Here is a 57,671-nt window from a genome sequence, read left to right as displayed (position 1 = left end):
AAAACTGACGGTTTATCATATTTGTCGATTAAGTTGACAAAAAGAATATGAAGATCAAGGATAAGAAATGTAAAAATAGTGAAAATTCTTGTATAATAAACAATAGAACAATTCTGACAAAAAGGGTGAGGTAAGGTGAGCAATCAAATCGGAAAAGGAATTCGAGAATATCGTAAAAAGCTAGGCCTAACCCAGGGTGAGCTAGCTGAAGGTATTTGTAACCGTAGTTATATTAGCCAAATAGAAAAAGGAGATGTGGTTCCTTCTCCTGAAATCCTAGAAGAACTAGCTAAGAAATTACAGACCGATCTCTCCACTATTTTTGCTCCAACTGTCAAGCCAGCCTTTACTAAAATTGAAATCGAAAATAATTTTCGCCATCTGGTAAATAGTATTGATACACAGGATTGGGAGATTGCCCACAAGTGGTTCAATAAATTAGAAGGCGCCCAAATGAGTCTTGAGCAAACATGTATGTATCTCTGGTCGAAAGCTGTTTTATCAGAAAATAGGAATCATTTTGATATTGCTGAATCCCTTTTTCAAGAAAGCATCAAAATAGCCCGTGAGCTTGATAAATATGAATGGCAAGTACGTATACTTACTTCACTTGGCTTTCATTATTGCAAAGCAAAGAATGCCGACAAAGCCCTTCCGTATTTAAACGAAGCAATGCAATTAACCAATCGTTACCAAATTAATGGCCTATTACATATTACCTTATTACATGCTGCTGGCTATATGCACGTCTCCATGGGTGAAATCCATTCGGCGATCGAACATCTCAAGCAAGCAGAACAGATATGCAAAAGCCTACGTGCAATCTATCGTATGGAATCTATTTATTTGTTATTAGGAGTTTGCCAACAAATTTTAAAACAATACGAAGTAGCCCAGCGCTATTACGAAAAATCGTTAGATATTCTTAAAATCTCTCCGTCTCTCGCTTTAGAGGCTAATATTTACAACAATTTAGCCGTCATTTATACCGAGCAAAAGCATTATCAGTTAGCACATGAATATATCACACGCGCTATGTCGCTTCACTCTCCTCAAGACCATGCGAAACAGATTGAGTCTAAGATTGAACATGCTAATATTCTAAAAGGTTTACAACGCTATGAAGAGGCTAGCCAGCTGTGCTTAGAAATCTTTGAGCATTCCATAAATGAGCATGCATACGCAGAGGCTAAGCTAGTCTATGCTTCTATCTTATGTGAAATGGGGAAAGGCTCTGAGGCACTATCACATTTAGAAGAAGCTTTGCATTACTTTAATGAATACAAATCCCAGCGCTATTTACTAAAAGGACTCGCCTTGTTAGCTAAAATAAACTTAAAGTTTGGCAAGATAGACTCCTTTTACTATCTGTACGAACAGTATATATCATAACTTCTCTGGTATAAAGTTATCTACACTTTCATTAAAACCTTGTGCGTTCAAGTGAGCATACATAGCTTGGCTGATCAAGTCATAGGGAGGTATACAGCCAAGCTATCCTGCACAAGCGTATAGATAGCTAGTTTTCACTCTTATTCATAAATAAAAGAGGGTAGCCCATGTAGTTTATCTACTCAGGGCTCCCTCTTTTTGTCACGATACTTACAGTAATTCAGACACTAATTTTGCTTGTGTAAATAACAAGAGGTAATCAGGACCGCCTGCTTTGGAGTCTGTTCCTGACATGTTGAAGCCACCGAATGGATGTACACCCACTAGTGCACCTGTACATTTACGGTTGAAATACAGATTACCTACATGGAACTCTTCACGTGCGCGTTCTAAATGAGCACGATTGCGGCTGATAACGGCACCAGTTAATCCATATTCTGTATTGTTAGCAATTTCCAAAGCATGATCAAAATCATTAGCTTTGCAGAAAGCCACAAACGGACCGAATATTTCCTCCTGCATAATCCGAGCATCTGGAGCTACGTCAGCAAATACAGTTGGCATAATAAAGTAGCCTTCTTCTGGGCCTTTTACTCCACCAGCCAGTAATCTACCCTCTTGTTTTCCGATCTCGATATATTCCAAAATTTTATTATATGCTTTTTCATCCACCACTGGACCTGTATAGAACTCGGGGTTGCTTACATTTCCTACTGTTAATGCTTTTGTACGCTCAACGACACGTGCTAGTACTTCATCGTATACATCAACATGAATGATTGCGCGGGAGCAAGCGGAACATTTTTGACCAGAGAAGCCAAACGCAGATGCTGTGATAGCTTGTGCAGCTAATTCCAAATCAGCATCGCTATCAACAATAATAGAATCCTTACCACCCATTTCAGCCACTAAACGCTTCATCCATTTTTGACCTGGACGATGTTTCGCCGCCAATTCGTTAATACGCAGACCTACATCACGAGAACCCGTAAATGAAATGAAACGAGTCAATGTATGTTCTACTAAATAATCACCGATTTCACTTCCGCTACCTGGTACAAAGTTAACAACACCAGCAGGAACGCCTGCTTCATCAAGAATCTCCATAAACTTAGCTGCAATGACTGGAGTAGTAGAAGCTGGCTTCAGAACAACGGTATTACCTGTTACCAGTGCGGCTGTGGTCATGCCTACCATAATAGCAAGCGGAAAGTTCCACGGAGGAATAACGATACCTACACCCAATGGAATATAGTACAACTCATTATCTTCACCAGGAATACGCGGTAGGGCATGTCGTTGGCTTAATTGATCCATTTGTCTTGCATAGTACTCCATAAAATCGATTGCTTCTGCTGTATCAGCATCAGCCTCAGGCCAACTTTTACCTGATTCTTTTACCAACCAAGCTGAAAATTCATGTTTTCGACGGCGCAGGATAGCTGCTGCCTTGTATAAATAGCGAGAACGAGCAGTAGGAGCAACACGCTTCCAGGTTTCAAAGGTACTTGCGGCTACTTGAATTGCTTTCTCTGCTAATGCTTGATCAGCTTGAGAGACAATCCCAATGCATTCATCTTTTTGGGAAGGGTTCATGGAACGGCTTTTCTTTTCCGTCTTGATACGTTCTCCCCCAATGATTAAATCATATTCACGTCCAAGTTCGCTTTCAACTTTATCCAAAGCGGCTTGGAAAGCTTGCTTATTTTCAGGCAGATTAAAATTAACGAACGGTTCATTTTTGAATTCTACTTGCACTTATGTTCGCCTCCTACTTCATCTTCCATGATCAACTTGTTACATCAAATAATATATGCAAGATATATGCCATTCTTTATAATTATGTAAAAACGTACGAAAAAAGACACCAATTGAACAGTTCTGTCTAATGGTGTCTCACTTCATTTATACACATGTGTTAATTTCGATAGATATGCATGTACGACTTTCCATCAGCCGGTCGTACATAAATTGCTAATGGTTGATTTATGGACTGAACATAAAAGTTAACATGAACCTTTTTGTCTATATATTGATCTATTGCTTGAGCAATCATTTGTGTGAACTGAATCACTTCTGTTCGTGAATCATACTCTGCGGTTGCATTGATGGTCAATTCCGTCAAATCACCATTTAAGAAGCGTGCCGTACCTGTCATTCCAACAAATTCCTGGAAGAAGCTTTGTCCTTGCTTCATCAATTTCTCGAATTGCAAGGAGGCTTGAGGATACTTACTGTATGCCGCATCCCCTGGTAGCAGGAAATATTCTTCATTGATTGGTTGCCATTTTGCAACGCTGCTATCATTCGCATTCACGATACCAGACATAATAAAATTACCCGGTACCAGATTGGAGCTTGACTCAGGTACTTGATACATCGCTACGACAAGCGGTATCTGCGGATTCTCCGCTCTTACCTTCATAACAATTTTTGCAGCGATTTGTTGCCCTTTTGACCGTAGCTCGTCTACACTTAACCGTTTTTCCAAACCAGATGGATCTTGATAAATCGGGGATAAAGATAGACCCAAAACTATACCTGCCAGCTTTTGATCTTTTTTATCAAGATAATTATGCTCCAACACATTGACGAGCAATTTATTTGCTTTATCCGGATTTAAACCTTCTGGGTTCTTCTTTTCCCATTCAATCCAAGTGGTTACCTGCTTACGGGAGATTCGCTGGCCTTCCTGAAACAAGTACAGACTCGGAGAGAAGCTCTCTTTTGCAATTTCCATCATGCCGTACTCTAAGTGGCTAAAATCAATGCGATATTTAGGATTAGAGCTAAGCATGCCTCGCGTTTGATTCTTTTGATAAGGCATGGCGGCGCTGCCGTAGTAATTCTCATCCACCTGTAAAACGGAAGACACGGCAGGTGCTACCGGATCTGCGCTATCCTTCTTTCCCGGTAGCAATGAACATGCTGACAACAGCACCGAACAGGCCATCAGGATGCAAAGACAGCGTACAAGCTTTCTTTTCGTTTTCATATTGCAAACTCCTTACTTGTTACTCCCACTTTTTCCACTTTTCTTGGCTGTATCTATAGATTTGGGCTGATTCTCCAATTCCGATGATAGGTGTATCTGCTGTACCGTAGGAGATATTAATCAGTTTTTCTGGAAGTTCTGAGGATAGTAGAGTCCACTCTTTGCCATCCTTAATTAAGATACCTTTATCACTTGCTGCATATAAGGCGTCTGAGGATTTATTAGCCGCAATAGAGTAAATATGCGCATCGCTTTCCCGCCATTCAACCTGCCACTCGCCATCATGGATACCTATTGACAACAGTTCGTTTTGGGTTAGTACGTACAATTTTTCCTCACCGGGTACATAATCCAAATCATATCCTTCTACTGTATCGATCGGGAATCGTAAGCGCCAGTTAGCACCGGCATCCTTAGATTCGTATACGCCTTCTCTGTTCACAAATGCATAAAGAGATGTACCTTTATCAGTTGGAACTCCGATTAGAGATTGAATGTCATAACCATGAGGTAAACCACCTTCTATTTTTTTCCAGGTTTTTCCTCCATCCTTAGACACCTTGCAAACCTTCGCGCCAGCCACATATACCCGTTTAGACTTCGTTGGATCAAAATATATCGTCTTAACATCCGCATGCTCCAACTCATCTGCCACTGCTCCCCATAATCCATGATCCGCAGATGCATAGAGTCCCGCATGAGTTGCTAGCCAGACTTGTTCTCCACCTTGATCTAGGGCCAACGAATTTATACTGTCGCCTTTTTGCAGCACATCCTGGTACGTCAATTCTCCTGTTATCTGAGCCAATTTAACCGATTGTTTAGCAACTGGCTCCTCTATCGTTTGGCTCGCATCCACAATTTCTGTTTCAACTGACTTTTGCGTTGCAGTTGCACAACCGCTGAGCAAAAGGAGCACACTAACGCTTGCTCCCAGCTGTTTAAGCGTGAATCTATCCATCACCTTCACACCTTTGCTTAATATCTCCTCAGCCCACCTATGATAATAGCGCTAAAAATGCCTCTTCATCCAGTACAGTTATACCCAATTTTTCTGCTTTTTCCAATTTGGAGCCTGCTTTTTCACCAGCGATTACTAAATCCGTTTTTTTACTAACGCTCCCTGTTACTTTACCACCAAGCATAGCAATCTTTTCTTCCGCTTCCTGACGTGTTAATTGTGTCAATGTACCGGTTAAGACCACTGTTTTACCTGAGAATGGAAGATCCTCACCTGCTTGCACACGAACACCTTTATATTGCATATTCACGCCAGCACCCTTGAGCTTCTCAATCAATTCTTGTACTTGAGGCATCGAGAAATAGGTTAAGATGCTTTCAGCCATTTTGGGACCGATCTCGTCAATAGCGATCAATTCTTCTGCTGTCGCCTGCATGATATGATCAATGTCACCGAATTGCTCTGCAAGTACCTTTGCTGCTTTAGCTCCCACCAATCGAATTCCTAATCCGAAAAGTAAACGCTCCACAGAATTTTCCTTGCTAGCTTCAATTGCTTGTAGCATCTTATCGACAGATTTCTCACCCATTCTCTCCAATTGTAACAGCTGTTCCCGCTTATCGTGTAGATAATATAAATCTGCGACGCTTGTAATGAGACCTGCGGCAAATAGTGAAGCTACGACTTTCTCCCCAAGACCATCTAAATTCATCGCTTGTCGGGATACAAAGTGAGACATTCCTTCTCTAATAACGGCTGGACATTCTGGATTAATGCAGCGCAATGCCACTTCATCCGGTAGACGAACCAATTCGCTCGCACACTCCGGGCAATGAGTCGGCATCATAAATGGACGTTCCTCTCCCGTTCGTCGTTCTTTTAAGACTTCCACAATCTCAGGAATAATGTCACCTGCTTTTTTCACCAGGACGTAATCACCTAAGAGTAGACCTTTTTTCATAATGATGTCTTCATTGTGTAAAGACGCTCGCTTCACTTCAGTTCCAGCTAATATAACAGGCTGAAGCAAAGCTGTAGGTGTCACCACTCCAGTACGCCCAACTGACACCTCAATATCCTTCAACTGTGTTACGACCTCTTCAGCCGGGAATTTATAAGCAATCGCCCAGCGTGGACTCTTCGCTGTAAAACCAAGCTCTTGTTGCTGAGCAAAGCTATCTACCTTAATCACCATACCATCAATCTCATAAGAGAGCTCCGGTCGCTTGATTGTCCAGCTTTGCACAAATTCAATTACTTCTTCTATATCATCAAATGTACGGCGTTCCTGATTCACCGAAAAGCCTAGCCCCTCTAAGAAAGTAAGACCTTCACTGTGTGAATCAATCTGACGCCCTTCTACTTCACCGATCTGATAAATAAAAGTGGAAAGAGAGCGAGAGGCTGCAATCTTAGGATCTAGCTGACGCAAGGAACCTGCCGCTGAATTACGTGGATTAGCAAATAAAGCCTCTTCTCGCTCCGCCCGTTCTTTATTCAAACGGTCAAAAGCGATTTTTGACATAAAAGCCTCTCCACGAACCTCCATGGTAATTGGTTCTGATAAACGTAACGGAATGGAGCGAATCGTCCGCAGGTTTTGGGTGATATCTTCACCAGTAGTCCCGTCCCCACGTGTTGCTCCTTTTACGAAAAGCCCGTTCTCATAACGAAGAGAGACAGCCAGCCCATCAATTTTTAATTCGCAGACATAGCGAACAGTTTGGTTCCCTAAACCTTGACGCACACGACGATCAAAATCGCGTAAATCATCCTCGTCAAAAGCATTCCCAAGACTTAACATCGGGGTTTTATGCACAACCTTTTCAAAAAAAGGCAATGGCATACCTCCGACACGTTGGGTAGGAGAATCAGGAGTAACCATATCCGGCCATTGGTCCTCCAGGTCTTGCAATTCACGCATCATTTGATCATATTCCTGGTCCGTAATCTGCGGATTATCCTCTGTATAATAATGACGGCTTTCCTCTTCAATCCGTTTCTTTAGTTTTACAATTTGTTGTTTTGCGGCAACACGATCCACGTATCTCTTCATCCTTTCCGTTCGTTCAAAATCAACCTTTTTCAATAGGAGCAAACTTAGCAAGTAATTTCTTGATTCCTACTGGGCTAGGGAAAGCAATATCCAGCTCTGTGTTATCACCTGCACCTTTAACACTTACCACTGTTCCTGTTCCCCACTTACCATGCTTAGCCTTATCTCCTACTTTCCAATCTGCCTGAGATGCTGCTCCGTGTGTTGGCAATTTTGTTGCTTGATTCAACCCACGAAATGCACTTGGTTGCATAGAGACAGTTGATTCTGTAGGTTTAGGAGAACGTCCAAATGTATTGCCTGTACGTCCACCTGCCCCAAAGCGACTGGCTTGCCCTCCACGGCTGGCACCAAAACCTGAGCCTGAGCCTGCTCCAAAGACATTACTTGAATCAAAACCACCTTCAGACCCACCACCTGAGCCTAGGTCTCCAGTAAGCAGTTCATCAGGTATCTCAGCGAAAAAGCGGGATTGCATATTCATATTTGTACGTCCGTATAGCGTACGCATTCTTGCTCGTGTCATAAATAATTTTTGTTCTGCACGAGTAATTCCCACATAAGCTAGACGTCGTTCCTCTTCCATTTCACTTTCATCAAACAGAGCACGACTATGCGGGAAAACCCCTTCCTCCATGCCCACTAAGAAGACAACTGGAAACTCCAAGCCCTTGGCGCTGTGCAAAGTCATTAGCACCACTTGTCCCTCATCTGGTACCGCTTCCTCTGTGTCGTCATTGCCAAGAGAATCAATATCTGCCACCAATGCTAAATCAGTTAGAAAAGCCAACAGAGTCTTATCTTCACTCTTTTTCTCAAACTCTTGGGTAACTGACAGAAACTCGTCGATGTTCTCTAAGCGCGCCGCTGCTTCCAATGATTTATCCTCTTTCAGCGACTCACGGTATCCCGATTGTTTTAAGATTTCCTCAACTAGCTCGGTTACACTTAAATAATCAACCATCTGAATAAGGTTCTTCATCATATCCGAGAAGGCCAAAATAGCATTGGTTGTCCGAGAGGCAAGCCCCATATACGCTACTTCCTGTACGGCTTGAAAGAGTGTCAGTCCATGTGCGCTTGCATAGGCTTGTAGCTTTTCTACCGTAGTATCCCCTATATTACGCTTTGGAACATTAATAATACGGGTCAAGCTGATATCATCGTCAGGATTGGATACCAAACGCAAATAGGCTAATACGTCTTTAATCTCTTTGCGATCATAGAACTTCGTGCCTCCGACGATTGTATAAGGAATAGTCGATTTAACCAACACATCCTCCATTACACGTGACTGGGCATTCGTACGATATAAAATGGCAAATTTGTCATATCGTTTATAGGTTTTCAGTTGTTCACGAATCATATCCACAACAAAATAAGCTTCATCATGCTCCGAATCAGCTTGATAGCAATAAATTTTCTCCCCTGCCTCTTGATTCGTCCACAGATTTTTCTCTTTGCGGTTCTTATTATTTTTAATAACATGGTTAGCTGCTTCTAAGATATTTTTAGTAGAGCGATAGTTTTGCTCCAGCTTTATCAATTTTGCACTAGGATATTCCTTCTCAAAGTTAAGAATGATCGAAATATCAGCACCGCGCCATTTATAAATACTTTGGTCAGCGTCACCCACACAGCAAATGTTTTTATGCATGTCAGCAAGCATACTAATCAACATATACTGGGCTCGGTTCGTATCCTGATACTCATCTACATGGATATATTTGAATTTGCGCTGATAGAATTCCAATACTTCCGGCACTTCTTTAAATAGACGAATCGTCGTCATGATTAGATCATCAAAATCAAGCGATTGGTTATTTTTCAGCTTCTTCATGTATAGCTCATACACTTGTGAAACAATACGCTGGAATTGATCTCCCGCTACTTGTTCATATCGCTTTGGATCAAGTAATTCGTTCTTTGCTCCACTAATTGCTCCTAAAATAGAACGTGGTTCAAACTTTTTCACATCAATATTTAGTTCTTTCATGCACTGCTTCACCACAGTTAGCTGATCCCCAGCATCCAAAATGGTAAAATTGCGGCTGATGTTAATCCGATCTATATCTCTTCGTAAAATGCGTACACAAAGAGAGTGGAAGGTAGAAATCCAAATATCATCCGCCCCTGCTTCCCGACCAACCATTCTTTCTACACGCTCTTTCATCTCACGAGCCGCTTTATTCGTAAAGGTAATCGCGAGAATGCTCCAAGGAAATACCTGCTTATAACCAACTAGATATGAGATCCGTTGGGTAAGAACACGGGTTTTACCACTACCTGCACCTGCCAGAATCAGCACAGGACCCTCTGTGGTCTCCACCGCCTTTTTCTGTTCAGGATTCAAACCCGAGAAAAAATTATCTTGAATTAACATGCCGTAAGCCACCTTTCACTTTGCTTCTTTTTCCTTCGTCCCAAAAGAAAGCATATGTTCCTATTTTGTCATAACTTGACGTGTTATGCCACTCACTCTTTTAGGAAAAAAGACTCCTTTTTTATTCCATTTTATATGTGAAAGAAAAGAAACTCCTCGGCATTGGCTCAAGGAGTTTACTTTAAAATCATGTGTTAGAAAAACGAAACTAGAAACGACGCTCTGTCTCTTTTATCGCAGCAACAGTAGATAGAGCCTGTTCGAGAGAATCATAGATGATGTTGCCAACAACCACCGTATCAGCGATAGCTGCCATTTCTCGAGCCTGACTTGCATTAGTAATCCCGCCACCATACATAAGGTGCCCTTCATCCAAAGCTGTTTTGCAGGCCTCAACCATTTGTGGGTCCCCATATGTACCGCTGTATTCGATATACACGATTGGCAAACGACATAATTTTGTAGCTGTCTGCACGTAAGCCTTGGCTTCTGCTTTTGACGAAATAGTACGAGCGCTGGTTACCTCAGCAACAGCCGAGTCCTGATTAAACACCAGATACCCTTCCGCTACAATTTCGTCCCAATGTATATAGCTTCCGAGTGAGCTTAAAGCCTCTATATGCGGAGCAAAAATCACATCTGGGTTGCTTGCATTTAAAACAATGGGGATAAAATACCCATCAAAGCCTGGAACAATGGCCTGCAAATTGGAGACCTCCAGCATACACGGTACAGCATAGCGTCTAATACGCGACATTAGGTCAAGCGTGTTGTCAAATGTGACTCCGAGAGTTCCCCCTACAATAATCGCATCTGTACCTGACTCGCAGATTTGCTCCAATTGATCATCCTCAATAGGCTTTTCTGGGTCCAGTTTAAAAACATGTCGCCAGTTGCTAAATTCAATCACGTTGATACCTCCGCTTTATTTACCGATCCGATCCAATGCCAGTTGATAACCATCATTACCGTAATTGAGGCATCGCTTAACACGAGAGATCGTCGCTGTACTCGCCCCTGTTTCCGATTCAATATGGTTATACGTATATCCTTTACGTAGCATACGCGCTACTTCCAAACGTTGAGCAAGTGACTGCATCTCATTTACCGTACATAGATCATCAAAAAATTTATAGCATTCTTCCATGTCTTTTAAAGACAAGATCGATTCAAAAAGTTGTTCAATTCCCTTACCCTTTAATTTCTCTAATTGCATGAAAAATCACCCCGTGATCGTCTTGGGAACTTTTTCTCTCTGTAAAGTTTTTAAGTACTAAAGTTCTGCTTTCATGATAGAGCAAAAGACTTCTCTACGCAAGACGATGTTCATCAAATTTATCTGTTTCCTAAAGTTTGGTTATTGAAAGCTAAGATGCTGGTCTAAGCTTGGTGTATTAGGCACAATGTTTACCCAGGTATTTCCTGGGAGTAAAGGTATTTCTTTCGTTAAAGCAGCGTCTTCATATGCTCGAATAATACCATCTTTTCTAGCCCATTTGATTGGTTTTGCCTTCCCCTGCTGGAACAGATACCCTTCCCCAGGGCCGGTCACATCGACTTCACGCCGGCCTTCATTATCTAGCACCTTATGTTTAGATGAGATCACCAGTACATTCGTAATTTCCAGTTGTTTATCTGACGTTAGATCCTTATGAACCTCGCCTTGTGTATAGCGTAAATATTTCTCCTTATCCGTATCATATTTGTAACTGAGCGAATATTGTGGATGTGGTTTCACCTTAATTTCTGCCGCTGGCTGTCCTTCTTCTATTTTGGAATCTTTAGGCAGGAAAGGAAAAAACGGTAGATCAGAAGTTATACGCATATTTTTAGCCTGCATCGCTTTTTCGATATGGCTTAGATCAGTATATACATTATGGGGAGCAGAACGGAATTTTTCTCTCCAGAAGTATGTACTGTTACTAATCTCATTAATATCGTCATCTGCACCTTTAAGTATTTGAAGAGCATCTGGACTTCCACCAACATGCACCAGAATGGAGTCCAAGCCTCTCCCCAATTTAATAAAGTACGGGCGTATACTTCTGACTGGTCCAATCGTTTTAGGTGTTTGACTGTGAAAAATGGCTAGAAAGCGTGTCACTTCCCCTTCCGACAGCACTTCGTACACGATATCAGCTTTATCCAGTCCAGATTGAGGTCTTGCTTTCGGATGATTATTAATCATAACCATTACAGGACGATGATCAATTCGTTCATCCACACCCATTCCTGTTAATGGAGCTGTATAAGGAAACGTCTTCTCTTGCAAAGGTTCAGAAACTGGTGGCGTCACCGGATTGGATTGTGGTGGTTGTTCTTTATTTGCAAACGGATTGCAGGATACCAATAAGGCCGATGCTGTAACAACGACAACCGCATACTTCCAGATCTGTGTCATATATATGCCTCACTCCTTTTTTGTCCCTACTATTTTTCGAGCAACTTCTGTATAATTCCTGCCACAACTTTCCCACATTCCTTCTATTTAGTTCCCACATGTTTTTATACAAGCTATGGTACTATGATAGATAGAAAGGAAGGGTGACCATGACTCAGACCACACCTTATCTTGTTTATCTAGTTGATGATGAAACTAATTTGCTAGAGCTATTGCGCTCCTACCTTGTACGGGCAGGTTTTGAAGTAAGAACCTTCCAGAGCGGTGAAGAGGTTCTAGCTGTTCTAGATGATACAAAACCACACTTATGGATTCTTGATATTATGTTGCCTGATATAGATGGGTATGAACTACTTAGACTAATCCGAAATAAATGGGAAGACGTCCCAATCATGTTCATTTCTGCTCGTGATCAAGATATTGATAAAATTATCGGGCTGGAGCTAGGTAGCGACGACTATTTGGCAAAGCCCTTTTTGCCTCGTGAGCTAGTCATCCGTACACAGCGTTTGTTGCATCGTACCTATGAAAAGACTAGCCCTCCTGTAACAGCTACCCAACCTCCCGTAGTGTATGAGGACTGGATAAACGTCTCGCAGTATTTCATTTCAGAAAAAGGGAGACTGGTTAAAGAAAACGAGCAAATGATTGACTTGACCACAAAAGAATTTGATTTGGTGCTTTACTTTATTAAAAATCAGGGCCAGGCTTTGCAACGCGAGCAAATCCTTACGGCTGTCTGGGGCGATGACTATATCGGATCAGATCGTGCCGTGGATGATCTGGTGAAACGCATTCGTAAAAAGATGCCTGAATTTCCATTGGAGACGGTGTATGGCTTTGGCTACCGGATGACCAAATGAGAGGAAAATTCTCTTTACAAAACCTGCCGTTAGCCAAACAGATTTTTTTACTGTTTTTATCTTTGACGATCGTGCTTGGGGCAAGTGTAGCCATCCTCTATCCCTATACCTTAAAGCAGATCCTACTGGATAATACGTATTCATTGCTTGAGGACGAATTTGAGAAGGTGTCTGACCAAATCTCCTTTACGCAACAACATGAGCTTGGACCACTACCATCTTTCACTTCTCCACGGATATTGATGTTATTGTTACAAAACTATAACTTTTCTTTTCAGATGATGGTTTTTAGTAAAGATGGTCAACTTATTGGGGTTCAACATATGCCAAAAGAGGGCGTTCCAGTCAAGGTTGCGAATGGGCTTTTCAAAGAAGCTTCTGCTCATAAAGGTTCGACCCCTTATAAGGGGAGCACCGAGTGGGATAATGAAAATTTCTTAATGGTAAGTCAGAAGATGGATTACTTTGGATTCCCTTATTACCTAGTGATCTTCACAAAGGAAAAGGAAATCATTCAGATCAATAACATGCTTACCAAGCAATTCTTCATCATTTTTGCCTTTTTTATCTTTGTCAGTTTGTTATTAGCTGGTTGGTTTAGTGGGTATTTGAGTACCCCCTTACGCCGTTTAGAAGAATCCTGTCAAAAGATTGCACGCCGTCAATTTGATATTCCTCTAATGGTGGATCGAAAGGATGAAATCGGTCAATTAGCTCGCTCTTTTGACATGATGAAAAAGCAATTGAAGGATCATGACGAATCCCAGCAACACTTTGTGCAAAATATCTCCCATGAATTAAAAACGCCAATTATGGCGATACAAGGCTATGCACAAGGCTTACTAGATGGCGTTTTTCAGGGTGCTGAAGCACAAAAAGGCTTGTCCATTATTATGGAGGAAAGCAATCGTTTGGAGAATGTGGTAGAACAACTATTGTATTTAACAAAAGTAGAATCAGTTGATAGAATGATGACCTTTACATCATTAGATTTGACAGAAATGATTGGACTGTTACACCAGCGCTATCATCTTCTACACCCACATTTAGCATGGCAGATCGAAATACCTGATACCCTACCAATGAAAGGTGATGGTGAACAGCTTTACAGTGCTTTCACTAATATTGTGGAAAATCAGCTACGATACGCCAAGACCACGATTACCATCACTGCCAAAGTGGTAAAAGAACAGATCGAAATCGCTATCTCCAATGACGGTCCACCTATTGAAGAAAGCGTCATGCCCTACCTTTTCCAACGTTTTCGCAAAGGTAAAACTGGTAAACATGGCTTAGGTCTTGCTATCGCGCGTGCTGTTCTGGAAGCCCATGAAGGATCTATTACTGCCAAGAACATATCTGAGCAGCAAGGTGTTATGTTTATTGCAACATTGCCACAAAAGCAATTTCATTTGGAATAAAAAAGCGGTAATCTGGAGTAATTTCCGGGTTACCGTTTTTTCATATCTTCTAGCATTAGCCTATCTTCCCCATAAACGTGTATAACTTTGTGTTAATTACCGTATGTTAAAACTAACAATCAGGATAAAACTACCTTTATGATAAGAAAGGAGAGAAGAAATGCCACGTCTCTTCTCACGCGTCTTCATCTTGTTGTTGGTGATTAGCTCTTTGCTGGTAGCTTCTTGTCAGACTGGCTCTCCCTATAAATCTGCTACCTCTGATAGAAGTACTTCTCCTCATTTTGCATCCGTTCATCAGACTACTACCTTACAGAACGTAATACCTAGCTCTCGACCAAGAGAGGTGCTTGGGTTTTATACAGAGTCGGAAGATCCTTATCCTGGATCTCTCCCCACCTTATCTGCTCAGCATGAACAACTTAGTATGATTGTGCCTTTTTGGTGTAAGCTGGATGAAAAAAATCCTGGATATTTAAAAACGGCCCTTTCGAAAGAAGAACAAAAAAAGGTCATAGATCGAGCACATGCCAATCAGGTTCAAGTCTATCTGTTAATTCACAATCTGTTCTATGATTCTATAGAAAAAGGAAAAGATGTTGCCCGAGATATTTTACGTAAACCTACAAATCAGCGGTATTTTTTGCGTAATTTAGAACGTGAAGTGCTTTCACTAGGCTATGACGGCATTAATTTAGACATCGAGAACCTATATTTAGAAGACAAATTTGCCTTCACTCAGTTAGTTAAAAATGTAACCCAATTGATGCATCAACATGGCAAAACCGTCACAGTAAGTGTTCCTGCTAATACAGGTGATGAACGTGCCAATGTGTGGTCTCCCTGGTTTGACTATAAGCTACTAGGTCGCTATGCTGATCGCTTGGTGATCATGGCCTACGATGAGCATAACCCACGAACAAAACCAGGTCCTGTTGCTTCCATTCAATGGGCAGAAGATACAGTGCGATATGCACTCTCGCAAGGTGTACCGGCACACAAAATCTTACTTGGAGTTGCTGGGTATGGCTGGAATTGGAACAGCAACGGAGAAAAAGCCGTATATCAATCCTATAAAAGTCTAATGGAGCTAGGCAAAAGCCATGGAGCTACTCTTAATTGGGATCAGGAACGACTCGCCCCCCATATGCAATACATGGATGAAGAAGGCAATATGCATATCGCTTGGTTTGAAAACTCTTTTAGCACGCGATCCAAGCTAGATTTGGTTGAGAAATATGATTTGGCCGGAATAGCCTTTTGGCGCTTGGGACTAGAGGACCCAACCATTTGGGATAACCTTTCCAACCACATTAATGTCTGGAAAACAGATACGATTCATTAATAAAGCCCCTCGATGTAACCAACAAAAACCTTGAATTCTAGAATGAATTTCAAGGTTTTTGTTGATATTCTATGCAAGCTGTTCAATTCGACCTTCCTCACTTGATCCAATTGCAACGCATGTCAGTCTAATGTGATGACTCCCGCCTCCGTTTACGCCAAATATGCCTCTCGTACCTGTGGATCTGATAACAAATTTTTTGCATCATCCTTCAAAATAATCTCACCAGTCTGAATGACATAGCCACGATGTGCAACGGCAAGTGCCTGATTTGCATTTTGTTCTACTAATAGAATGGTCATACCCTCTTGATTTAATTCCGTGACTATCTCGAAGATTTGCTCTACTAAAATAGGAGCTAATCCCATTGACGGCTCATCTAACATCAGGATTTTTGGCTTCATCATCAATCCACGAGCGATAGCCAACATTTGTTGTTCACCGCCAGACATCGTGCCTCCTTTTTGTGATACCCGTTCTTTTAAGCGTGGAAAGTAATGAAAGGCTCGCTCAATTCCCTCTTCAATCACTTTCTGATCCTTGATAGAAAAGGCCCCCATCTCCAAGTTTTCTCTTACAGTTAGTTTTGGAAAAATACGCCTGCCCTCCGGAACATGGGCAATTCCTAATGCTGAGATATCATGTGGCCTTTTACCAGTGATAGGTTGCCCGTCAAAAAACACTTGACCTTCTTTTGTATGAACTTGACCACATATGGTTTTTAAGGTAGTTGATTTTCCAGCTCCGTTTGAACCGATAAGAGTTACTACTTCTCCTTGCTCTACCGTGATACTTAGACCTTTTAACGCATGGATGCCTCCGTAATAGGTATGAACCTCCTTCAATTCCAATAACGCCATCGCTCTTCCCTCCTACGAAGCTTCTGTTGCGCTTTTGCCCAAGTACGCCTCAATAACCTTTGGATTTGTTCTTATGTCGTCTGGTGTACCCTCAGCAATTTTCCTTCCATAATCCAGAACATGAATATACTCGGAAAGCCCCATAACCAGCTTCATGTCATGCTCTATTAAAATAATGGTTAATTCTAATTCGCGTTTTAGCTGACGTATAAAATCGGTCATTTCCACCGTCTCTCTCGGGTTCATCCCTGCTGCTGGCTCATCTAACAAAATAATGTGTGGATTCGTAGCCAAAGCCCTAGCAATCTCTAATCTGCGCTGCAATCCATACGGCAGACTACCTGCGGTTTCATTAGCAATATGTTCAATTCCCACATATTCAAGAATTTGATAAGCTTCAACACGGGCTCGTTCCTCCTCTTCCCTTATCCGTTTTGAATGAAACAAAATACCAAGAAGACCTGCTTGTAGCCGCCCATGTTGGCCGATCATCACGTTCTCTAATGCCGTCATTTGTTTGAACAATCTGACATTTTGAAACGTCCGTGTAATTCCCCGGGTTGCTATTTGATCGGGTTGAAGGCCTTTCATACTCTTTCCATTTAATACAACATCCCCCTCATCTGGCTCGTAAAAACCTGTAACCATATTAAAGAAGGTGGTTTTACCTGCCCCGTTCGGACCGATGACTGCCGTGATGCTGCCTTTTTCAATATCAATCGACACGTCTTCGTTGGCCACCAGACCACCGAATCTCTTGGTTAAATGTCTCGCTTCTAACAATGCCATACTACTACCTCCTCTAGCCCAATTTGTTTCGTCCGCTCAGCTTAGCAAGAATGCCCTGCCGTTGTTCAACTTGAGCGTGATTTTTAATGTTCTCGATGTTTTCTTTCTTTCTCCTTGCTGGAATTAATCCGTTCGGACGATATAGGGCCGCTAATACCAGTAGAATTCCAAACACCATTCGTTGCAGCTTAGACGGGTCCAATTGACTTGGGAGGTATAGGATACCTAATTGTGACAACTCATGCAGATAATTGGACAGCTCCTTTAAAATTTGAACCTGTAGCAGTGTAACAAACGTGGCACCTAAGATAACACCAGGGATGCTACCACTCCCACCTAAAATAACCATTACCAATATGCTAAATGACTCCATCAGCGTAAAAGAGGTAGGGTCAACAAAGGTTTGTTTTGCCGCAAAGATAACCCCAACTACCCCAGCAAAGGATGCTCCTGTAGCAAATGCCGCTAACTTCGTTTTTAAGAGAGAAATCCCCATAGACTGCGCCGCCAGCTCGTCTTCTCGAATCGCAATCCAAGCGCGCCCTAGTTTAGAATGCTCCAAGCGGATATTGGCAAGTACAATCAATAAAATAACCACTAACACAATAAAATAGAAATGAAAAGCATCAGAAAATGATTCTCCCATAATTTGTGGAGCATTGATTGAAGTTATCCCCTGAGGTCCATTTGTTATATTGATAGGCTTATCCAAATTATTAAAGACTATTCTGATAATTTCACCAAATCCCAATGTAACAATGGCTAGATAATCTCCTTTTACCCGAAGAACGGGGAGTCCTAGCAGAATTCCAAAGATAGCAGCTACCAGCAATCCAACCACTAAAAATGCCCAAAACCACTCTCCGCTTAACGGAAATAAGTCTCCCGGAATAAAATGATTAGCCTGTGCGGTAGCAAATATGCCATATGCATATGCACCAGCGGCAAAAAAAGCAATGTATCCCAAATCCAATAGTCCAGCAAATCCAACCACAATGTTTAAACCAAGCGCCATAGCAACATAAATACCAATATTGGTCGCTACTTCCATATAATAGCTATTATCATAAGCAAGTATTGGAATGAGACCGAATAAAACTAACACCCCTAAAAGTACTTGTGCCCTTTTATTCGTATTCGTGTAGTAGATTAGCAGTACTGAAAAAATAAGCCCCACAAAGCTTGTTACCGATTGCTGTAAAAAATAGAGCGCTACAGAGCATCCAACAATCCACACCAGCGTAAGAAGAAGTGGGATTGGTTTTTCTTTTGCTAGCACATTTTTAAGAGTTCCCATTTCTTTCACCTACACTTTCTCTTTTATGGCTTCCCCAAGCAGACCCTCGGGTTTGAACAGAAGCACTAGAATGAGAATGGCAAATCCGATGACATCCTTATACTCTCCACCGAATGCTCCTCCTGTTAACGGCCCCATATACGCACCAGCCAATGACTCAATTAATCCAAGAAGCACCCCTCCTAGCATCGCCCCTCTAAGATTACCAATACCGCCTAAGATAGCAGCAGTAAAAGCTTTCATTCCCAAAATGAAGCCGATGTAGGGATCAATCGTTCCATAATTTTGTGCGAACAGCACACCAGTCGCTCCACCTAAGCTTGAACCAATAAGGAAGGTTAACATAATAACTTTGTCCACATTTATGGTCATAAGTGATGCTGTGGATTGATCTTGTGAAACGGCACGCATCGCGATGCCCCATTTTGTCTTGTTAATAAATAGTGTTAATGTAATCATCATGACAATAGCTACGACAACAACAATCACAGCTTTTGAGGGAATTTGAGCGATACCGATATCGATCTTTCCAGGGAATAAAATAGGGCCTGTTAAATAAAAGGCATCCCGATGAATCGCTTCTGCAAAACGAACGACATCCTGCAAGAAGAAGGATACACCAATGGCAGATATCAGTGGGACTAATCGCGGGGCATTCCGTAGAGGCCGATAAGCAACCCGTTCAATCCCTATACCCAATAAACCGGTTAACACCATACTGATAATCAGAGCAAGAATCAGAGCCAAAAATGGGTTCATTCCTTGCAATACCCCATTAGCTTCCATAACAAGAAGCACTTCTGTCCCTACAAACGCTCCCACCATAAAAATTTCTCCATGTGAAAAGTTTATAAATTCTAAGATTCCATACACCATTGTGTAACCCAAGGCCACAACTGCATACATGAAGCCGAGGGTAAGTCCGTCAACCAACACTTGAGGTAGGATCTGCCACATGTACATTCCCTCATTTCTCTTGTATTTTTCTTTTCACTGTAAATGCAGATCATTTTCCCTACAACAAATAGGGCTTTTCCTCAATCGTTCTTAAAAGAAAAGGGCGCTTCTACGCGTCGTCCCCTTACTACAACGGTAGAAAGCGTCCTCCGTGATACTACTCTGCTTTGGTTACAAAAGTGGCTTTTCCATTTTCAAATTTGTAGACGAATACCTGGGCGAATTCATTGTCCCCCTTTTCTGTAAAGGTGACTTTGGTAAATTGTCCTTGAAAGTCTTTCGTTTTATGAACAGCATCTAACACTTGCTCTCGGCTAGGCTTTTTATTACCATTTGCCTTAATAGAATTTTTCAAACCATTCAGTAATACTTTCATCGCATCATAACCGTAAACGGAATAGGTTTCTGGTTTTTTGTTAGTTGCTTTTTCATAAGCCTCAGCCCATTTTTTTCCTTCAGCAGTCTGGGTAACGTCCCCCGCTGCCGATGTATAGATAACCCCTTCAGCAGCACTGCCAGCAATCGTCACTAATTCAGAGGAATCGATTCCATCCCCACCCATAAAAATCCCCTGATATCCCTTATCACGAGCCTGCTTAAATAACAGACCTCCTTCCGAATAAATCCCCCCAAAGAAGACCAGATCTGGTTTGCTAGAGACTACCTGATTAATCACAGCACTATAATCCTTTTCGCCTACAGTAATGCCTTCTAAACCAAGTATTCCCACCCCATCCTTTTCAAATTGAGCTTTTACTTGGTCAGTTAATCCTGTACCATACGCTGTCTTATCATTAATAATGAATACGTTTTTTACACCAAGCGTATTTTTGGCGTATCTGGCAGCTGCGGGGCCTTGTACATCATTTCGTGCACAAATGCGATGGACTGTCTTCTTCCCTTCTTCTGTGAGTGTAATGCCTGTGTTAGCGGGAGAGACCATAACTAGTTTGCCAGCTTCATACTTTGAAGAGGACGGAACAGCAACACCGGTGTTGTAGTGACCGATCACCCCCAGTACGTCCTTGTTGGCAACCAGTAGCTGGGCATTGGTAACACCTTGTTTAGGATCAGCCTGATCATCCTGAGGAAATAGCTGTAGTTCGAATCCCATTTTCGCAAATTCTTCCTTCTCCTCCTGAAGTGCGTATCCTGCTCCCTGTTTAATCGCGTCACCAATGTTTGCGTATGCACCAGATAGTGGGCTTTGTGTAGCTATTTTAATTACCTCTTTTCCAGTGCTTTGGCCTGCTCCTGTACAGCCTGATAAAACTAATCCAGTAGTCAATATGGCGGTAAAGAGTCCCATGCTACCTTTCTTGTTCATGGAATCAGATCCCCCTTATTTGTACTTTCTTTCAACTAAACCAGTTTATTCACAGATCATTCGGGTTTTGACAACTTTAGGTAAGAAGAACCGTTTTGTGTTAATGATTATTTTTTATTGTAAAATAAATCTGAAAATTTACAAGAAAAAAATAATTTTTATCGAATCGATTCTACCGCACTATTAGCACTATTTTACACATATCAACAAGGATGAGAAGCTTTATTGATAACCTATTAGGAAGACTTTTTAGAGCGGAGTAGCAGGATAAATCAAGGAACCAGTCTTCACTTCATAGATTCCAGCCTTGGTAAAACGAACAAAGGGTAAGTGGGTGGCAGTAAAAAATAATAAGGAATAAATTGGATCATCAAATCGATATCCACGTTCCTTCATTAAAGTGGTAAAGCGCTCGCTTTTTTCCATAACGATCTCCATCGATTCATCTGTCATTTTCCCTCCTATAGGTAAGGGTATATGAAAAAGCACTTCCCCCTTTTCGATGATCGCCACTCCACCTTTTGATGCCATGATCTCCTGTAGGGCCGCTTTCATCGATTGAGGATTACGACCTAGCACGAGAAATTCTGTGGATGCATGAAAACTGGTAGCTAATGCCTCCAGCTCAACTGCAAAGCCTCGTAAAATAGCCTTCGTCAATTGTTTCGTTTTTGGATCAATTAATACTGCAAGCATCGCATCCGGTATTTGAATAAGCTCCTCCCAATCATGAATAACGGTTGTTTCATCTAATTTACTAATAACCGCATTAATCATACAGATTACAGGAAGAGTATCTAAGGAAAGGGCTTGCGTCTTATCTGGAAACAAAAACCATTGATCAGACACCATTTCTTCCATGATGAGACTACCAGAAACATAATCACTCATTTGACTCTTTGGTACCTTTGCAACTACCTGCCCCTCCTGTACGATAATAAGACCATTTGCAATGACTGTTTCTGGGGTTGGATTATTTTTTTCCGTAAGTAACAATATATCAGCCAGACGACCTGGAGCAATTCCACCTATTTCGGTATCCATGCCATAATACGTAGCAGAATTCAGGGTTGCCATCACATAGGCTTCCTCAATTGGCATACCTGACTCAATCGCAACTCGGATCGTGTAGTCCATTACTCCGTTTCGAAGCATCGGAGCTGTTGCTCCATCGGATGTCAGCATCATACGAGGCGACCAAGGTAAATCTAACTCTAGCCATTCTGTGATCAATTTGGGCAGATCAGGTCGAATGGAGGAATGACGAAGTGTGGCATACATTCCCACTTGTAAGCGGTGCAACAGCTCCTCCGCCTTCATACTTTCATGACAAGCCCCTACCCCATGAGCAGCTGCTAGAGCCAATGTCTGATAAGAAGCACCTGGATGATGTCCCTCTATTCGCTTACCTAGATCCAGAGCATAACGCATGCCCTCTAACAACTCTTCTCGTTCATCCAATATGCCTCTCCAATCGGTTAATTCTCCGGCCTGAATCACTAAAGGGTGATCTAACAGCTCCTTTATCCTTTCACGTTGGAAAACACCTTCTGGATCAGGTAACGTTTGTGAATCCAATCGGGCCCAAAAAAATTGCTTCATAGGATGCTTATTTATTTCACCAAAAAGCGAAGAGAGCTTGTCATACGGCAACAATTGAAAAAAGAATAAGCTATCACTTATCATTGTCGTAGTCCCTGTTTGTAGGGCATAATCAGCTAAAGTGAACGGGTTATACCATTGAAAAGGATGAGCATGTGGCTCTATGTATCCAGGAACGATATACTTGTCCTTTGCATTTATACAAATTGTATCATCATTCACTAGTGGTACTTTTTCTCCCACATAAGCAATACGCTCACCAGCCAAGACTATGTCTGCTTTTCGCCAGGACTTCGTATATACATCTAATATTGTCCCTCCAGTAATCCACACACTAGCAGCTTCAAGTCCTTTTGCCGTACGAATCAATTGTTTATAAGCAATTTCTGTTAGTTTTCTTGCCCTCACTCATTCCCTCTCCTCTCTTGTTAGCATCGTCATTTACTAGTTATATGGTATGCTAAGCGATCCCTGCTTTCCTACCATTTTTTCCTTGGGTGGACAATCGCTTCTCAACACAAACTAACACAAGGAAGGAGGCTGGATGAGCATGAAAAAGAATGTTGGTAGGTTTGATGCCTATATTCGTATAACATTGGGACTAGTTGGTTTAGGATGCGCTATTAGCAAAATGTCAAATTATCGTTATGGTAAAAAGCCTTATGGTCTCTTACTATGGTCAGCTATGAAAGTAGCCGAAGGAATCACACGCTTTTGTCCAATCCTTTTAGCGTTTGGTATCAGCACAAGAAAAGAGGATTTAGTCCGTCAAGCAATGGATAAAATTATTCCAACAGGCCTTTCTCTTTACAACAAGACCCGAGAGGCTACCTCGTCGATGAAAAACCGAGCATTGAAGCGCACCTCTACAGATCAACAGGTACATTCTGAAAATGAGCAAGCAACAGACCATAACTCTCAAAATACGCATGTTGAAGAGCTTGCTCGTAAGGCTTTCGAAAGCTTTGTAGAAAGCGAAAAACAAAGTGATCAAGCATCTCAAAAGCAATCTACTCATCAAAACAGCTCACATCTTGATCAATCACAGAATAAGAATTCGTCTACTCATGATGCTGAGTAAAAACAAACAAAGGGATAAGGCCACAGAGGCCCAATCCCTTTTGTTTGTTCAGTCCAGACTAAATGTTATACTAGTCTTCCTATACCTTTTTAAAAGCTTTATCAGCAATATCTCTACGATAATGTGCACCTGTAAAGGATATCTTTGCTACAGCCTGATACGCCTTTTCTTTTGCTAGCTGTAAGGAGTCTGCTAAAGCAGTTACCGCCAGTACCCGTCCACCACTTGTTACAAAATGATCAGCTTCTTGTTTCGTACCAGCATGAAACACGATCTCCTGATTGTCTTGTTTAGGCGAATCGGCTACAGGCACGTCCACACCAGTAATGATAGCCCCCTTAGGATAATCCCCCGGATATCCTGGTGAAGCCATAACAACTGTAACCGCACTCTGTTTACTCCAATTGATGTCTAAGTCGGCCAAGCTTCCATTTAATGTGGCCATAATAATATCTATTAAATCCGTTTCCAATAAAGGCAATACGACTTGTGTTTCTGGATCGCCAAATCTGGCATTAAATTCTACAACCTTAGGCCCTTCCTCGGTAAGCATTATTCCCGTGTACAAAATACCACGAAATGGGATGCCTTCCGCTACCATAGCAGAAGCCATTGGTTGAACAATCGTATCTATCATATGTTGTATATCGCTATCCTTTACTTGAGGTACAGGAGCATACGCACCCATTCCACCGGTATTAGGTCCTTTATCTCCATCAAATACCGTTTTATGATCCTGAGAAGGAATCATTGGTTTAACGGTCTCTCCATCAATAAATGAGAGCAACGTTAATTCTTCTCCTTGCATAAACTCTTCAATAACAATGCGGCTTCCAGCTTGACCAAACTTACTATCCTGCATGATCTGGCGGATTGCTTCTTCTGCTTCCTCTAAGCTAAAAGCTAGAATGACACCTTTTCCTTGTGCCAGACCATCCGCCTTAATAACAATGGGGGCCCCTTTTTCTCTTACATAAGCAATAGCAGATTCAAAATCGAGGAAAGATTCATATTCCGCAGTTGGAATATCATATTTTCTCATCAGGCATTTAGCAAAGGACTTGCTGCCTTCCAGTTTTGCAGCTTTTGCACTTGGACCATATATAGGTAGGTTACGTAGAGTAAAGAAATCTACAATCCCTCCTAAAAGTGGATCTTCAGGACCGACAACGGTAACATCAATTTCCTCGTCTTTCGCAAACTGAGCCAGTGCCGCATAATCTGTCACCTGGATCGGAACGTTTTGCACCAGAGCAGCGGTTCCGCCATTACCCGGAGCGCAGAATATTTTCTCCACTTTAGGGCTTTGTGCCAGTTTCCACACGAGGGTGTGTTCCCTTCCCCCGCTGCCTACTACCAAAACTTTCATCCTATTTGTCCTCCCCTTAATGTTTAAAATGACGGACACCTGTGAAAATCATAGCAATGCCATGACGATTGCACGCATCGATCGATTCTTGGTCTCGAATAGAGCCACCAGGTTGAATAATAGCTGTAATTCCTGCTTGGGCTGCCGCTTCTACTGTATCAGACATTGGGAAAAAAGCATCCGAGGCAAGAACTGCTCCCTTGGCCTCTTCTCCAGCTTGCGTGATCGCAATCTGAGCTGAACCTACTCTGTTCATCTGCCCCGCACCAACACCGATCGTTTTATCTGATTTAGCTAGAACGATCGCATTAGACTTAACGTGTTTGACCACCTTCCAAGCGAACTCTAGTTGAGTTAGCTCTTCTTCACTTGGCGAACGTTCAGTTACGACCATTATAGCAGTAGGGTCAAGCGCTTTGCGATCCCATTCTTGCACAAGCGCTCCACCATGCACAGAAGTAATTTGAAAAGCCGAGCTTAATATACCTTTATGCTCAGAAGAAGCTATTGTGTCCATCTGAAGTAAACGTACATTTTTCTTTGCCTGCAAAATAATCAACGCTTCTGGTTCAAAAGCTGGCGCTACAATAATTTCTAAAAATACTTCTTTTAGTAATAAAGCTGTTTCACGATCAATCGGGCGATTCGCTGCTACGATCCCTCCATAAATAGAGACAGGGTCAGCATCATACGCTTTTTGGTAAGCCTCGTGAATTGTCACTCCCACACCTACCCCACATGGATTGGTATGTTTTACTGCAACTACTGTTGGTTCGCTGAATTCAGCCAATATAGCTAGTGCAGCATTAGCATCGTTAATATTATTATAGGAAAGTTCTTTGCCGTGAAGTTGTTTGCATGTAGCGATATTGCCCCTAGTAGCCAACGCATCTCGATAAAAGGCTGCCATCTGATGAGGATTTTCTCCATAGCGGAGTTCCTGGGCTTTTTCATAGGTAACAGTAAAGCTCTCTGGCAATTCCTCACCTGTTTGTTCACTTAGATAACGTGAGATGAGAGAATCGTAGGCTGCCGTATGACGAAATACTTTAGCCGCTAGACGCTTGCGGGTTTCTAGACTGGTGTTTTGTTTTTCTCGAATTTCAGTCAACACAAGCTCATAGTCATTGGCGTCAACAACTACAGTCACGTATGCATGATTCTTTGCAGCGGAGCGCAGCATAGTTGGGCCACCGATATCAATATTTTCAATCGCATCCTCATAGCTAACATCTGTTCTAGAGATCGTCTCCTTAAACGGATAAAGATTTACAGCTACAATATCAATATATTCAAAACCTTGGGTCGCCATTTGCTCCACGTGTTCTTTATTATCACGAACTGCCAGCAAACCACTGTGAATAGCTGGATGCAGAGTTTTTACCCGTCCATCCATCATTTCTGGAAACTGAGTTACCTCTGATATTCCTGTTACCTTAACACCTGCATCAGCTAAAAGCGTCGCTGTACCCCCAGTTGAAATGACCTCAAAACCTAGCTTGACAAGCTGGCTCGCAAATTCCACCACACCTGTTTTGTTAGATACGCTAATCAGTGCTCTCTTTTTCCCCACGGAAAGAACCTCCTGACATGTAATTAAATCGTTTAACACGAACATTTCAAGCTAATCATATTATAAACGTACGTTTTTTTCAACATTTTTACTACTAAAATCGCCAATTACCTTTTATTTACTTTCTAATTTCTTTCCGTCATGATGTTCTTTTTTTTCTGTAAAAAATAGGAGATAATAAGAAAGATGGAATAAGTCAGAAAGGATTGTTGACATGCTCCAAAAGAAAACAGCCCTTCTTGCGGGTGCAAGCGGACTGGTAGGAGGACATTTACTCTCTTTCTTGTTAGAAGCTTCTGAATATGAGCGTATATATGTGGTTGTACGTAAGGCACTACCTATTGATCATCCTAAACTCGAACAAGCTGTTCTTTCTTTTGAAAATCTGGATCAATACGGCTCTCTTTTCTCTTGTACGCATATCTATTGTTGTCTTGGTACCACACGAAAAAAGGCCAAAAGTAAGGAACAGTTTCAACGTGTTGATTATGAGTATCCATTGACCATGGCTCGCCTAGCTAAACAACAAGGCGCTGAAAAATTTCTATTGGTTTCTGCTCTAGGTGCAAATGTGAACTCTCTTTTCTTTTACAATCAATTAAAAGGAAGGATGGAACGAGACATTACACATCTCCAGCTGCCTACTACCTTAATCTTTCGTCCTTCCCTATTACTAGGTAAACGTCATGAGTATCGATTTGCCGAACATTGGGCAGGTAAGCTGGTTCCTTTTCTCTCTCCCTTGTTAATAGGCCCATTGGCGACTTATCGTGCTATCCCTGCTGAAGAAGTAGCCTATAGCATGTACCAAGCCGCCCAACAAAGCATTGTCGGAAATCATGTGTACAAATCATCTCTTATACATGATATTGCTCAATCACGTTTTCCTAAATCCTGATCTACAGTACGTATATCTGCCTAGTCCCTCGTTGTGTATGCAGACATAAACTGATTACTAGGTCGACAGAGAGGAGGAAGAGTCATGCCAGCAACATCCGATTTAGTGGGGAATCTTGGTGTTTCATCAGAAAATTTAGCATTTTGGGCCGCTATACTTAGCATCATCAGTTCTGTACTAGCCTTCCTCGCCCTTGTAATAGAGAGGAATAATAAAGAATCCAAAAAATGCCAATAGACTTCTCCTTACCATCAAAAGGCCATGATTATCACCTTTAGCTTCCATTCGAATAAATGAATGGTTGCATAAATACTCAGCCAGCCGAGTAACAGATAAAGGATTTGTTGGTTTCTTGGGTATGTGTTTTTTACATTCATGATTAAAATAGATCCAGATACAACACCGATGGTAAACCAGGCTACTTGAATAGCAGGTATCATTCCCTCAGCTTTACTCCACATAAGTACCCATATCAGTGTGGCAACAAAATAGGAAGTAATAAATCGCCAAAATGAGTTCATGTTCTCACCTCACGACCACTTGACATTCTTATTTACAAATAAAATACTGAAACTGTATAAACACCTTACTTTTTACAAAAAAGGTACCGATATAACTAGAGGATATATTAATTTTAAATAGAAGCTACTATAGTTCTATATGTGAACTGTGACCCTATTTGTAGACAGTTTTAAAAGAATACCTAACTAGGCAGCTAAAAGATGACTTCTGAATTCTGATATTATCCCCTTTTAGTAGACAGTAAGAAGCAAGACCCCTTACTGTATTAACTAGGAGGGGAATTTTCTATGGGGGAAATTAGAAAAACATATTCAAAGGATTTTAAGTTAAAAGCCGTACGGCTTTATTTGAGCGGTGAACAAGGGTACAAAACACTTACAAGGGATCTCGGCATTAGTGACCCTTCTATTTTAAGAAGATGGGTTGATCATTATAGAAAGGAAGGTATACAGGGACTAGATGAAAAACGCGGGAGAACAAAAAATCCTCTTAGAGGAAGACCACGAATAAGGCCAGAGAGTACGGAGGAAGAGATAGTTCGATTACGTGCAGAGAACGAATTCTTAAAAAAGTGGCTAGGTCTAGAAAAGAGGTGAAACCGAAAGATAAATGCTGTTTTTTCGAGCTTATTAAAGAATTGTCTAAAAAGTATTCTATTACTTTATTGTGTAAAATTACGAAAGTATCTCGTAGTGGTTTTTACAAGTGGCTTTCTCGTGAGAAACACCCCACCTCAAAACAATTGGTAAATGAAAAATTAAGAGAAATGATCATGGAGTGTCATCAAGAGGTCAAAGGTATTTACGGGTATCCCCGAATAAAAGTGTGGTTATTTAGAAGGTACGGGCTAAAAGTCAATCATAAACGTGTGTATCGCATTATGAAGGAACTTGGGATACAAGCGCTAATCCGTAAAAAACGAAAATTCTTTGGGCGCAAAGAGAAGGTTGTCATCTCCGAAAACAAGCTGAATCGAAATTTTTGCGCCTCACGGCCAAATGAGAAATGGGCTACAGATATTACCTACATACTATTTAATGGTCGCCGTCTTTATCTGTCTGTCATATACGACATGTATAACAACGAAGTTGTTGCCTACAAAACAAGCAAACGTAATGATTTACGACTCGTAATGGATACCGTAAAATTAGCGATTAAAAAGCGGGATGTAAGCGGAGTCCTCCTACACAGTGATCAAGGATACCAGTACACCTCAAAGCAGTATAACCAGTTCCTTCAGCAATATAAAATCGTAGCAAGTATGTCTAGAAAAGGTAACTGTTTAGATAACGCCTGTATTGAGGGGTTCTTTGGGCATTTAAAAACAGAGTGTTTGTACCTTCATTCGTTTCAAACAGATAAAGAAGTGGAAGAAGCTCTTCACGGTTACATTAATTTCTATAATCAGCAACGGTTTCAATCTCGATTAAAAAACCTGAGTCCGATAGAATACCGAACTCAGGTAGCCTAGATGGGGCTTGTTTAAAGTTGTCTACTTGACAGGGGCAAGATCATTCATCAGGGGTCATCTTTTTTAATGACCACTGGTAACGTTCAGAATTGTAATAATCAATGTAACTGTCTACTCGATCCCTCAACTCTTGTATCGTTTGACATGTCTTATATTCCAAATCGTCTTTCATATGACCAAAAAAAGTTTCCATGGAAGCATTATCCCAACAGTTTCCCTTACGGGACATGGACTGCCTAAAGCCTGCTTTCCTGATTAAGCGACGGGTTTTAAAGTGGGTATAATGCAGACCTTGGTCTGAGTGTAGAATGGCTTCGGGGTGAATGTTGCCATCTAGACGTTGGAACAGTCGTTTCAAAGTAATCCTCACCAATGGAAGCTTTAAAGAAGAAGAAAGATAGTGAGCTAAAATCTGTTTTGTTGCCCCATCCTTGACTACCGACAGGTAGGCACATTGACCATTACCGTAATACATATACGTAATATCGGTGAGCAGTACTTTTTCAGGTTCTCCCTGATCAAACTGACGCTGCAACAGGTTGGGACATGTTTGGTGCTCTTGCGTTGCCTTAGCTAATTTTCTATAGGGATTGGCTTGGCGAATGGTAGCAACAAGTTTATACTTTCGCATCAATCGACGAATCTTTTTATGATTCATGATCACTCCACTTTCACGCTCAAGTCGCATCTTAATAACTAATGCTCCTGCTTTACCACGAAGAGCGTCAAAGTGCTTCTTGATAAGTTTAATGTCATGCTCGTCCGCATCCTCTCGTAGCTGTCTAGTTTTCTCCGCACGAAGCCAACGGTAGTAGCCACTCGCACTAACACATGCAAGTTTACAAAGATATCGTGTTACATCACGCAAATTGTACTGACGTATGGTGCGATTAATGATTTGATAGCGCTCGGAGGGGGATAACGTTACCTCTGCAACTTCTGCTTTTCGAGCGCGTCGAGCTTTTTTAAAAAGTCGTTCTCCGCCTCTAAAAACTTGATACGCGCCTCAGCTCGTTTAAGCTTTTCCTCTACGGACAACTCCGTTGTCGAGGGTCTACCCGTACTTTTCTTTCCTCGTTGTTCTTCTAAAAGGCCGATCTCTCCATGAATTTGATACACATTACGCCAACGTTTTAAGCATGTTTTTGGTTTGTCATGACCAATAACGTCTATGTCAAAACCAGCACCACAAAAAATTTCCATAGGTGTTTGTCCCTCTTGATACGCTTTGACAGCTGCTACCTTAAATGCTGGTGCATAAGTAATACTTTTGTACGTTACATGCTGAACATAAGGGTTAGCTTCAAGATGTTTCATTTCTTGTTCCGTGAAAACCTTTGAATTAGCTCTTGTTTTTCCCACAATTCTTTCCTCGCTTTATTTTAATAAGTTGATTAAAACACAAAAGACCCGTAAGAAGGTCACTTTTTTCAAAATGTCCATCTTACGGGTCACAGTTCATATGATAGGGAATCACTTATTTTATATTATATATATTACAATCAAAAGAGATTGCAACGGACAATCAGATCAAAAACTGCTGTCTCATTATTCCGGGGGGTATTTCATGTGCGCCAAACCTTTTTCCGCATTTTTTGGTTCTAACCACAATAAGAAAGCATTCTCACTAGATGAGCAAGCGCATGCAGAGCATGTATCTCTAACCGTGTCAAAACATTCCGATGTCATGAAACAATTAGAAATGATTCAACTTTCCGAATCTGATCTTCGCATTGCCCGATGTCTGCAACCATTCGTTGAACAACATATCGATGAGATGGTAAATCAATTTTATAAGAATCTGAAGCACGAGCCTTCCTTGATGGTCATTATTGAACGCCACAGCTCCATTGACCGTTTAAAATCAACTTTGCGTACTCATATTTTACAATTGTTTAACGGTATTATTGATGAGAACTTCCTGCAGCAGCGTAAACGCATTGCCATAGCTCATGTAAAAATCGGTCTTTTACCTAAATGGTATTTATGTGCCTTTCAGGATTTATCCATTTCGTTGTTCAATATGCTAGACATACATATAGACAGTAAATCTGATTACCATAAATCAGTGACAGCAATTACTAAATTATTAAGTATTGAGCAACAAATTGTGTTGGAGGCTTACCAAGATGAAATAAACCGTTTACGTGGTTTAGAGGAAGATAAGAAAGTGATTGTCCGTGAAAAAGTCAACCAATCCGCTCAGGAATTAGCTGCTATCTCTGAAGAAACGAGTGCTGCTGTCCAGGAGCTAAGTGCTCAAGCTGGCGAATTTGTGATTCATGCGAAGAAAGGAACCGCATCCTCTATCGAAGCGCAAAATTTATCCATAGAGGGTACCAACAAGCTTGACGAGCAGGTAAGCCAATTCGACCTGCTCCAGTCTAGTATGAAAGAAATCTCCGTCGAAATGAAAGCCCTAGAAAATACTTCAGAACAAATTCGTGGAATTGTTAGTGTAGTAACTGGTATCGCCGAACAAACCAATCTCCTTGCCTTAAATGCAGCCATCGAGGCAGCTCGTGCTGGTGAACAAGGGAGGGGGTTCGCTGTGGTTGCAGATGAAGTACGCAAGCTCGCTGAACAAACGAAAAAGTCGGTCTCTGGTGTAACTCAGTTGATTGAAAAAACAAATAATCAAACCTCCAGAGTGTCTTCGCTTCTCGACCGTGTAGAAGAATTGATTACTTCCTCTACGTCTTCGATGAGCGAAATAACCTGCTTTTTTGCAAATATCCAAAAAGCGGTCAGTATTAGTAAGGAACGTAGCAACCTGATTGAACAAGAGCTTGTCACTTTTTCACGCGTAATTGAAGAAATGAATCAGGCTGTTTCTCATGTCGCACATTCAGCAGAGAACCTATCTGAGGTAATGGATACGTTATAGAAACCTTTGCTAGGAATAACCGTACCTCCCATAACGCGGGCTGTACGGTTTTCCTTTATTTTACACACGCTTCTTTTTTTCTTTTTTTTTACTTAGTTTTTTTTCACTATGATAGAGACCTTCAGATCCTTTTCTCGATTTTTGATGCAAAGCAACTTTTGCAGATTCTCCTTTTGCTTTTTGACTTGCTTTGTTCTCTTTTTTTGCTTTTTTCTCTTTTTTATCCATGCTACATTCGGTAGGTGATTCTTCCTCATCAACAGGATGTTGTAGCACTTCATTTTTAATTCCTGTATAATCCTTGTTTTTTACTTTAGTTAATACCTGATCACGTGCCTCTTTGGACACGTTCAATCCCATGTCAGATATCTCATTTAGTACTGAAGTTATATTTTGACTATTTACTTCAGGTAGCTTTTGCGCCAAACGATAAATGTCATGAATGCTCCACTCTCTGCCTGTTCGCTCACTAAGCTTGCTCAGCAAATTGGATACGATATCTGCCATTCCAGTTGTTCGCCTCCTTGTGTGCGTGCCCACTTACTTTATCGTATGAATGAGGCAAGCAGTTGGTGAGTGGGAAAGTCGTGGAAAGATACTTTTAGGTGGTTGAGATCATTCTACTCCGATACGAATCAAACACAGAAAAGCGTTTTCCTTCATCCTGAAGGAGAACGCTTTAATTATGTTGCTACACCAGGTTGTTCAGCTAGATAGATTCCCCTTACCTTCTATTCCTATCAGGGCTTCTTCACTAATATTTTGTAACACACGAACCAACAGCCTATGCTCTATTTCATGTATCTTTTGTTCTAAGCTCTCTATCGTATCATTCTTGTGAACAAAAATGACTTCTTGGTCAATGATGGAACCTGTGTCCATTCCCTCGTCGACATAATGAACAGTCACTCCCATCACTTTTACCCCGTACTCCCATGCTTGCTTAATAGCATTTTTTCCTGGGAATGCCGGTAATAGAGACGGATGCAGATTGATCATCCGCCCTTCATAGCCGGTAAGCAATACATTTCCTATCAATCGCATATAGCCAGCTAGTACAATAAATTCAATTTCTAATAGCTTCAATTGAGCTAAAATCTCTTGTTCAAACGCTTCCTTCGATATATAATCCTTGGCTGAAAACAAGTACACAGGAATTCCCAGCCGCTCTGCTCTCTTAATCGCATATGCTTTAGCTTGATCGCAGACTAACAAAGCTACCTCTAAGGAAGGAAGACGTCCATCTCGAGTCGCTTGCACAATCGTTTCAAAGTTAGATCCGCTTCCTGAAGCAAACACCGCTATCCTCATCGGTGCTCCCCTTCCACATATACAACCCCACTGTCGCCTTGCTGTACATCCCCAATCAGATACGCTTCCTCTCCAGCTTCCTGAAGCATTTTTAATACGTACTCAGCATCCTTCTGGGCTACAGCAAGTACCATTCCAATTCCCATGTTAAAAGTAAGGAACATGTCCTGCTGGTTGATATTACCTGTTTTTTCGATCAATTTAAAAATCGGTAATACTGGCCAGCTCCCTAATGTAATGGAAGCTTGTAGTCCATCCGGTAGCATTCGTGGAATGTTCTCCGTAAATCCACCACCCGTAATATGCGCCATTCCTTTAACATCAACCTGTTTTAATAAGGACAAAATTGGTTTGACATAAATCTTTGTGGGAGTGAGTAAGACCTCACCTAAACTTTTTTCAAAACCTTCTATTTGATCGTGCAACGAAAATCCAGCATCCTGCAACAATACCTTTCGTACCAAAGAAAATCCATTACTGTGAACACCACTTGATGTAATACCGATTAACATATCCCCTGCTTGTATGTTACTTCCATCAATTATTTTTGATTCCTCAACAACCCCAACAGTAAAACCAGCGATATCATATTCTCCACCTGCATACATACCAGGCATCTCAGCCGTTTCTCCACCAATCAGGGCACAGCCCGCTTGCTCACAGCCGTCCGCAATTCCCTTCACAATGGATTCCAGCTTCATCGGGATTACCTTATCACATGCAACATAATCTAAAAAATATAAAGGCTCAGCACCTTGTACCACAACATCATTGACACACATCGCTACTGCATCAATGCCAATTGTATCATGTTGATCCATTTGAAAAGCGAGCTTTAGCTTAGTCCCTACACCATCGGTTCCAGATACAAGCACGGGCTGCTTATACTCTGCTACATTTAGACGGAACAAGGCACCAAATCCACCGAGTCCACTCATCACTTCGGGACGAAACGTGCGTTTAACGTGTTTTTTCATTCGCTCAACCGCTTCATTGCCGGCAGCGATATCAACACCAGCTTCTTTATATGCTTGACTCATCTGTAATCGCTCCCTTCTAGCATTTCGTGATTGGTAAGGCTTCCTCGAAGTTAACCTCCGTCGGGTAATTACCTGTAAAGCAAGCCAGACAATGCCCCCGATTCGGTGCTTTATCACTGTCTATACGCCCAATAGCATCAATCATGCCCTGTGGTGTCATAAAGGTTAATGAATCCGCTCCAATATACTGCCGAATCTCTTCAACAGATTTATTCGATGCAATCAATTCATCAAAGGATGATGTATCAATTCCATAAAAACACGGATTTTTTACAGGTGGGGAACTGATTCGAACATGGACTTCAGCAGCTCCTGCATCTCGTAGCATCTGTACAATACGACTACTCGTCGTTCCGCGTACGATCGAATCATCAATCATGATCACTCGTTTACCTTCTACAACTTTACGAACTACTGACAATTTCATGTGAACTCCACGCTCACGTAACTCTTGAGAAGGCTGAATAAAGGTGCGACCAACATAACGGTTTTTAATAAAACCAATCTCATATGGAATGCCTGTCGCCTCAGCAAAACCAATCGCCGCTGAAGTACTAGAATCGGGTACACCGATTACCACATCACCTTCTGCTGGTGCTTCATAAGCTAATTGCTTCCCAAGTCGTTTACGAGCCATGTGTACATTAATACCATCAATGTCACTATCTGGTCGTGCAAAATAAATATATTCGAAAGTACATAGCGTACGGTTTATTTTCGGTGCAAATCGGTGGGATTGGATACCATGCTGATCAATAACCAATAACTCACCTGGCTCGATCTCACGCCAATAGGAACCTCCTACGATATCAAAAGCGCAGGTTTCTGAAGCAACTACAATCGCTTCTCCCAATGTTCCAAGCGATAGTGGTCGTAATCCATTTGGATCAAGCGCTACAATTAACTGATCCTCGTTCATTACCAAAAGAGCATAGGCGCCTTTAATTTCCTGTAAGGCCTCCTTAACCGCGGAAGGTAAATCCTTCTTCGATGAACGGGCAATAAGATGCGCAATCACTTCTGTATCGCTGGTTGTTTGAAAAATAGAGCCTTTTTTCTCCAGTTCCTTGCGAATAACTCCTGCGTTTACCAAATTTCCATTGTGAGCAACAGCCATGCTACCTTGTGCATAATTAAAAAATAAAGGTTGTGCATTTTCAATCCTACTTGAGCCTTGTGTAGTATAACGTGTATGTCCAATAGCTAAATGCCCATGGAACTTAGCTAATTCTCCTTGCCCAAACGCTTCACTTACTAATCCCATTCCACGATGCTTATACCATTTTTCTCCATCGGATGAACAGATTCCGGCGCTCTCCTGACCACGGTGTTGAAGAGCATGCAGCCCCAAATAAGTAAGTGGGGCTGCCTCCTTGTGATTGTATATTCCAAAAACACCGCACTCTTCATTTAACTTATCCCAGATTATTGGATCAAACATGGTATCGCATCCTTCCATGCTGATTTTAGGCGAGTAAGTGATGCGTTCACGATTTCTTTGCCTTGATGTGTGATAACCAAATGGTCTAATCCTGTTGTACCTAGTACTTGGCAAGCCACTCCCTGCTCTTCTGCTATCCGTTTCACTTGATTAACATTGTCTTGCGTTGTACTCACTAGAATACGTGATTGTGACTCGCTAAATAGTGCCAGATCAGCGCGTAAGTCGTCAGTTAGGTCAATCGTTGCCCCAATCTCTTTTCCAAAGCAGCTCTCAGCAAGAGCGACAGCCAATCCACCCTCCGCCAAGTCGTGAGCTGATTGTACATACCCTGCGCGAATTGCAGACAACACTACTTTTTGAACATTTGCTTCCTTTTCCAAATGAATTTGTGGAGGGCGACCGGAGATGTTACTTGTCAGTAGCTTTTGATACTCTGAGCCACCTACTTCTGCGTGAGTTTCACCCAACAACAAAATGATGTCTCCCTCTTGTTTAAACTCTTGTGTCGTAATATGGTCCACGTCTGTAATAAGACCAACCATTCCAACTACCGGTGTGGGATAAATTGCCTCACCACTACGTTCGTTGTAGAGTGAAACATTTCCGCCAATAACCGGAGTAGACAATGCGTTGCATGCAGCACTCATACCTTCTACCGCTTTCTCAAATTGCCAGAAAACCTCTGGTTTTTCTGGATTTCCAAAGTTCAGGCAGTCTGTGATAGCTAATGGCTCAGCACCCGAACAAACCACATTCCGTGCTGATTCGGCAACCGCGATTGCTCCACCCACTTCTGGATCAAGATAAACATATCGACCATTACAATCCGTACTCATAGCCAGCGCCTTACGAGTTCCACGGATCATCACCACTGCTGCATCCGAACCTGGCGTTACAGCAGTTGAGGCACGAACAATGTGATCATATTGCTCATATACCCACGCTTTGTTAGCAATTGTTGGTTGTGCTAGCAATTGGACTAGCGTTTGATTTAGATCAGTTGGCATTTCGAAGTCTGTAGAATCTATAGCTGCATTCTGCTCGTAATAAGCAGGTACCTTTGAAGGTTTATGATAGACGGGTGCATCTTCTGCTAAGCTATCTACTGGTACATTGGCAACAATTTCGCCATGATGAAGTAAGCGCAACATGCCATCATCCGTTACACGCCCAATTTCTGCGGAATAGAGTCCCCATTTTTCAAAAATGGCTGTAACCTCTGACTCTCTTCCCTTTTCTACGACTACCAGCATGCGCTCTTGTGATTCGGATAGCATCATTTCATAAGCGCTCATCCCTTTTTCACGCTGAGGTACTACATCTAAATTCATTTCAATTCCGTTACCTGCTTTGGAGGCCATTTCTGCGCTTGATGAGGTAAGGCCCGCCGCTCCCATATCCTGTATACCTGTAACTGCACCTGTTTCAATTAACTCGAGGCAAGCTTCCAATAGTAATTTTTCCATAAAAGGATCGCCAACCTGCACAGCAGGACGTTTTTTCTCTGATTCCTCACTCAGTTCCTCAGAAGCAAAAGTAGCACCATGAATACCATCCCGACCAGTGCTGGCCCCGACATATATTACTGGGTTACCAATTCCTTTAGCTACACCTTTTTGAATCTTGTCATGATCAATTAACCCCACACACATAGCATTCACAAGTGGATTTCCTTCATAGGTTGGATCAAAACTGATCTCTCCTCCTACGGTAGGAATTCCAATACAGTTGCCGTACCCTGCAATCCCAGCCACAACATTTTTAAATAAATAGTTGACCCGAGGTGTTTTTAATTCCCCGAAACGTAAGGAATTCAATAACGCTACCGGACGAGCCCCCATCGAGAATACATCGCGAATAATACCACCAACACCGGTTGCTGCTCCCTGATAAGGTTCGATAGCTGAAGGATGATTATGGCTTTCGATTTTAAAAACTACAGCTTGATTATCACCGATATCAACAATACCTGCTCCCTCACCCGGTCCTTGCAAAACACGAGGACCTTTGGTTGGAAAACGACGAAGCACTGGTTTAGAGTTTTTATAAGAACAGTGCTCAGACCACATCACACTGTATAGCCCAATTTCTGTCCAATTTGGCTGTCTGCCTAGCAAGCGGACAACGCTTTGGTATTCTTCATCTGTTAAACCTAGTTCACGGTATAGACGTTCTTTTGCAATACGGTTTGCTGATGGTTCGTTATGCGTAAGTTGTGACACCGTTTTTTTCCCTCCAGGCATTCAGAATTGAGGTAAACATGGTACGACCGTCGGCTGATGTCATCCAGCTATGCACAGCACGCTCTGGATGTGGCATCATACCAAGTACATTTCCGCGTTCATTCGTAATCCCTGCGATATCGTCCAAGGAGCCATTTGGATTCTCTCCATCGTAGCGAAAGACAATCTGTCCGTTTTGTTGCATACTTCTTAATGTTTCCTCTTCGCAGAAATAGTTACCCTCTCCATGCGCAATCGGGATTTCAATTCGCTCCCCTTTGGCAAATGCATTGGTAAATGGAGTCTGATTATTTTCTACACGTAATGTAGACAATTTACAGCGATAAGTAAGCGAGGTGTTCCGTAAAATAGCCCCCGGTAACAAGCCTGTTTCTAACAGGATTTGAAAACCATTGCAGACTCCCATAATTAATTTACCTTCCTGTGCCGCCTTAACCACTTGCTCCATAACAGGTGAGAAGCGGGCTACTGCACCACAGCGTAAGTAGTCACCGTAGGAGAACCCTCCTGGTAAAAGAATGACATCGTAAGCTGATAAATCTGTTTCGGAGTGCCATACGTAATCAACAGGCACCTGCATGCAATCTTCTACTGCGTTGTACATGTCCACATCTGCATTAGAGCCGGGAAATACGATAACAGCTACTCTCATCTTATCCCTCCACCAGTTCTACCAGCTCGTAGCGGTATTCTTCAATGACAGTATTAGCTAGTAGCTTTTCACACATCTCTTTCACTTGCTTTTCGGCTGCTTGGTGATCGTTTGTATCTAGTGTCAATTCGATATATTTTCCGATGCGAGCATCTTTTACTTGTTGAAATCCTAAGGTATGAAGGGCTCCTTGTATCGCATGCCCTTGAGGGTCTAGTACGCTTTCACGCAAGGTAACATAGATAACAGCTTTACACATGAACTTCTCCTCCTAATCGTTTCAGCATTTCTTGATACGCCTCTTCAACGTTTCCTAAGTTGCGACGAAAACGATCCTTGTCCAGCTTTTCCATCGTCTCTGCATCCCAGAAACGGCAGGTGTCCGGTGATATCTCATCTGCTAACAATACCTCTCCATCTGAGGTTCTGCCGAATTCTAATTTAAAATCAACAACAAGTATGTCTCTTGCACCCATATATTCCTGTAAAAATTCATTGACCTGCAAAGCCGTCTCTTTCATTACCGTTAGTTCTTGAACTGTGGCAATCTTTAAAATAGCAATGTGGTCATTATTAATGAGCGGATCTCCTAGTTCATCACTTTTGTAATAAAATTCTATGATTGGTTCATCTAATTGTACGCCCTCAGCCCACCCCAAACGCTTGGCTAAGGACCCGGCAGCAATGTTACGCACAACCACTTCTAACGGGATAATGTCGACCTTTTTAACCAATTGCTCCGTTTCAGATAACAGGCGGATAAAATGATTGGCGATGCCTTTTTCAGTCAACGCCTTAAATAAAATCGCGCTAATCTGATTATTCCATCTTCCTTTATTCACTATTGTCCCTTTCTTCTCGCCATTAAAAGCAGTGGCGTCATCCTTATAAGCCACCCAATACACATCTGGATCTGAAGTAAGATAAACCTGCTTCGCTTTTCCTTCATATAGCTGCTCGCGCTTTTCCAAGAAAAATTCTCCTCCCGCTACAAGCTTTATGCGTGTTTTAGTCAACAAATCACTTTCAACTTGATTAAAACATAAACCAAACAGATAATCAACGAATATTATAAAGGATATATTCGACAATTGTTCGTGTTTATAGCTTTGCACTTCTTCTTAGATTGCCAAAATGCCATTGTGGTACAATATAGACACGATTTATGTTCGGATTTTCTTTCGAACACGAAACTGTTTTCTAATGAAAAGAGGCGATGGTACCATGTACCCTTTCCAGGTTCAATTTCCCACTCACATCTACTTTGGAGTCGGTGAGCTTGCACATGTCGGTACGAAGGCACGTGCATTAGGAACAAAAGCTTTGTTGGTGACAGGCGGACGATCAGCCAAATCAACAGGACTATTAGCAAAGGTAGAACAGTTACTACAAGCTGCAAAACTACCTTACCAACTATTTGATCAGGTAGAACCAAATCCACGCACCTCCACCGTAGACCGCGGAGGACAGCTTGCCCGCGAAACAAACTGCGATTTCGTCATTGCACTTGGTGGCGGTTCTGTCATGGATGCAGCGAAAGCCATTGCTGCCGTAGCTCTGTCCGGTCGATCCAGTTATGAATATTTGCGTGGTAATCCTCAGAACACAGCCAAAGAACTGGTTCCCGTAACTGAAGCTCTACCTTTACTGACAATTCCCACTGTGGCGGCAACAGGCTCTGAAGCTAACAACATCACTGTACTAACTCACTGGGAGACCCATGAAAAAAGCTCCTTTTCAGGTCCAGCCCTATTCCCTAAAGTAGCTATTCTTGACCCATCTCTAACCTACACAGTCCCAGCTCGGGTGACAGCTGAGTCTTCTGCAGATATCTTTTCGCATTTATTTGAAGAATATTTGGTTGGTCCCAATGACGCTCATGTACAAGACGGCGTCACAGAAGCATTGATTCGTTTAGTCGTTCAGTTTTCTACGGTTGCTATCGCTGAACCTCATAACGAAGAAGCCCGCTCCACCTTATTGTGGGCAAGCACACTTGGCATTTCTCCATTTGCCCGAGCAGGTCGAAATGCAGGGTATCCACTACACAAGATCGAACATCCTTTAAGCGGACATTTCGATATGTCTCATGGACGTGGACTTGCTATCCTTTCCCTGCCATACTTCGAGCAGTTTGTAGCAATAGATCGCCCTGAGAGGCTCGCCCGTTTAGGACGACAGTGCTTCCAGGTAACAGCCGAATCTGATCAGACCGCAGCACAGGCTACCATCCAAGCTGTTGCTCATTGGTATCAGCAGATGGGAATTACTCAGCGCTTATCCGACTTTGGTATTTCTCACGAAGATTTGCCACGTCTGGCTCACGAGGCAATTCGTACCGGTGGAGGCGTTGACCACATTCCAAGTACAAGAGCGTTATCAGCTGATGACGTCCTTCGCATCTATGAGACTTGCTTATAGGAAGGAATAATCTTTGATAATATATTCATGTTATACATATTATAAAAAGAGGTGTTAAAGCATGGATTCACGCATCAATGAACTTGCAAGTCGATTAATTCGTTACTCTCTCGATTTACAAAAAGGGGAAAAGGTGCTAATCGAAAATATTGGACTCCAGCCCGCATTAGTTAAAGCGCTGGTACGTGAAGCTTTTGCAGTAGGAGCTCTTCCTGTTGTCACTGTAAAAGATCAGGAAATTATGCGCTCCTTGATCATGGGCTCAAGCGAAGAGCACATGGCACTTTTTGCTAAGCATGAGTTAGCGCGCATGGAAGATATGGACGCATACATTGGGGTACGTGCCTTCGAAAATGTAAATGAGTACTCTGATATTCCAGAAGAGAAAATGGGGCTTTACTCCCGCGTTTATTACAGCACGGTTCATCTTAAAGAGCGCGTTCCAAATAAACGCTGGGTCGTACTTCGTTATCCAAACAAAGCTATGGCACAAGCTGCTAATATGAGCTTGGAAGGCTTTGAAGATTTCTACTTCTCCGTATGCAATCTGGACTATGCCAAAATGTCCAAAGCAATGGACCCATTAGTAGAATTGATGAACAAAACAGACCGGGTACGCATTGTGGGTCCAGAAACTGATCTACGATTCTCTATTAAAGGAATACCAACTATCAAATGCGATGGTAAAGCAAATATACCGGATGGTGAATGCTATACCTCTCCTGTACGTAATTCCGTTGAAGGTACTGTCTATTACAATGCAAAAACCAATTACCATAGTACGACCTTTACAGACGTGAAGCTCACGTTTAAAGAGGGCAAAATTGTTGAAGCTACTAGCAGTAATACAGCATTGCTAAACACGATTCTAGATACAGATGAAGGTGCCCGCTACATTGGGGAGTTTGCAATCGGCTTTAACCCTCACATCCTACAGCCAATGGGCGACATCTTGTTCGATGAAAAGATCGCGGGAAGCTTCCACTTTACACCTGGTAATGCCTATGATATCGCTGACAACGGTAACCGCTCCTCTATCCACTGGGATTTGGTACAAATCCAACGTCCTGAGTATGGCGGTGGCGAAATCTGGTTTGATGATGTATTGATTCGCAAGGATGGTATATTCGTCTTGCCTGAACTGAAAGGCTTGAATCCTGAGAATTTGGTCTAAAAGAAACCAGGTTTGAGAGAACCATTCTTTTGAAGAAGGTAAATAAAATGAAATAGGCTTTTCAAGAACTCTGATTGAGCTCTGAAAAGCCTATTGTTTTGCAGTTTATTAACGAAAAAGGGTGATTACCTACCTTCAATCAATCCCAAACGGACAAAAATAGTATCTACATGCTTCAGATGGTAGCGATAGTCGAAGCAAGCCTCCAGCTCTTCTGTGGTCAGCATTTCCTTCACCGTTTCATCCACACTGATAATCTCTTTAAATGAACGTTGCTCCTCCCACGCTTGCATCGCACGTGGTTGTACCGTGTCATAAGCTTTTTCGCGGCTCAAGCCTTTATCAATCAATTTAAGCAATACTTGTTGAGAATAAATTAATCCAAACGTACGATCCATGTTGCGTTTCATATTCTCAGGGAACACCGTCAGGTTCTTCACGATGTTCATAAAGCGACGCAGCATATAGTTAAGTAGTTGTGTTGCATCTGGTAAAATAACACGTTCTACAGAAGAATGCGAGATATCACGCTCATGCCAAAGTGGTACATTCTCATAAGCAGACATCATATGACCACGGATAACACGCGAAAGTCCAGAGATGTTCTCAGAGCCAATCGGGTTGCGTTTATGCGGCATCGCCGAAGAACCCTTCTGACCTTTTGCAAATGCCTCTTCCACTTCACGAATCTCACTCTTTTGTAAGCCCCGAATTTCAGTAGCAAATTTGTCTAAGGAAGTAGCAATCAACGCAAGCGTAGCCATATACTCTGCATGACGATCGCGCTGTAAGGTTTGCGTCGAGATTGAAGCTGCTGTCAGACCAAGCTTCTTACATACATGCTGCTCTACATATGGATCAATATTTGCATACGTACCAACTGCCCCTGACATTTTACCCGCTTCTACTTCCACACGTGCAGAACGGAATCTGGCCAAATTACGTTTCATCTCTTCATACCATAGTGCTACCTTCAGACCAAAAGTAGTTGGCTCAGCATGAACTCCATGTGTACGGCCCATCATGACTGTATCCTTATGTTCAATCGCCTTCTGCTTTAAGACTTCAATAAAATCCACAATATCCTTTTCAATAATTTCGTTTGCTTGTCGAATCAGGTAACCAAGTGCCGTATCTACTACATCGGTAGAGGTTAGACCATAGTGAACCCATTTTTTTTCATCGCCCTCCATCGTTTCTGAGACAGCACGGGTAAAGGCTACTACGTCATGGCGTGTCTCTTGTTCGATTTCATAAATACGATTAACATCAAAACTAGCATTCTTCCATAGCTTTTCAACATCTTCTTTTGGAATAACCCCTAACTTTGCCCATGCTTCACACGCCAAAATCTCTACTTCTAGCCATGCCTTATACTTATTTTCTTCTGTCCAGATGGCGCGCATTTCTGGTCTTGTATAGCGTTCAATCATTCGTTCATTCCTCCATTTATGACCATATTCCAAGTTTTTCCGCCTGTTGCAGTGCTACATCTACCGATTCGGCAACAAGATTTATGTGACCCATTTTTCGTTTTTCCTTGGCCTCTTGTTTCCCGTACAAATGCAATTTTGCTTTCTTGGGTAGTTGATCTATTTTTTTGAATAAAGGTGCTACATGCTCACCTAAAATATTAACCATAACGACCGGACTAAGCAACTTCGTGGAGCCAAGTGGTAAGTTACTAATCGCTCGAATATGCTGCTCGAATTGCGAGGTCAAGCAGGCATCCATTGTATAATGACCAGAATTGTGCGGACGCGGAGCCATCTCGTTTATATAAAGCCCCCCATCCTCCGTAAGAAACATTTCCACAGCAAGTAACCCAACCATCTCCAGCTTTTCTGCCAACTCAATGGCTAATCGCTCAGCTCGCTGTTGAATCTCCCTTTCAATCCGAGCGGGGACTATACTCTGATGCAAAATGTTTTCTCGATGAATATTTTCAGCTATAGGAAAGACTGCTATTTCCCCTGATACATTACGAGCTACGATAACAGATAACTCCTTGGTGAAAGGGACAAATTTTTCCACGATCAGTTCTGTTTTAGCTTTTGCAAGACATGAAAAAGCTTCTTCTATTTCTTCAAAAGAGCGTAATACCCACTGCCCCTTACCGTCATAGCCTCCTGTAGCTGTCTTCATAACAGCAGGTAAACCCAATTCCACAACAGCCGCTCGTACATCCTCTGCTGAAGCTACGACTCGGAATGGTGCTACAGGCAGACCACAGGCTTGAAGAGTAGTCTTCTCCTTAACGCGATGTTGTGTAATGCTTAATAGCTTACTTCCCTGTGGCACAAAAGCTTCCTCTTCTAAAATGGCTGCTACTCCAGCATCTACGTTCTCAAATTCATACGTAATCACATCACTAAGTTGTGCCAATTTACGAGCTGCCAGTTGATCATCATATCTAGCAACGATTTGCTGATCGCTTACTTGACCACATGGTGAATCCTCTGTAGGATCTAGCACCACAAACCGATATCCCATCGCTCTACCAGCGAGTGAAATCATTCTTCCTAGTTGTCCTCCGCCTAACAAGCCAATGGTACTACCTGGTTTGATCTGCTTTTCTTTATTCATGGGGCAACTCGCTCTCTTCCATAACCTTTTTTCGTGTAGCTTCTCTTCGTTCGGTTAAACGCCGACTTATCTCCGCGTCATTCGTCCCGACGATTTGAGCTGCTAGCAAACCAGCATTCGTAGCCCCAGCCTTGCCAATCGCTACGGTAGCAACCGGAACGCCCCCTGGCATCTGCACGATCGATAATAAAGAATCTAATCCGTTTAAAGCGGCTGATTTTACTGGTACACCGATGACAGGAAGAATGGTCTTAGCCGCTACCATTCCCGGAAGATGAGCTGCTCCACCGGCCCCAGCAATAATCACCTTCAAGCCTCTCTCTTGAGCAGTCTCTGCATACGTAAACATAAGATCAGGCGTACGATGAGCAGAAACTACCTGCTTTTCATATGGAATCTGCATCTCCTCTAGTATGTGGCAAGCTTCCTTCATTGTTTCCCAATCAGAAGTACTTCCCATGATAACTCCTACAATCGGTGCAACCACGCCGCTTCCCCCTTGACCTTCCATTTTCGTTATATTACGTTTTTAAGATCATTTCACGTTCAGTTTAACAAAAAAAATTACAAAACGTCAACAAAACACGAACATTTTAGTTTTATATTTAAATTTCATTCTTCTTTATCTAATTACTCACATAAAATAGAAAAAGCCTTCCGATCTGACTCAAAAGAAGACAGTTCAAGAAGACTTTTTCATGGTGACAATCTAGTGATATTCCAAAATCATATATTGTAAATATCAAAGCTACTAGCTCTGACAAAACAACCTATTCACGGAACCAAATGAAGTAAACCAGGAAGATGACAAATAGTACATACATCGCTGGGTGTACCTCACGTGCTTGGCCTTTACATGCTTTAGTCACTGGATAGAAAATGAATCCACAAGCAATACCAGCTGCGATGCTAGAAGATAGAGGCATCATCAGCATGGTAAGGAAAGCAGGCAACGACTCTTCTAATTTATCCCACTCAATGTTACGTAAGCTACTAGCCATCAACACACCAACAATAATCAGGGCAGGTGCTGTAACAGCGGGAGTAATAACAGACAGTAATGGAAAGAAGAACAGAGACAGCAGGAACATAAATCCAATGACAACCGCTGTAAAACCAGTTCTACCACCTGCTGCCACACCAGCAGTCGATTCAATGTAGCTTGTTGTTGTAGAGGTACCTAACAGCGCACCAGCCATTCCAGCAACAGCATCAGAAGCAAGTGCTGATCCAGGACGCTCCAGCTTACCATCCTTCAAAAGTCCCGCCTGATTGCATACGCCTAGCAAAGTACCGGTTGTATCAAAGAAATCAACAAATAGGAACGTGAACACAACTATGAACATGCCTTGAGAAAAAATCACACTTGGATCTAATAAATATGGTAAGGCAACACCAAGCGTAGGAGCCAAACTTGGTGGAGCAGATACTATTTGTGAAGGAAGCTCTACCACTCCAAAAATCATACCAGCAACCGCTGTGATCAACATTCCAACGAATACTCCAGCGTGAATGCGTCTTGCTAATAAAACCCCCGTAACAAGCAATCCAAAGACTGCTAACAACGCATTTTTAACTGTAAGAATTTGAGTAGCATCCATGCCTTCTTTAAAGCTTAAATGTCCCATTGTGACCAGAGTAGCTGGAGAATCTACGATAATACCAGCATTTTTCAGACCCATAAAAGCAATAAATAATCCGATACCTGCTGTTGTAGCATTCTTTAGGTTCTGCGGAATCGCATCAATAATCTGCGAACGAATACCCGTTAAAGATAGGATCAGGAACAAAGTACAAGAAACAAATACACCAGCCAAGGCTTGTTGCCAAGGAATCTGCATGGTAAGAACTGCGGTAAAGGCGAAGAACGCATTTAAACCCATACCTGGTGCTTGACCGATCGGTAATTTACCGACAATCCCCATAATAAGTGTACCTATAGCCGCTGCCAGTGCTGTAGCAGTAAACACGGCATCATGTGGAGGGAATTTTGCCTGTAATTCTGGTGGCAATCCTGCCCCACTTAAAATGTTTGGGTTTACGGCTAAAATATATGCCATTGCCAAGAAGGTTGTTAAACCAGCAATAATCTCTCGACGATACGTGGTGCCATGTCGATCAAACTCAAAATACTTACGCACCCTTTGTCCCTCCTAATAGTAACCTCTCAAGTCATATTTGCTAAAAAGACAAGCTTTATTCGAATAATGACGAATAACATTCGGTAAAAACAAAAAAACGTGCGATAATTCCTGCTAAACAAGTCGTTATAAGTCGAAAATCCGAATAAAAACTCGAACTTCTTTCTTACAACGAAAGTTTAACAAGAACATCGCACGCTGTCAACATAAAACACGAACGTTCACGTTATTTTAATAATAATTATACGTATTTACTATTCCCACTCAATAGTTGCAGGTGGTTTAGAAGTAACATCGTACACAATACGGTTTACGTTATCCACTTCGTTTACAATACGTACAGAGATTTTCTCTAGTATATCCCATGGAATACGAGCCCAGTCGGCTGTCATACCGTCGATAGATGTTACCGCACGAATCCCTACTGTGTAAGAGTACGTACGTGCATCACCCATTACCCCTACACTCTTCATGTCAGGCAAAGCAGTGAAGTATTGCCAAATTTCGCGATCCAAACCAGCTTTTTGAATTTCTTCACGCAGGATAGCATCAGATTCACGAACAATCTCTAACTTCTCTTCAGTAATCTCGCCTAAAACACGAATACCAAGACCTGGACCTGGGAAAGGCTGTCTCCATACAATTGCATCAGGTAGGCCTAGCTCTGAACCCAGTTTACGTACTTCGTCTTTGAATAACGTGTCCAAAGGCTCGATTAGCTTAAACGTCATGTCTTCTGGTAGACCGCCTACATTGTGGTGAGATTTAATCGTTTGAGCCGTAGCTGTCCCACTCTCAACAATGTCCGTATAAAGTGTACCCTGAGCTAGGAAGTCCATATCCGTAAGCTTAGTAGCCTCTTCATCAAATACATAGATGAATTCGTTACCGATGATCTTACGTTTTTGTTCTGGGTCAGTTACACCTTTTAATTTGTTTAAGAAGCGGTCACGAGCATCAATTTTGATTACTTTCATATCAAATTTGCCTACGAACGTTTCCATTACGCTTTCCGCTTCACCTTTACGCAACAAACCATGATCAACAAACATACACGTTAACTGATCACCGATCGCACGATGAATGAGAGCCGCTACTACAGAGGAATCAACTCCGCCGCTCAAAGCACACAATACGTTTTTATTTCCAACAGTCTCACGAATATCTTTGATTTTGTCTTCAATAAATGTAGTCATGCTCCAGTCGCCAGTGCACTTACAAATATTGAACAAGAAGTTACTTACAAATTCATGTCCTTTTACGGTATGACGAACTTCTGGGTGGAACTGTACACCATATAGATTACGCTCTGGATGACTGATAGCAGCAATCGGGCAAGAGTCGCTCACTGCGTCGATAACGAAGCCCTCTGGCAATTCTACTACTTTATCAGTATGGCTCATCCATACTACTTCAGAAGATTCCCAGTTACTATATAGACCATGTTGGTTTTCAAGACGTATTTCCGCTTTTCCGTATTCACGTTTACCGGCACGTTCTACTTTTCCCTTCAATGTTTGGGACATTAATTGCATTCCATAGCAAATACCCAAGATAGGTACACCTAAGTCAAAAATCGCTGGGTCAATTTGCGGTGCTCCTTCTTCGTATACACTAGCCGGTCCTCCAGAGAAAATAATCCCTTTTGGGCTAAGCTCCTTAATTTTCTCCACTGGCGTATTGAAAGGCAACAACTCACTGTATACGCCTAAATCACGTACACGTCTTGCGATCAATTGGTTATATTGCCCCCCAAAATCTATTACTACCACTAATTCCAACGGCTTTTCCACGGAAAGATCCTCCCTTAACCTTGTATACTTGTGCACTCAGTAGACATGTCCAAAACGTTCTTGAAGATATTATCTCCCTTTCTCTTTTTTGGTATGAAGAAAAAAATTTCTCCCGTTCCATCAAAAAGACAGGCCACCTACCCGTAGATGAAATCGTCTGACATCTTCTAAGGGCAAATGTCCCTGTCTTTAACGTTGTCATTCAAAAAAGAGGCAGTGCCGTTTCTCCTGCTTACTGCTACCAAAGTATCATATTGTCAAAAATTCTAGCAGATGATTGGGAAATGATCAAGGTTTCATTTGGCGTATTAAACGCTCAATGGTCTGCTGCCACAACGATCTTGTTTTCCCTTCCATTTCTTTCAAGCCATATAGCATTTTTTCATAGATGGTTGTTAAATAAAGTAAATCCTGACGCTTATCTCCACTAATTTGGAGGCGATTCACATATTCGCGTAATGTTTCACCAGAATGACGGGGTGAAACCATTTTTTCAAATATCGTTAGAACCAACGTAAATCTACGTGGAAAATCATCCTGAGCGTATTGTGTCATTTTGCGGTGTAACCACCATAAATACATCTCCTGACGTTTTTTCCACAGAATCCAAACACCCACTGCTAGCAAAATACCAATTAACCCTAGCCAAACCCATGAGAATCCTGCACTCGTTTTCACTACAGGCTTATCTGCTTCTTCCAGTCGGTCCATTTGTTTTGGTTTATTCACTTCTTTTTCCTCTGTGGAAGCGGGAATATTTATCTGACTTGACTCATTGGAAAGGCGATCATAATTTACTTGTAGAGGAGATGTAAAAGAAGCAGTTGCTTCAAACGGTATCCAACCGCTACCTGGAAAGTAAACCTCGACCCATGAGTGTGCATCTCTATTTCTTACTTCAATGGTGATATTATTGTTGGCATCACGGCCAATCTCTTGACCTGGAGCAAACCCTTTTACCCAACGGGCAGGTATATCAATTGAGCGAAGCATGACCACCATAGAAGTTGAAAAATGATCACAGTATCCCCTCATGGTATCGAATAGAAACTGATCTACGAAATCTTGTCCTTCCTTAGGTATCGGAACATCTTTTGTTTCATACCGATATCTTCCTTCACGCAAATAATTCTCTATTGCCCTCGCCTTGTCGTATGGATTGTTTGACGTTTCCGTAATTTTTTCAGCTAGCTTCTTTATTCGACCAGGGAGACTATTAGGTAGTTGTAGATACCTCTCTTCTATCTCTCTAGGATAATTGGTACCCGCCGCAATGATTTTCTTTTCACTAATCACTGGAATCTCAGCTTGTAGCTGATAATGATCCATGTACTGTTGAACAGGCGTCGGAATCAAGGTGCTATCGTCTCTTTCAACAAACGATCGACTATTTGAATCCTTTTGCATAGCTCCATTAAAGGTAAGAATCCCCTGAGAAATGGTGTCATAGGTTAACGTCACATTTTCTGGGTTTACCTCTTCAATACTTTTAAGCTGTCCTGGATAAAAAATAGCCGGTAACTGTTCTCCCTCAGCCTGCACAACAGCCATGACCTTTTTTGTTTCCAATCCAGAAAAAAGCGTATCATTCCAAATGTAGTTTTTAGGATATACAATTGATTCCAATTGTTTATCGCTTTTTATCCAACCTTTGCCGGTATATACATCTTTAGCATCCCCGCGCAAATAGTATTTATCATTAGTTGTTACGGTAAATACCTTGGTATCATCCTGTTGAAAAGGTCCTCCCAACATCTTATCATTGGTGTCATAACCCACTCTACGAATCACGTCGCTCTTTCCAATTCCAGACTTTCCTTGCAAAAAACCGATCGGATCAGGCCAATTGGGTTCTGCCTTTGGTGACGCGTATCCTACACCTATTGCGAGTGAAATAATCATGAGCGGAACCACAAGCGTTTTCCAAATTGCAGATTGGGTTCCTCTATAGGTAAATCCCTTTTGGATAGATGATAGATGTAAGGTTGTGATTAGCATGAAGCCAATTAACAACGTCCGCATAATCGCTCCACTACTATTAAAAGGCATAAAGGTGTCTAATACAGCAAGATAAGAAATGGTGATAAATACAAACCATAAACCTTGTCTTTGTTCTAATACTAAGAAATCAAGCAGGGTTACCAACACTAAAATCATGCCCGAAAACAGCAGATTTCTTGAAATAATACTCATATTTGCCCAATCTTGATTAAATATCTTAGTAAAGTCTTCACTAACTGCTCGCCATGTTTCCGAAATCCACTCAGGATTAAAAAAAGAAATTTCCACAAACGCGGCATGGAAGATGACAATAGCTAAAATGCCTTTCATCAATAAACCCATCCAGTGACTACGGAAGATCATATCTACTAAGATGATCCCCGCTACCAGATAAAGAAAGCAACTAATACTCCCCGTATCTGAAAGGGAAGGTAGCGGTAACAACCACTCACGTAACAGGAAAAACAAAAACAAGGCAGCTAGCCAGTCCAGCCCTTTTTTTGGTTTCCAAAAGGATGCTCCCGACATCTTAGGCACCCCCTATCTGTTTTAGCTCTTCATATGCGTCCACATGAACTGGGGTACACATTACTTTTACAGATCTTAAACGCTTTAATGCCTCGTTCTCCTCCACAGTTGGAATCACATGATCGTGTACCCAGAACAGTTGAACATTACGTCCAGACCTAGCTAAATGGCCCAACTGTATCACTAGGTCTTTCGTCAATGCAGAGGTAATCATCACTAACGTATATCCTTTGGGAAACTCCATTGTTTCCCTTCCGATCACTCGCGCAAATGAATCTTCGCCGTCCGAGTGAACTCTGGCTAATTGGTCAAATACCCGAAAAAAATGTTGCTGTGAAATAGCTGGTGGAATAACGATTCGCTCTTTTCCACGGGCTACAAAACCATAGGAATGCATATTAATACTTGAATAGTAAATTAGACTGGCAGTTAGTTTCACACTGGTTTCAAAAATATGATGGTGAATTTGTGTTGAAGCAGGCTTTTGCACATCTAGAAAGAAGATTAATTGATTCATTGCCTGATGTTCAAATTCCTTTGTTTTAAGCCCGTGGCCCCTTGCAGAAGCCCTCCAATGAATCTGGCTTAACCGATCCCCTCTCTGGTACTCTCGGACGCCTCTTACAGCTGCTACATCGTCTGAGCGCAAATGTGCAACATGTACATTACCACTGATACGCCCATCTCCTGAGGACCAATGGCTAATTTGCTTATAGCTAGGATAAACTAAAAAATCATTGCATAACTCAATTTTTTTCTGTCGATGTAAAAAACCAAAAAAGTCACCACCAACCAGAATGCATTCTTTCATTTGGTAATGCCCACGAGGGATCGCTGGAATTAAATAATGAATGACCTGTTCTCTTTTAAATCCAGGAAAAATAACTTGTTGATGTGGTTCAAAATAACCGGATAATTTATCAGGTAGCGGCTCGACAATTAAATTCCAGCCAAGTGGAAACCAAAATCGTCGACGGAAGGTTAGTGTAACCATAACATCATCGCCATCTTTTAGTCTTTGGCGATTCACCTCTCGCGTAACCTCCAAGGTTGCAAACATCAACAAATATGTTAATCCTTCATAAATTCCGAGGATACAAGCGCTATAAAATAAAAACCAACTGACGAATCCCCCTTGAAACTGTGCATATACATAACAAATCAGCACTAACAGCGCCAATAGAGCTTTGTTTAACTTTCTCTGTTTCATTTAGACACCGTCCTCTCAATGTACAGGGACTCGTGTCTCCTGTAACAACCGGTTGATAAAACGTTCCGGTGTTTCCCCATCCATACGCGCCTCTGGCTTCAAAATAAGGCGGTGTCTAAAGATAGGCGGTACCAGCTCCTTTACATCGTCTGGGATAACGTAATCACGTCCCTGGATAAACGCATACGCTTGAGCAGCGCGACACAGAGCCAATGTTCCACGAGGGCTAATTCCTAAATAGACACTTGGATTACTCCTTGTTTTCTGAGAAAGCCTTACCATATACTCTTTCACCGAGTCGGTTACTTTAATTTGGGTAATCATCGCTTGTAATTGAACGATTTCCTGTACACTAATAACGGCCTTCAAGCTTTCTATAGGGTGAACTGCTCCCATACGAGTTAGAATAGCCATTTCTTCTTTTTCTGTTGGATATCCAAGCTGCAGTTGCAATAAAAAACGATCTAACTGAGCTTCTGGAAGCGGAAATGTTCCTTCATACTCAAGAGGATTTTGAGTAGCCATAACAAAAAACGGTTGATTTAATTCATATGTATTGCCATCAATCGTTACAGAGTGCTCCTCCATCGCCTCTAATAGGGCAGATTGCGTTTTTGGTGAGGTGCGGTTAATTTCATCAGCAAGCACCACATTTGCAAACAGAGGGCCTTTACGGAATTCAAACTCCATTGATTTTTGATTATAAATAGAAACACCAGTCACATCAGTAGGAAGGAGATCAGGTGTAAACTGAATCCTTTTAAATTCTCCACCAATCGATTTAGCTAATGCTCGAACAAACATAGTTTTCCCTACACCTGGGACATCCTCTAACAAAACATGACCTTTTGCCAATAAAGCAACTAAACCAAGCTCTATCATTTTCCTTTTACCAATAAGGACTTTTTCAATATTCAGTATTAGATCTTCTATAGAATGATGGGGACGATCCATCTGGATCATACTCATATTTACAACCCCTTTTTGATTACATTTTAATGTCTCGTATAATGATTGTTTCCTTCTACCAACTTACTGGAAGATATATGGAAGAACAAGTGTTAATTTTTAGTAAATACCTATAAAATGAAAGATTTAATTACATTTCTATTGAATAAAACATTCGGTTTTTACTCGCCATTTCCTGCGCCATATATCATCTTACGTGAATCAAAGAAATCTATATGAATAGGAAAGCAAAACACTTGTCTACGCTTCTAATCAATTAAAAAGGCATAGCTATATTGAGATTCAATCAACAATAATGCAATATACCTCTTAATAGTAGAAAAAAGCTTCATCAAAAATGCTGACGAAGCTTTTATACGTTTGTAGGAATTAAATGTGTACAGGTAACTCTTTATATGACACTCTTTATATGACGTTTTTCAAATGCTTTACGTGACAATAAATTATATAAAACAAAAAAAGCCTGCAATATTTGCGGCTTCCTGCTTTAAATATGTGGTGCGGGTGGAGGGACTTGAACCCCCACGGTCGCCCGCCAGAACCTAAATCTGGTGCGTCTGCCAATTCCGCCACACCCGCATATGAAACTGGTGAGCCATGAAGGACTCGAACCTTCGACCCTCTGATTAAAAGTCAGATGCTCTACCAACTGAGCTAATGGCTCATAATGGCTGGGGTACCAGGATTTGAACCTGGGAATGACGGAGTCAAAGTCCGTTGCCTTACCGCTTGGCTATACCCCACCAAAATGGTGCCGGCGATAGGACTTGAACCCACAACCCCCTGATTACAAGTCAGGTGCTCTACCAATTGAGCTACACCGGCATTATGTACAATGGTGGCTCGGGACGGAATCGAACCGCCGACACGAGGATTTTCAGTCCTCTGCTCTACCGACTGAGCTACCGAGCCTTATTATTTCTCTAACAGAGATTCCTATACAAGATAGAATCTTTATTCCACCAAGTTAATAAATGGCGGAGCTGACGGGACTCGAACCCGCGACCTCCGGTGTGACAGACCGGCGTGAACTCCAACTTCACCACAGCTCCAAAATTTTGGTTGCGGGGACAGGATTTGAACCTGCGACCTTCGGGTTATGAGCCCGACGAGCTACCGAACTGCTCCACCCCGCGACAATATGAAAATGAAAATGGTGGAGGATGACGGGATCGAACCGCCGACCCTCTGCTTGTAAGGCAGATGCTCTCCCAGCTGAGCTAATCCTCCAGATAAATGGTGACCCGTAGGGGATTCGAACCCCTGTATGACAGCGTGAAAGGCTGCTGTGTTAAACCGCTTCACCAACGGGCCAAGATAATTGTTCTCTTAATGGTGCGGTCGGCGAGACTCGAACTCGCACGGGTCGCCCCGCCACCCCCTCAAGATGGTGTGTCTGCCAATTCCACCACGACCGCAGGAGTTATAAAAAACTGGTAGCGGCGGAGGGGATCGAACCCCCGACCTTTCGGGTATGAACCGAACGCTCTAGCCAGCTGAGCTACACCGCCACGATCGAGAGAAAAACAATATGGCGGAGAGTGAGGGATTCGAACCCTCGCTACGCTTACGCATACTAACGGTTTAGCAAACCGTCCCCTTCGGCCTCTTGGGTAACTCTCCTTATAATGGCTCCTCAGGACGGACTCGAACCGCCAGCCTACCGGTTAACAGCCGGTTGCTCCACCATTGAGCTACTGAGGAACAGTATGAAATAATTGTTCTTTCAAAACTAGATAATGAAGTCAGCATAAAGGCAATGTGGATAAGTCCTCGACCGATTAGTATTCGTCAGCTCCATGCATTACTGCACTTCCACACCGAACCTATCAACCTCATCGTCTATGAGGGGTCTTACTAGCTTGCGCTATGGGAAGTCTCATCTTGAAGGGGGCTTCACGCTTAGATGCTTTCAGCGCTTATCCCGTCCGCACATAGCTACCCAGCTGTGCCACTGGCGTGACAACTGGTGCACCAGAGGTGCGTCCATCCCGGTCCTCTCGTACTAAGGACAGCTCTCCTCAAACTTCCTACGCCCGCGACAGATAGGGACCGAACTGTCTCACGACGTTCTGAACCCAGCTCGCGTACCGCTTTAATGGGCGAACAGCCCAACCCTTGGGACCTACTTCAGCCCCAGGATGCGATGAGCCGACATCGAGGTGCCAAACCTCCCCGTCGATGTGGACTCTTGGGGGAGATAAGCCTGTTATCCCCAGGGTAGCTTTTATCCGTTGAGCGATGGCCCTTCCATGCGGAACCACCGGATCACTAAGCCCGACTTTCGTCCCTGCTCGACTTGTAGGTCTCGCAGTCAAGCTCCCTTGTGCCTTTACACTCTACGAATGATTTCCGACCATTCTGAGGGAACCTTTGGGCGCCTCCGTTACTCTTTAGGAGGCGACCGCCCCAGTCAAACTGCCCACCTGGCATGGTCCTTCCACCCGATAAGGGCGGCAAGTTAGAAACTCCGTACATCAAGGGTGGTATCCCAACGACAGCTCCACGAAGGCTGGCGCCCTCGCTTCACAGCTTCCCACCTATTCTGTACATGATGCACAAAGTTTCAATACCAGGCTACAGTAAAGCTCCATGGGGTCTTTCCGTCTTGTCGCGGGTAACCTGCATCTTCACAGGTATTATGATTTCACCGGGTCTCTTGCCGAGACAGCGCCCAAGTCGTTACGCCTTTCGTGCGGGTCGGAACTTACCCGACAAGGAATTTCGCTACCTTAGGACCGTTATAGTTACGGCCGCCGTTTACTGGGGCTTCGGTTCAAAGCTTCGCTTGCGCTAACCCATCCCCTTAACCTTCCAGCACCGGGCAGGCGTCAGCCCCTATACTTCGCCTTGCGGCTTCGCAGAGACCTGTGTTTTTGCTAAACAGTCGCTTGGGCCTTTTCACTGCGGCCTCCTCGGGCTATAAACCCTACCGAGGCGCCCCTTCTCCCGAAGTTACGGGGCCATTTTGCCGAGTTCCTTAGCAAGAGTTATCCCGCGCACCTTAGGATTCTCTCCTCGCCTACCTGTGTCGGTTTGCGGTACGGGCACCTTGTTCCTCGCTAGACGCTTTTCTTGGCAGTGTGAAATCAGGGACTTCGGTACTTATATTTCCCTCGCCATCACAGCTTGTGCTTACTAGTGTGCGGATTTGCCTACACACCACACTTACTGCTTAGACGGCCATCCAATAGGCCGCTCACCCTATCCTCCTGCGTCACGCCATTGCTCAAGCGGAACAGAGGTGGTACTGGAATATCAACCAGTTGTCCATCGCCTACGCCTTTCGGCCTCAGCTTAGGTCCCGACTAACCCTGGGAGGACGAGCCTTCCCCAGGAAACCTTAGGCTTTCGGTGGACAAGATTCTCACTTGTCTTTTCGCTACTTACACCGGCATTCTCACTTCCAAGCGCTCCACCGCTCCTCACGATACGGCTTCACTGCTGCTTGGAACGCTCCCCTACCCAGTCCATAAGGACTGCCATAGCTTCGGCGGTATGTTTAGCCCCGTTACATTTTCCGCGCAGAGTCACTCGACCAGTGAGCTATTACGCACTCTTTAAATGGTGGCTGCTTCTAAGCCAACATCCTGGTTGTCTGGGCAACTCCACATCGTTTCCCACTTAACATACACTTGGGGGCCTTAGCTGATGGTCTGGGCTGTTTCCCTTTTGACGATGGATCTTAGCACTCACCGTCTGACTCCC

General features: G+C 42.4%; 46 protein-coding genes, 13 tRNA genes, 1 rRNA gene and 1 pseudogene (1 of these 61 cut by a window edge). 12 read left to right on the top strand and 49 right to left on the bottom strand.

Annotated elements, in window-relative coordinates:
- Nucleotides 1-135 precede the first annotated feature (135 nt).
- Nucleotides 136-1,392 (top strand): helix-turn-helix domain-containing protein, encoded by a 1,257-nt coding sequence (locus BrL25_RS12685; RefSeq protein ID WP_018673640.1) that lies wholly within the window; start codon nucleotides 136-138, stop codon nucleotides 1,390-1,392.
- A gap of 210 nt (nucleotides 1,393-1,602) precedes the next feature.
- Here BrL25_RS12685 and pruA read toward each other — a convergent pair whose 3' ends face one another.
- From pruA to BrL25_RS12645, 8 genes are all read right to left on the bottom strand, one after another.
- Nucleotides 1,603-3,150: an L-glutamate gamma-semialdehyde dehydrogenase gene (pruA, locus tag BrL25_RS12680; RefSeq protein WP_018673639.1), complete on the bottom strand. Its 1,548-nt coding sequence runs from the start codon at nucleotides 3,148-3,150 to the stop codon at nucleotides 1,603-1,605.
- Nucleotides 3,151-3,310: 160 nt separating this feature from the next.
- Nucleotides 3,311-4,387, bottom strand: a complete 1,077-nt coding sequence (locus BrL25_RS12675; protein ID WP_018673638.1) for a CamS family sex pheromone protein — start codon at nucleotides 4,385-4,387, stop codon at nucleotides 3,311-3,313.
- Between the two features lie 19 nt (nucleotides 4,388-4,406).
- Nucleotides 4,407-5,348 carry a WD40/YVTN/BNR-like repeat-containing protein gene (locus BrL25_RS12670; RefSeq protein ID WP_035312282.1) on the bottom strand — a complete coding sequence of 314 codons (942 nt, stop codon included), beginning with the start codon at nucleotides 5,346-5,348 and terminating at the stop codon, nucleotides 4,407-4,409.
- A 37-nt stretch (nucleotides 5,349-5,385) separates the two neighbouring features.
- A complete protein-coding gene (ligA, locus tag BrL25_RS12665) occupies nucleotides 5,386-7,392 on the bottom strand; it encodes an NAD-dependent DNA ligase LigA (RefSeq protein WP_018673636.1) in 2,007 nt (668 codons plus the stop codon).
- Between the two features lie 31 nt (nucleotides 7,393-7,423).
- Complete coding sequence (gene pcrA / locus BrL25_RS12660) at nucleotides 7,424-9,787, bottom strand: DNA helicase PcrA (RefSeq protein WP_018673635.1); 2,364 nt, start codon at nucleotides 9,785-9,787, stop codon at nucleotides 7,424-7,426.
- 208 nt (nucleotides 9,788-9,995) lie between these two features.
- Nucleotides 9,996-10,697 carry a heptaprenylglyceryl phosphate synthase gene (gene pcrB, locus BrL25_RS12655; RefSeq protein WP_018673634.1) on the bottom strand — a complete coding sequence of 234 codons (702 nt, stop codon included), beginning with the start codon at nucleotides 10,695-10,697 and terminating at the stop codon, nucleotides 9,996-9,998.
- A gap of 15 nt (nucleotides 10,698-10,712) precedes the next feature.
- On the bottom strand, nucleotides 10,713-11,003 hold the full coding sequence (locus BrL25_RS12650) for a YerC/YecD family TrpR-related protein (RefSeq protein ID WP_003335673.1): 291 nt from the start codon (nucleotides 11,001-11,003) through the stop codon (nucleotides 10,713-10,715).
- Between the two features lie 141 nt (nucleotides 11,004-11,144).
- A complete protein-coding gene (locus BrL25_RS12645) occupies nucleotides 11,145-12,188 on the bottom strand; it encodes a DUF3048 domain-containing protein (protein WP_018673633.1) in 1,044 nt (347 codons plus the stop codon).
- Between the two features lie 149 nt (nucleotides 12,189-12,337).
- Between BrL25_RS12645 and BrL25_RS12640 the strand changes: the two genes are divergently transcribed.
- The 3 genes from BrL25_RS12640 (at nucleotide 12,338) to BrL25_RS12630 (ending at nucleotide 15,817) form a co-directional block, all read left to right on the top strand.
- The gene (locus BrL25_RS12640; protein WP_018673632.1) at nucleotides 12,338-13,051 is read left to right on the top strand and encodes a response regulator transcription factor; all 714 of its coding nucleotides are present in this window, start codon (nucleotides 12,338-12,340) and stop codon (nucleotides 13,049-13,051) included.
- Nucleotides 13,048-14,472: a HAMP domain-containing sensor histidine kinase gene (locus tag BrL25_RS12635; RefSeq protein WP_018673631.1), complete on the top strand. Its 1,425-nt coding sequence runs from the start codon at nucleotides 13,048-13,050 to the stop codon at nucleotides 14,470-14,472. Before BrL25_RS12640 ends, BrL25_RS12635 begins: the two co-directional genes overlap by 4 nt.
- A gap of 160 nt (nucleotides 14,473-14,632) precedes the next feature.
- Nucleotides 14,633-15,817 (top strand): glycosyl hydrolase family 18 protein, encoded by a 1,185-nt coding sequence (locus BrL25_RS12630; RefSeq protein ID WP_018673630.1) that lies wholly within the window; start codon nucleotides 14,633-14,635, stop codon nucleotides 15,815-15,817.
- Between the two features lie 152 nt (nucleotides 15,818-15,969).
- Here the strand turns inward: BrL25_RS12630 and BrL25_RS12625 are convergent, their stop codons facing one another.
- The 6 genes from BrL25_RS12625 to BrL25_RS12600 all read right to left on the bottom strand — a co-directional run bounded on the left by BrL25_RS12625 (nucleotide 15,970) and on the right by BrL25_RS12600 (nucleotide 23,057).
- A complete protein-coding gene (locus tag BrL25_RS12625) occupies nucleotides 15,970-16,677 on the bottom strand; it encodes an ABC transporter ATP-binding protein (RefSeq protein ID WP_018673629.1) in 708 nt (235 codons plus the stop codon).
- Nucleotides 16,678-16,689: 12 nt separating this feature from the next.
- Nucleotides 16,690-17,466, bottom strand: a complete 777-nt coding sequence (locus tag BrL25_RS12620) for an ABC transporter ATP-binding protein (protein ID WP_018673628.1) — start codon at nucleotides 17,464-17,466, stop codon at nucleotides 16,690-16,692.
- Nucleotides 17,467-17,479: 13 nt separating this feature from the next.
- Entirely contained in the window at nucleotides 17,480-18,763 is a 1,284-nt protein-coding gene (locus BrL25_RS12615; RefSeq protein ID WP_026315323.1) for a branched-chain amino acid ABC transporter permease, read from the bottom strand.
- Nucleotides 18,764-18,772: 9 nt separating this feature from the next.
- Nucleotides 18,773-19,726 (bottom strand): branched-chain amino acid ABC transporter permease, encoded by a 954-nt coding sequence (locus BrL25_RS12610; protein ID WP_412679222.1) that lies wholly within the window; start codon nucleotides 19,724-19,726, stop codon nucleotides 18,773-18,775.
- A gap of 151 nt (nucleotides 19,727-19,877) precedes the next feature.
- Complete coding sequence (locus BrL25_RS12605) at nucleotides 19,878-21,047, bottom strand: branched-chain amino acid ABC transporter substrate-binding protein (RefSeq protein WP_018673625.1); 1,170 nt, start codon at nucleotides 21,045-21,047, stop codon at nucleotides 19,878-19,880.
- Nucleotides 21,048-21,296: 249 nt separating this feature from the next.
- Nucleotides 21,297-23,057, bottom strand: a complete 1,761-nt coding sequence (locus BrL25_RS12600; protein WP_018673624.1) for an adenine deaminase C-terminal domain-containing protein — start codon at nucleotides 23,055-23,057, stop codon at nucleotides 21,297-21,299.
- A gap of 142 nt (nucleotides 23,058-23,199) precedes the next feature.
- Between BrL25_RS12600 and BrL25_RS26255 the strand changes: the two genes are divergently transcribed.
- Nucleotides 23,200-23,730 carry a YgaP family membrane protein gene (locus tag BrL25_RS26255; RefSeq protein WP_018673623.1) on the top strand — a complete coding sequence of 177 codons (531 nt, stop codon included), beginning with the start codon at nucleotides 23,200-23,202 and terminating at the stop codon, nucleotides 23,728-23,730.
- Between the two features lie 79 nt (nucleotides 23,731-23,809).
- Here the strand turns inward: BrL25_RS26255 and purD are convergent, their stop codons facing one another.
- Together purD and purH are read right to left on the bottom strand one after the other, a co-directional pair.
- On the bottom strand, nucleotides 23,810-25,099 hold the full coding sequence (purD, locus tag BrL25_RS12590) for a phosphoribosylamine--glycine ligase (RefSeq protein WP_018673622.1): 1,290 nt from the start codon (nucleotides 25,097-25,099) through the stop codon (nucleotides 23,810-23,812).
- 16 nt (nucleotides 25,100-25,115) lie between these two features.
- Entirely contained in the window at nucleotides 25,116-26,672 is a 1,557-nt protein-coding gene (gene purH / locus BrL25_RS12585; RefSeq protein ID WP_018673621.1) for a bifunctional phosphoribosylaminoimidazolecarboxamide formyltransferase/IMP cyclohydrolase, read from the bottom strand.
- Nucleotides 26,673-26,886: 214 nt separating this feature from the next.
- Here purH and BrL25_RS12580 point away from each other — a divergent pair, with 214 nt between their 5' ends.
- Both BrL25_RS12580 and BrL25_RS25155 read left to right on the top strand, forming a co-directional pair.
- Complete coding sequence (locus tag BrL25_RS12580) at nucleotides 26,887-27,570, top strand: NAD-dependent epimerase/dehydratase family protein (RefSeq protein WP_018673620.1); 684 nt, start codon at nucleotides 26,887-26,889, stop codon at nucleotides 27,568-27,570.
- An 84-nt stretch (nucleotides 27,571-27,654) separates the two neighbouring features.
- A complete protein-coding gene (locus tag BrL25_RS25155) occupies nucleotides 27,655-27,807 on the top strand; it encodes a hypothetical protein (RefSeq protein WP_018673619.1) in 153 nt (50 codons plus the stop codon).
- Nucleotides 27,808-27,821: 14 nt separating this feature from the next.
- On the opposite strand, the gene BrL25_RS12575 is transcribed toward BrL25_RS25155, so the two are convergent.
- Entirely contained in the window at nucleotides 27,822-28,091 is a 270-nt protein-coding gene (locus tag BrL25_RS12575; protein WP_018673618.1) for a hypothetical protein, read from the bottom strand.
- Nucleotides 28,092-28,379: 288 nt separating this feature from the next.
- Here BrL25_RS12575 and BrL25_RS12570 point away from each other — a divergent pair, with 288 nt between their 5' ends.
- Both BrL25_RS12570 and BrL25_RS12565 read left to right on the top strand, forming a co-directional pair.
- On the top strand, nucleotides 28,380-28,688 hold the full coding sequence (locus tag BrL25_RS12570) for a transposase (RefSeq protein ID WP_099327224.1): 309 nt from the start codon (nucleotides 28,380-28,382) through the stop codon (nucleotides 28,686-28,688).
- On the top strand, nucleotides 28,685-29,563 hold the full coding sequence (locus tag BrL25_RS12565; RefSeq protein ID WP_236848055.1) for an IS3 family transposase: 879 nt from the start codon (nucleotides 28,685-28,687) through the stop codon (nucleotides 29,561-29,563). The genes BrL25_RS12570 and BrL25_RS12565 overlap by 4 nt, the downstream gene beginning before the upstream one ends.
- A gap of 40 nt (nucleotides 29,564-29,603) precedes the next feature.
- Here the strand turns inward: BrL25_RS12565 and BrL25_RS12560 are convergent.
- Nucleotides 29,604-30,470: pseudogene (locus BrL25_RS12560) on the bottom strand (IS3 family transposase); the annotation flags it as partial.
- 17 nt (nucleotides 30,471-30,487) lie between these two features.
- The gene (locus BrL25_RS25645) at nucleotides 30,488-30,925 is read right to left on the bottom strand and encodes an HTH domain-containing protein (protein WP_104033844.1); all 438 of its coding nucleotides are present in this window, start codon (nucleotides 30,923-30,925) and stop codon (nucleotides 30,488-30,490) included.
- A gap of 205 nt (nucleotides 30,926-31,130) precedes the next feature.
- Here BrL25_RS25645 and BrL25_RS26305 point away from each other — a divergent pair, with 205 nt between their 5' ends.
- Nucleotides 31,131-32,450, top strand: coding sequence for a globin-coupled sensor protein (locus BrL25_RS26305; protein ID WP_018674290.1), 1,320 nt, complete (start codon nucleotides 31,131-31,133; stop codon nucleotides 32,448-32,450).
- A gap of 60 nt (nucleotides 32,451-32,510) precedes the next feature.
- On the opposite strand, the gene BrL25_RS12550 is transcribed toward BrL25_RS26305, so the two are convergent.
- From BrL25_RS12550 to purC, 8 genes are all read right to left on the bottom strand, one after another.
- A complete protein-coding gene (locus BrL25_RS12550; RefSeq protein ID WP_018674289.1) occupies nucleotides 32,511-32,957 on the bottom strand; it encodes a hypothetical protein in 447 nt (148 codons plus the stop codon).
- Between the two features lie 198 nt (nucleotides 32,958-33,155).
- Nucleotides 33,156-33,761: a phosphoribosylglycinamide formyltransferase gene (gene purN / locus BrL25_RS12545; RefSeq protein WP_018674288.1), complete on the bottom strand. Its 606-nt coding sequence runs from the start codon at nucleotides 33,759-33,761 to the stop codon at nucleotides 33,156-33,158.
- Entirely contained in the window at nucleotides 33,758-34,801 is a 1,044-nt protein-coding gene (purM, locus tag BrL25_RS12540; protein WP_018674287.1) for a phosphoribosylformylglycinamidine cyclo-ligase, read from the bottom strand. Before purM ends, purN begins: the two co-directional genes overlap by 4 nt.
- 16 nt (nucleotides 34,802-34,817) lie before the next feature.
- Complete coding sequence (gene purF / locus BrL25_RS12535) at nucleotides 34,818-36,242, bottom strand: amidophosphoribosyltransferase (protein ID WP_018674286.1); 1,425 nt, start codon at nucleotides 36,240-36,242, stop codon at nucleotides 34,818-34,820.
- On the bottom strand, nucleotides 36,227-38,467 hold the full coding sequence (gene purL, locus BrL25_RS12530; RefSeq protein ID WP_018674285.1) for a phosphoribosylformylglycinamidine synthase subunit PurL: 2,241 nt from the start codon (nucleotides 38,465-38,467) through the stop codon (nucleotides 36,227-36,229). Before purL ends, purF begins: the two co-directional genes overlap by 16 nt.
- On the bottom strand, nucleotides 38,448-39,140 hold the full coding sequence (gene purQ, locus BrL25_RS12525; RefSeq protein ID WP_018674284.1) for a phosphoribosylformylglycinamidine synthase subunit PurQ: 693 nt from the start codon (nucleotides 39,138-39,140) through the stop codon (nucleotides 38,448-38,450). The genes purL and purQ overlap by 20 nt, the downstream gene beginning before the upstream one ends.
- A 1-nt stretch (nucleotide 39,141) precedes the next feature.
- Entirely contained in the window at nucleotides 39,142-39,399 is a 258-nt protein-coding gene (gene purS / locus BrL25_RS12520; RefSeq protein ID WP_018674283.1) for a phosphoribosylformylglycinamidine synthase subunit PurS, read from the bottom strand.
- Nucleotides 39,392-40,111, bottom strand: coding sequence for a phosphoribosylaminoimidazolesuccinocarboxamide synthase (gene purC / locus BrL25_RS12515; RefSeq protein WP_018674282.1), 720 nt, complete (start codon nucleotides 40,109-40,111; stop codon nucleotides 39,392-39,394). Before purC ends, purS begins: the two co-directional genes overlap by 8 nt.
- 253 nt (nucleotides 40,112-40,364) lie before the next feature.
- Between purC and BrL25_RS12510 the strand changes: the two genes are divergently transcribed.
- Together BrL25_RS12510 and BrL25_RS12505 are read left to right on the top strand one after the other, a co-directional pair.
- On the top strand, nucleotides 40,365-41,561 hold the full coding sequence (locus tag BrL25_RS12510; RefSeq protein WP_018674281.1) for an iron-containing alcohol dehydrogenase: 1,197 nt from the start codon (nucleotides 40,365-40,367) through the stop codon (nucleotides 41,559-41,561).
- A 61-nt stretch (nucleotides 41,562-41,622) separates the two neighbouring features.
- A complete protein-coding gene (locus BrL25_RS12505; protein WP_018674280.1) occupies nucleotides 41,623-42,735 on the top strand; it encodes an aminopeptidase in 1,113 nt (370 codons plus the stop codon).
- 125 nt (nucleotides 42,736-42,860) lie between these two features.
- Here the strand turns inward: BrL25_RS12505 and purB are convergent, their stop codons facing one another.
- The 22 genes from purB to BrL25_RS12395 all read right to left on the bottom strand — a co-directional run.
- Nucleotides 42,861-44,168, bottom strand: coding sequence for an adenylosuccinate lyase (gene purB / locus BrL25_RS12500; RefSeq protein WP_018674279.1), 1,308 nt, complete (start codon nucleotides 44,166-44,168; stop codon nucleotides 42,861-42,863).
- A gap of 16 nt (nucleotides 44,169-44,184) precedes the next feature.
- Nucleotides 44,185-45,321: a 5-(carboxyamino)imidazole ribonucleotide synthase gene (gene purK / locus BrL25_RS12495; protein ID WP_018674278.1), complete on the bottom strand. Its 1,137-nt coding sequence runs from the start codon at nucleotides 45,319-45,321 to the stop codon at nucleotides 44,185-44,187.
- Complete coding sequence (purE, locus tag BrL25_RS12490; RefSeq protein ID WP_018674277.1) at nucleotides 45,314-45,808, bottom strand: 5-(carboxyamino)imidazole ribonucleotide mutase; 495 nt, start codon at nucleotides 45,806-45,808, stop codon at nucleotides 45,314-45,316. The genes purK and purE overlap by 8 nt, the downstream gene beginning before the upstream one ends.
- Nucleotides 45,809-46,091: 283 nt before the next feature.
- Nucleotides 46,092-47,462, bottom strand: coding sequence for an NCS2 family permease (locus BrL25_RS12485; protein WP_018674276.1), 1,371 nt, complete (start codon nucleotides 47,460-47,462; stop codon nucleotides 46,092-46,094).
- 254 nt (nucleotides 47,463-47,716) lie between these two features.
- Complete coding sequence (gene guaA, locus BrL25_RS12480) at nucleotides 47,717-49,255, bottom strand: glutamine-hydrolyzing GMP synthase (RefSeq protein ID WP_018674275.1); 1,539 nt, start codon at nucleotides 49,253-49,255, stop codon at nucleotides 47,717-47,719.
- A 288-nt stretch (nucleotides 49,256-49,543) separates the two neighbouring features.
- On the bottom strand, nucleotides 49,544-51,784 hold the full coding sequence (locus tag BrL25_RS12475; RefSeq protein WP_018674274.1) for a transglutaminase TgpA family protein: 2,241 nt from the start codon (nucleotides 51,782-51,784) through the stop codon (nucleotides 49,544-49,546).
- Nucleotide 51,785: 1 nt separating this feature from the next.
- Complete coding sequence (locus BrL25_RS12470; protein ID WP_018674273.1) at nucleotides 51,786-52,994, bottom strand: DUF58 domain-containing protein; 1,209 nt, start codon at nucleotides 52,992-52,994, stop codon at nucleotides 51,786-51,788.
- Between the two features lie 15 nt (nucleotides 52,995-53,009).
- On the bottom strand, nucleotides 53,010-53,963 hold the full coding sequence (locus tag BrL25_RS12465; RefSeq protein ID WP_018674272.1) for an AAA family ATPase: 954 nt from the start codon (nucleotides 53,961-53,963) through the stop codon (nucleotides 53,010-53,012).
- Nucleotides 53,964-54,459: 496 nt separating this feature from the next.
- Nucleotides 54,460-54,542: transfer RNA gene (locus BrL25_RS12460), tRNA-Leu, on the bottom strand.
- Nucleotides 54,543-54,551: 9 nt separating this feature from the next.
- Nucleotides 54,552-54,627: transfer RNA gene (locus tag BrL25_RS12455), tRNA-Lys, on the bottom strand.
- 4 nt (nucleotides 54,628-54,631) lie between these two features.
- A tRNA-Gln gene (locus BrL25_RS12450) sits at nucleotides 54,632-54,706 on the bottom strand.
- 6 nt (nucleotides 54,707-54,712) lie between these two features.
- Nucleotides 54,713-54,788: transfer RNA gene (locus BrL25_RS12445), tRNA-Thr, on the bottom strand.
- Nucleotides 54,789-54,799: 11 nt separating this feature from the next.
- Nucleotides 54,800-54,875, bottom strand: a tRNA-Phe gene (locus BrL25_RS12440).
- 63 nt (nucleotides 54,876-54,938) lie between these two features.
- Nucleotides 54,939-55,015 (bottom strand) — tRNA-Asp (locus tag BrL25_RS12435).
- Nucleotides 55,016-55,022: 7 nt separating this feature from the next.
- A tRNA-Met gene (locus BrL25_RS12430) sits at nucleotides 55,023-55,099 on the bottom strand.
- 18 nt (nucleotides 55,100-55,117) lie between these two features.
- A tRNA-Val gene (locus BrL25_RS12425) sits at nucleotides 55,118-55,193 on the bottom strand.
- Nucleotides 55,194-55,200: 7 nt separating this feature from the next.
- Nucleotides 55,201-55,277: transfer RNA gene (locus BrL25_RS12420), tRNA-Glu, on the bottom strand.
- Nucleotides 55,278-55,296: 19 nt separating this feature from the next.
- Nucleotides 55,297-55,381: transfer RNA gene (locus BrL25_RS12415), tRNA-Leu, on the bottom strand.
- A gap of 16 nt (nucleotides 55,382-55,397) precedes the next feature.
- Nucleotides 55,398-55,474, bottom strand: a tRNA-Met gene (locus BrL25_RS12410).
- 21 nt (nucleotides 55,475-55,495) lie between these two features.
- Nucleotides 55,496-55,586: transfer RNA gene (locus BrL25_RS12405), tRNA-Ser, on the bottom strand.
- Nucleotides 55,587-55,592: 6 nt separating this feature from the next.
- Nucleotides 55,593-55,667 (bottom strand) — tRNA-Asn (locus BrL25_RS12400).
- 57 nt (nucleotides 55,668-55,724) lie between these two features.
- A 23S ribosomal RNA gene (locus BrL25_RS12395) occupies nucleotides 55,725-57,671 on the bottom strand; it runs 982 nt beyond the window's last position.

Origin of the sequence: Brevibacillus laterosporus DSM 25 (assembly GCF_002706795.1) — a bacterium.
Taxonomy (GTDB): domain Bacteria; phylum Bacillota; class Bacilli; order Brevibacillales; family Brevibacillaceae; genus Brevibacillus_B; species Brevibacillus_B laterosporus.
This window is presented reverse-complemented; position numbering and strand designations above follow the sequence as displayed.

Coding starts and splice junctions, on each gene's coding strand:
- BrL25_RS26255 (WP_018673623.1), top strand. CDS start 23,200: ATGAAAAAGAATGTTGGTAGGTTTGATGCCTATATTCGTATAACATTG.
- BrL25_RS12465 (WP_018674272.1), bottom strand. CDS start 53,963: ATGAGTATGATCCAGATGGATCGTCCCCATCATTCTATAGAAGATCTA.
- BrL25_RS12610 (WP_412679222.1), bottom strand. CDS start 19,726: ATGTACATGTGGCAGATCCTACCTCAAGTGTTGGTTGACGGACTTACC.
- purM (WP_018674287.1), bottom strand. CDS start 34,801: ATGAGTCAAGCATATAAAGAAGCTGGTGTTGATATCGCTGCCGGCAAT.
- BrL25_RS12570 (WP_099327224.1), top strand. CDS start 28,380: ATGGGGGAAATTAGAAAAACATATTCAAAGGATTTTAAGTTAAAAGCC.
- BrL25_RS12615 (WP_026315323.1), bottom strand. CDS start 18,763: ATGGGAACTCTTAAAAATGTGCTAGCAAAAGAAAAACCAATCCCACTT.
- purF (WP_018674286.1), bottom strand. CDS start 36,242: ATGTTTGATCCAATAATCTGGGATAAGTTAAATGAAGAGTGCGGTGTT.
- BrL25_RS26305 (WP_018674290.1), top strand. CDS start 31,131: ATGTGCGCCAAACCTTTTTCCGCATTTTTTGGTTCTAACCACAATAAG.
- purS (WP_018674283.1), bottom strand. CDS start 39,399: ATGTGTAAAGCTGTTATCTATGTTACCTTGCGTGAAAGCGTACTAGAC.
- BrL25_RS12670 (WP_035312282.1), bottom strand. CDS start 5,348: ATGGATAGATTCACGCTTAAACAGCTGGGAGCAAGCGTTAGTGTGCTC.
- BrL25_RS12625 (WP_018673629.1), bottom strand. CDS start 16,677: ATGGCGTTATTGGAATTGAAGGAGGTTCATACCTATTACGGAGGCATC.
- purK (WP_018674278.1), bottom strand. CDS start 45,321: ATGAATAAAGAAAAGCAGATCAAACCAGGTAGTACCATTGGCTTGTTA.
- BrL25_RS12645 (WP_018673633.1), bottom strand. CDS start 12,188: ATGACACAGATCTGGAAGTATGCGGTTGTCGTTGTTACAGCATCGGCC.
- BrL25_RS12580 (WP_018673620.1), top strand. CDS start 26,887: ATGCTCCAAAAGAAAACAGCCCTTCTTGCGGGTGCAAGCGGACTGGTA.
- BrL25_RS12650 (WP_003335673.1), bottom strand. CDS start 11,003: ATGCAATTAGAGAAATTAAAGGGTAAGGGAATTGAACAACTTTTTGAA.
- BrL25_RS12620 (WP_018673628.1), bottom strand. CDS start 17,466: ATGGCATTGTTAGAAGCGAGACATTTAACCAAGAGATTCGGTGGTCTG.
- BrL25_RS12550 (WP_018674289.1), bottom strand. CDS start 32,957: ATGGCAGATATCGTATCCAATTTGCTGAGCAAGCTTAGTGAGCGAACA.
- BrL25_RS25155 (WP_018673619.1), top strand. CDS start 27,655: ATGCCAGCAACATCCGATTTAGTGGGGAATCTTGGTGTTTCATCAGAA.
- BrL25_RS12635 (WP_018673631.1), top strand. CDS start 13,048: ATGAGAGGAAAATTCTCTTTACAAAACCTGCCGTTAGCCAAACAGATT.
- purN (WP_018674288.1), bottom strand. CDS start 33,761: ATGAGGATAGCGGTGTTTGCTTCAGGAAGCGGATCTAACTTTGAAACG.
- BrL25_RS12640 (WP_018673632.1), top strand. CDS start 12,338: ATGACTCAGACCACACCTTATCTTGTTTATCTAGTTGATGATGAAACT.
- purB (WP_018674279.1), bottom strand. CDS start 44,168: ATGATTGAACGCTATACAAGACCAGAAATGCGCGCCATCTGGACAGAA.
- pcrA (WP_018673635.1), bottom strand. CDS start 9,787: ATGTTAATTCAAGATAATTTTTTCTCGGGTTTGAATCCTGAACAGAAA.
- BrL25_RS12575 (WP_018673618.1), bottom strand. CDS start 28,091: ATGAACTCATTTTGGCGATTTATTACTTCCTATTTTGTTGCCACACTG.
- BrL25_RS12630 (WP_018673630.1), top strand. CDS start 14,633: ATGCCACGTCTCTTCTCACGCGTCTTCATCTTGTTGTTGGTGATTAGC.
- BrL25_RS12605 (WP_018673625.1), bottom strand. CDS start 21,047: ATGAACAAGAAAGGTAGCATGGGACTCTTTACCGCCATATTGACTACT.
- BrL25_RS12675 (WP_018673638.1), bottom strand. CDS start 4,387: ATGAAAACGAAAAGAAAGCTTGTACGCTGTCTTTGCATCCTGATGGCC.
- purD (WP_018673622.1), bottom strand. CDS start 25,099: ATGAAAGTTTTGGTAGTAGGCAGCGGGGGAAGGGAACACACCCTCGTG.
- BrL25_RS12505 (WP_018674280.1), top strand. CDS start 41,623: ATGGATTCACGCATCAATGAACTTGCAAGTCGATTAATTCGTTACTCT.
- BrL25_RS12510 (WP_018674281.1), top strand. CDS start 40,365: ATGTACCCTTTCCAGGTTCAATTTCCCACTCACATCTACTTTGGAGTC.
- purQ (WP_018674284.1), bottom strand. CDS start 39,140: ATGAGAGTAGCTGTTATCGTATTTCCCGGCTCTAATGCAGATGTGGAC.
- BrL25_RS12470 (WP_018674273.1), bottom strand. CDS start 52,994: ATGAAACAGAGAAAGTTAAACAAAGCTCTATTGGCGCTGTTAGTGCTG.
- BrL25_RS12475 (WP_018674274.1), bottom strand. CDS start 51,784: ATGTCGGGAGCATCCTTTTGGAAACCAAAAAAAGGGCTGGACTGGCTA.